The 45,675-nt window shown below is 68.5% G+C and carries 29 protein-coding genes, 1 tRNA gene and 1 pseudogene; 8 read left to right on the top strand and 23 right to left on the bottom strand.

The window, feature by feature from the left end; all coding sequences use genetic code 11:
• The 7 genes from AB7E83_RS21390 to AB7E83_RS21360 all read right to left on the bottom strand — a co-directional run.
• The coding region (locus tag AB7E83_RS21390) for a translation initiation factor IF-2 associated domain-containing protein (protein ID WP_428572836.1) at positions 1-793 on the bottom strand (793 nt) is incomplete at its 3' end.
• Positions 794-817: 24 nt separating this feature from the next.
• A complete protein-coding gene (gene nusA / locus AB7E83_RS21385; RefSeq protein WP_428572835.1) occupies positions 818-2,314 on the bottom strand; it encodes a transcription termination factor NusA in 1,497 nt (498 codons plus the stop codon).
• The gene (gene rimP, locus AB7E83_RS21380; protein ID WP_428572834.1) at positions 2,311-2,892 is read right to left on the bottom strand and encodes a ribosome maturation factor RimP; all 582 of its coding nucleotides are present in this window, start codon (positions 2,890-2,892) and stop codon (positions 2,311-2,313) included. The genes nusA and rimP overlap by 4 nt, the downstream gene beginning before the upstream one ends.
• A 151-nt stretch (positions 2,893-3,043) precedes the next feature.
• On the bottom strand, positions 3,044-4,654 hold the full coding sequence (locus AB7E83_RS21375) for an ABC transporter ATP-binding protein (RefSeq protein ID WP_428572833.1): 1,611 nt from the start codon (positions 4,652-4,654) through the stop codon (positions 3,044-3,046).
• The gene (locus AB7E83_RS21370; RefSeq protein ID WP_428572832.1) at positions 4,654-5,718 is read right to left on the bottom strand and encodes an ABC transporter permease; all 1,065 of its coding nucleotides are present in this window, start codon (positions 5,716-5,718) and stop codon (positions 4,654-4,656) included. Before AB7E83_RS21370 ends, AB7E83_RS21375 begins: the two co-directional genes overlap by 1 nt.
• The gene (locus AB7E83_RS21365; protein WP_428572831.1) at positions 5,702-6,736 is read right to left on the bottom strand and encodes a microcin C ABC transporter permease YejB; all 1,035 of its coding nucleotides are present in this window, start codon (positions 6,734-6,736) and stop codon (positions 5,702-5,704) included. The genes AB7E83_RS21370 and AB7E83_RS21365 overlap by 17 nt, the downstream gene beginning before the upstream one ends.
• A 4-nt stretch (positions 6,737-6,740) precedes the next feature.
• Positions 6,741-8,528, bottom strand: coding sequence for an extracellular solute-binding protein (locus tag AB7E83_RS21360; protein WP_428572830.1), 1,788 nt, complete (start codon positions 8,526-8,528; stop codon positions 6,741-6,743).
• 108 nt (positions 8,529-8,636) lie between these two features.
• Between AB7E83_RS21360 and AB7E83_RS21355 the strand changes: the two genes are divergently transcribed.
• From AB7E83_RS21355 to AB7E83_RS21335, 5 genes and pseudogenes are all read left to right on the top strand, one after another.
• The gene (locus AB7E83_RS21355; protein WP_428572829.1) at positions 8,637-10,235 is read left to right on the top strand and encodes a peptide ABC transporter substrate-binding protein; all 1,599 of its coding nucleotides are present in this window, start codon (positions 8,637-8,639) and stop codon (positions 10,233-10,235) included.
• The gene (gene oppB / locus AB7E83_RS21350; protein WP_428572828.1) at positions 10,235-11,158 is read left to right on the top strand and encodes an oligopeptide ABC transporter permease OppB; all 924 of its coding nucleotides are present in this window, start codon (positions 10,235-10,237) and stop codon (positions 11,156-11,158) included. Before AB7E83_RS21355 ends, oppB begins: the two co-directional genes overlap by 1 nt.
• The gene (locus AB7E83_RS21345; RefSeq protein WP_428572827.1) at positions 11,155-12,006 is read left to right on the top strand and encodes an ABC transporter permease; all 852 of its coding nucleotides are present in this window, start codon (positions 11,155-11,157) and stop codon (positions 12,004-12,006) included. Before oppB ends, AB7E83_RS21345 begins: the two co-directional genes overlap by 4 nt.
• Positions 12,007-12,019: 13 nt before the next feature.
• Positions 12,020-12,838 (top strand): annotated as a pseudogene (locus tag AB7E83_RS21340) (ABC transporter ATP-binding protein); the annotation flags it as partial.
• Between the two features lie 47 nt (positions 12,839-12,885).
• Positions 12,886-13,884 (top strand): oligopeptide/dipeptide ABC transporter ATP-binding protein, encoded by a 999-nt coding sequence (locus AB7E83_RS21335; protein WP_428572837.1) that lies wholly within the window; start codon positions 12,886-12,888, stop codon positions 13,882-13,884.
• Positions 13,885-13,899: 15 nt separating this feature from the next.
• Here AB7E83_RS21335 and AB7E83_RS21330 read toward each other — a convergent pair whose 3' ends face one another.
• The 4 genes from AB7E83_RS21330 to AB7E83_RS21315 all read right to left on the bottom strand — a co-directional run bounded on the left by AB7E83_RS21330 (position 13,900) and on the right by AB7E83_RS21315 (position 27,467).
• On the bottom strand, positions 13,900-14,874 hold the full coding sequence (locus AB7E83_RS21330; protein ID WP_428572826.1) for a Bug family tripartite tricarboxylate transporter substrate binding protein: 975 nt from the start codon (positions 14,872-14,874) through the stop codon (positions 13,900-13,902).
• Between the two features lie 20 nt (positions 14,875-14,894).
• Positions 14,895-19,355 carry a trifunctional serine/threonine-protein kinase/ATP-binding protein/sensor histidine kinase gene (locus AB7E83_RS21325; protein WP_428572825.1) on the bottom strand — a complete coding sequence of 1,487 codons (4,461 nt, stop codon included), beginning with the start codon at positions 19,353-19,355 and terminating at the stop codon, positions 14,895-14,897.
• 206 nt (positions 19,356-19,561) lie between these two features.
• Complete coding sequence (locus AB7E83_RS21320) at positions 19,562-23,392, bottom strand: AAA family ATPase (protein WP_428572824.1); 3,831 nt, start codon at positions 23,390-23,392, stop codon at positions 19,562-19,564.
• A 91-nt stretch (positions 23,393-23,483) separates the two neighbouring features.
• The gene (locus tag AB7E83_RS21315; protein ID WP_428572823.1) at positions 23,484-27,467 is read right to left on the bottom strand and encodes an AAA family ATPase; all 3,984 of its coding nucleotides are present in this window, start codon (positions 27,465-27,467) and stop codon (positions 23,484-23,486) included.
• A 183-nt stretch (positions 27,468-27,650) separates the two neighbouring features.
• Between AB7E83_RS21315 and fabI the strand changes: the two genes are divergently transcribed.
• Positions 27,651-28,430, top strand: a complete 780-nt coding sequence (gene fabI, locus AB7E83_RS21310; protein ID WP_428572822.1) for an enoyl-ACP reductase FabI — start codon at positions 27,651-27,653, stop codon at positions 28,428-28,430.
• 4 nt (positions 28,431-28,434) lie between these two features.
• On the opposite strand, the gene AB7E83_RS21305 is transcribed toward fabI, so the two are convergent.
• The 3 genes from AB7E83_RS21305 to AB7E83_RS21295 all read right to left on the bottom strand — a co-directional run bounded on the left by AB7E83_RS21305 (position 28,435) and on the right by AB7E83_RS21295 (position 32,211).
• Positions 28,435-30,702: an Orn/Lys/Arg decarboxylase N-terminal domain-containing protein gene (locus AB7E83_RS21305; RefSeq protein ID WP_428572821.1), complete on the bottom strand. Its 2,268-nt coding sequence runs from the start codon at positions 30,700-30,702 to the stop codon at positions 28,435-28,437.
• 100 nt (positions 30,703-30,802) lie between these two features.
• The gene (locus AB7E83_RS21300; RefSeq protein ID WP_428572820.1) at positions 30,803-31,180 is read right to left on the bottom strand and encodes a hypothetical protein; all 378 of its coding nucleotides are present in this window, start codon (positions 31,178-31,180) and stop codon (positions 30,803-30,805) included.
• A gap of 5 nt (positions 31,181-31,185) precedes the next feature.
• Entirely contained in the window at positions 31,186-32,211 is a 1,026-nt protein-coding gene (locus tag AB7E83_RS21295) for an adenylate/guanylate cyclase domain-containing protein (protein WP_428572819.1), read from the bottom strand.
• A gap of 200 nt (positions 32,212-32,411) precedes the next feature.
• Between AB7E83_RS21295 and AB7E83_RS21290 the strand changes: the two genes are divergently transcribed.
• Both AB7E83_RS21290 and AB7E83_RS21285 read left to right on the top strand, forming a co-directional pair.
• Entirely contained in the window at positions 32,412-32,837 is a 426-nt protein-coding gene (locus tag AB7E83_RS21290; RefSeq protein WP_428572818.1) for an NfeD family protein, read from the top strand.
• 15 nt (positions 32,838-32,852) lie between these two features.
• On the top strand, positions 32,853-33,770 hold the full coding sequence (locus AB7E83_RS21285; protein ID WP_428572817.1) for an SPFH domain-containing protein: 918 nt from the start codon (positions 32,853-32,855) through the stop codon (positions 33,768-33,770).
• 54 nt (positions 33,771-33,824) lie between these two features.
• Here the strand turns inward: AB7E83_RS21285 and AB7E83_RS21280 are convergent, their stop codons facing one another.
• From AB7E83_RS21280 to AB7E83_RS21240, 9 genes are all read right to left on the bottom strand, one after another.
• Positions 33,825-34,292: a hypothetical protein gene (locus AB7E83_RS21280; protein ID WP_428572816.1), complete on the bottom strand. Its 468-nt coding sequence runs from the start codon at positions 34,290-34,292 to the stop codon at positions 33,825-33,827.
• Between the two features lie 86 nt (positions 34,293-34,378).
• Positions 34,379-34,567 (bottom strand): hypothetical protein, encoded by a 189-nt coding sequence (locus AB7E83_RS21275; protein ID WP_428572815.1) that lies wholly within the window; start codon positions 34,565-34,567, stop codon positions 34,379-34,381.
• Between the two features lie 473 nt (positions 34,568-35,040).
• On the bottom strand, positions 35,041-35,388 hold the full coding sequence (gene mazF / locus AB7E83_RS21270; protein ID WP_428572814.1) for an endoribonuclease MazF: 348 nt from the start codon (positions 35,386-35,388) through the stop codon (positions 35,041-35,043).
• Positions 35,382-35,621 (bottom strand): AbrB/MazE/SpoVT family DNA-binding domain-containing protein, encoded by a 240-nt coding sequence (locus AB7E83_RS21265; RefSeq protein WP_428572813.1) that lies wholly within the window; start codon positions 35,619-35,621, stop codon positions 35,382-35,384. Before AB7E83_RS21265 ends, mazF begins: the two co-directional genes overlap by 7 nt.
• A 329-nt stretch (positions 35,622-35,950) precedes the next feature.
• Positions 35,951-36,631 (bottom strand): hypothetical protein, encoded by a 681-nt coding sequence (locus AB7E83_RS21260; protein ID WP_428572812.1) that lies wholly within the window; start codon positions 36,629-36,631, stop codon positions 35,951-35,953.
• A 111-nt stretch (positions 36,632-36,742) separates the two neighbouring features.
• Positions 36,743-36,833, bottom strand: a tRNA-Ser gene (locus tag AB7E83_RS21255).
• A 37-nt stretch (positions 36,834-36,870) separates the two neighbouring features.
• Positions 36,871-38,010 carry a pre-peptidase C-terminal domain-containing protein gene (locus AB7E83_RS21250; protein ID WP_428572811.1) on the bottom strand — a complete coding sequence of 380 codons (1,140 nt, stop codon included), beginning with the start codon at positions 38,008-38,010 and terminating at the stop codon, positions 36,871-36,873.
• Between the two features lie 43 nt (positions 38,011-38,053).
• The gene (locus AB7E83_RS21245) at positions 38,054-40,147 is read right to left on the bottom strand and encodes a response regulator (RefSeq protein ID WP_428572810.1); all 2,094 of its coding nucleotides are present in this window, start codon (positions 40,145-40,147) and stop codon (positions 38,054-38,056) included.
• Between the two features lie 8 nt (positions 40,148-40,155).
• Positions 40,156-45,675: HAMP domain-containing protein (locus AB7E83_RS21240; RefSeq protein ID WP_428572809.1), on the bottom strand; the 5,520-nt coding region annotated here is incomplete at its 5' end.

Genomic DNA, 45,675 nt, shown 5'->3' with positions numbered 1-45,675 from the left:
TCATCATCAGGCGGATGGCCGCGGCCTCGTCCTCGGCCGTCTTGCGGCGGGCCTGCAGGTCGCGGGCACGCGCGGCTTCATCGTCGGCGCGCGCCTTCGATTCGGCGGCGGCTTTCTCGCGCGCGTCGGCCTGGGCCTTTGCCACGGCCTGCGCGGCTTCGTCGGCGGCGGCCTTCGCCTGGGCCGCGGCGGCGCTGGCTGTGGCATTCGCGTTCGCGCTCGCATCGGCCTGCGCCTGCGCCTGCGCGGACGCTGCTGCTGCTGCTGCTGCGGCGGCGGCGCGTTCGGCTTCGCGCTTCTCCTCGGCCTCGCGCTCGCGCGCCTCGGCCTCCTCGCGTTCGCGGCGCTTGGCGGCGAGCTCCTCTTCCTGCCGGCGGATCAGCTCGGCCTGGCGGCGGGCTTCCTCCTCGCGGCGGGCGAGTTCGGCCTCGTCGGGGCCGGACGGCTGAGACGGCGTCTCGGGCGCCTCGACCACGGCCGTGTCGACGCCGTCGTCCCGCTTGACGAAGGTGCGCTTCTTGCGCACTTCAACTTGGATCGTGCGCGCCTTGCCCGTGGCGTCGGCCTGCTTGATCTCGCTGGTGGACTTCTTCACCAGGGTGATCTTCTTGCGCTCGGGCGTGGCGGTGCCGTGGGCATGCTGCAGGTAGCCCAGCAGCTTCTGCTTGTCGGCATCGGAGAGCGAATCGCTCGGCGACGACTTGGCCACGCCCGCGCTGCGGAGTTGCTCCAGCAGCGTGTCGGGGGACTTCTTGAGTTCGTTCGCGAACTCTGCGACGGTGGTACTAGACATGTGGATTCAGTTCCTCCGGCCGTTTCATTCCTGCGTCGCCGTGGCATTGGTGAACCAATGCTCGCGCGCCTTCATGATCAGGGCCTTGGCCTCGTCTGCCGACTGGCCAGTGATCTCGGTCAACTCGTCGAGCGCCAGGTCGGCCAGCTCGTCGCGGGTGTGGACGCCCGCGTCCGCCAGCTTGCCGATCAGGGTCGGGTTCAGCCCGTCGAGGTCGCGCAGGTCCTGCGACACTTCCTCGACGCTTTCCTCGTGCGCGATTTCCATCGTGAGCAGCGCGTCCTTGGCCCGGGTGCGCAGTTCGTTGACGGTGTCCTCGTCGAACGATTCGATCTCGAGCATCTCGGAGATGGGCACGTACGCCACTTCCTCCAGGCTCGTGAAACCCTCGACGATCAGGATGTCGGCGATTTCCTCGTCCACATCCAGCTTTTCCATGAAGAGCGAGCGCAGCTTCTGCTGCTCCTCGGCGGTCTTCTGCGCCGATTCGTTCGCATCCATGATGTTGATCTTCCAGCCCGTGAGCTCGGAGGCGAGCCGCACGTTCTGGCCGCCGCGGCCGATGGCGATGGCGAGGTTCTCCTCGTCGACCACCACGTCCATGGCGTGCTTCTCCTCGTCGACGACGATGGACGACACGTTCGCGGGCGCCAGCGCGCCGATCACGAACTGCGCCGGGTCCTCGGACCACAGCACGATGTCGACGCGCTCGCCGGCGAGCTCGTTCGTCACGGCATTCACGCGCGAGCCGCGCACGCCGACACAGGTGCCGATGGGGTCGACGCGCTTGTCGTGGGAGATGACGGCGATCTTGGCGCGCGAGCCGGGGTCGCGGGCGCAGCTCTTGATCTCGAGCAGGCCCTGCTCGATCTCGGGCACTTCCTGGCGGAACAGCTCGATCATGAACTCGGGGGCCGAGCGCGACAGGATGATCGGGGCGCCGCGCAGCGTGAGGTCGACCTCCATGATCATCGCCCGCACGCGGTCGCCGTTGCGCAGGTTCTCCTTGGGGATCATCTCGGCGCGGCGCAGGCGCCCTTCGACGCGGCCGCTCTCGACGATGATGTCGCCCTTGTCCATGCGCTTGACGGTGCCCACGAAGATCTTGTCGCCGCGCGACATGAAATCGTTGAGGAGCATCTCGCGCTCGGCGTCCCGGATCTTCTGCAGGATGACCTGCTTGGCGGCCATCGCGCCGATGCGGCCGATGGGCACGGACTCGATGCCTTCCTCGATGTACTCGCCCTCCTCCACGTCGGCGATGCGGTCCTTCGCATCCATGAGCAGTTCTTCGGCGTCGGGGTTCTGCAGGCCGGCGTCGTCGGGCACGACCAGCCAGCGGCGGAAGGTCTCGTAGTTGCCGCTGTCGCGATCCACCGCCACGCGGATGTCCACGTCGCCCGAGTACAACTTCTTGGTGGCCTGGGCCAGCGCGGCCTCCACCGCGCCGAAGACCACGTCGCGCTCGACGTTCTTCTCGCGCGAGATGGCATCCACCAGCATCAACATTTCGCGGTTCATTGCGACTCTCCTGCAGCTGTCCTGGGCCTGCGGCCCTTGAAATCGACGATGGGTGCGAGGCGCGCGTCCTTCACCTCGTCCCACGTGAAACCCAATGCCTGCAATGCTGCAGGCGCCTTTTTCTTCTTCGACACCCGCACGCCGGGTGCGGGAGGCGGTTCGTCGCTCCACACGATCTGCCAGCCCGCTTCGGTCCTGCCGAGCGTGCCGCGAAACTTCTTGCGGTTGGCCGCCACGGGGCCCGTCGCCGCCGCCGCGCCGATCGGCGCCTTCAGCGTGAGGTCGACGATCTCGCCGACGAAGCGGTCCAGGTCGGCCTCGCGCTTCAACGGCCGGTCGATCCCCGGCGAGGACACCTCGAGGCGCTTGTAGTCGACGCCATCGACCTCGAGCGCGAATTGCAGCTGGCGCGTGACGCGCTCGCAATCCTCGACGTTGACCGTCTTCTCCTCGCTTCCGTGGCCGCCCCAGGGCATGTCGATCGTGACGCGAAGCGTCCCCCCGGGTGTACGTTCGATGTCCACCAGGTCGTAGCCGAGGCCGGCTACGGTTGTCGCGACGATGTCCTGTAATGCCAAGTTCTGAGGTTGTACGATGAAACGGCCAAAAAAAACGGGCGGTAGATTCCGCCCGTTTGGGATAGAGGCCGGTATTGTAGCTCGCTACACGTTTGCCTGCAATGCGTTGGGAGGGCTCAAGACGCGGCCGCCACAAGCGTCCGCGCGCAACTCAAGACGCGGCCGCTACGAGCGTCCGCGTGTATACATCGCGTGGACTGTCGAGCACCTGCGCCACCGGGCCGGCCTCGACGATCTCGCCATCCTTCATCACCAGCACATCGTGCGCCATCGCGCGGATGACGTCCACGTCGTGGGTGATCAGCAGATAGCTCAGGCCTCTCTCACGTTGGAGCCTTTGCAGCAGTTTCAAGACCTGTTTCTGGATCGTGACGTCGAGCGCGCTGGTGGGCTCGTCGAGGATCAGCAGATGAGGTTGCACGATCAGCGCGCGCGCGATGGCCAGGCGCTGGCGCTGGCCACCGGAGAATTCGTGCGGGTAGCGGCCCAGCAGTCCGGGGAACTGCGCCTCGCCCAGTCCAACGTCCTCGAGCGTGGCGATCACGCGCTCCCGCCGCGCCGCGAGGTCCAGTGCGGGCTCGTGGACGAGCAGCCCTTCGCCGACGATTTCCTCCACCGTCATGCGCGGCGAGAGCGACGAGAACGGGTCCTGGAACACCACCTGCACCAGCCGCCGGATGCCCTTGTTGGCCGCCGAATCCGGCCCCCAGCGGGTGCCGACCAGATTGAGCTCGCCGACGTACGGAATGAGGCCGAGACTCGCGAGCGCGAGCGTGGACTTGCCCGAGCCCGACTCGCCCACCACGCCCAGCGTGCGGCCGGCCCGCACGGTGAAGCCCGCGCCCTTGACTGCCACGAATTCGCCCTTGCGGAACCACCCCCTGAATCCGGGCAGCGGCACGGGGTATTTGACCTGCATGCCGAGCGCCTGCATCACCGGCGCCGCGGCCACCGCGCCCTCTTCCAGGTCGCGCTCGGGCCGGCTGTCGATGAGCTTGCGCGTGTACGGGTGTTGCGGCGAGGCGAACACCTCGCGCACCGGGCCGTGCTCCACGAGGTGCCCGCTCTCCATCACGGCGACGCGGTCGGCGAACTTGCGCACGAGGTTGAGGTCGTGCGTGATGAGCAGCACCGCCATGCCGGTCTGGCGCTGCAGGTCGCCGAGCAGGTCGAGGATCTGCTGGCGCAGCGTCACGTCGAGCGCGGTCGTCGGTTCGTCGGCGAGCAGCAGGCGCGGCCGGCACGCGAGGGCCATTGCGATCATGGCGCGCTGGCGCTGGCCGCCGGAGAGTTGATGCGGATACGACTCGGCGCGCCGCCGCGGCTCCGGGATTCCGGTGGCGGCGAGCGCTTCGATGGCGGCTTCCCACGCCTGCCGGTTCGACAGGCCCTGCTTCAGCTGCAGAACTTCCGCCACCTGGTTGCCCACGGTGTACACCGGGTTCAGCGCCGTCATCGGCTCCTGGAAGATCATCGCGATGTCGTCGCCGCGGATTCCCAGCAGTTCGCGTTCGGGCAGTTCCAGCAGGTTGCGCGGTGCCCCGCCGTCCGGCGGGGCGAGCATGGCCCGGCCGGACAACCGCGCATTGAGGGCCAGGCGCACGAGACTGAGCGCGGTGACGGTCTTGCCCGAGCCGGATTCGCCGACGAGCGCGAGCTTTTCGCCGGGACCGATGTCGAAGTCGACGCCATGGACGACCTCCTTCCCGCCGAAGGACACGCGCAGGCCGCGAACTTCCAGCAGCTTTTCGGTCGCGCCCATCATGCGTCCGCCTTTCGGGGATCCAGCGCATCGCGCAACGCATCCCCCATGAACGTCAGGAGAAGCAGGGTGATCACCAGGACGGCAAAGGTCGAAAGAGAAATCCACCACGCATCGATGCTGTTCTTCCCCTGGCTCAGCAGCTCGCCGAGCGAAGGCGTGCCGGGCGGCACGCCGAGGCCCAGGAAGTCGAGGGACGTCAAGGCGAGGATGGCGGCGCTCATGCGAAACGGCAGGAAGGTGATGACCGGCGTCATGCTGTTGGGCAGGATGTGCTTCCACATGATCCGCCCGTTGCCCACGCCCAGGGCGCGCGCGGCGCGAACGTAGTCCATCTGCCGGTTGCGCAGGAATTCCGCGCGCACGTAATTCGACAGGCCCATCCAGCCGAACAGGCTCAGCAGCAGCAGGAGCAGCGCAACGCTCGGTGCGAAGATCGCGCTGAAGATGATCAGCAGGTACAGCTCCGGCATCGACTCCCAGATCTCGATGAAGCGCTGGAACGCGAGATCCGTCTTGCCCGCGAAGTAGCCCTGGACCGCACCGGTCACCACGCCGATGAATACGCCGATGGCCGTGAGCCCGAGGCCGAACAGCACGGACAGCCGGAAGCCGTAGATGAGCTGCGCAAGCATGTCGCGGCCGCGGTCGTCGGTGCCCAGCAGGTTGTCGCCGGTGGGCCGCGAGGGGTTCGGCTCCTTCGCCCAATAGTTCACCGTCTTCGAGCCATAGCGGATGGGCGCGTGGATCGCCCAGTTCCCGTTGCGGCTCAGCTGTTCGCGAATGAACGGGTCGAGGTAGTCCGTCTCGGTCTTGAAGTCGCCGCCGAAAGTCGTCTCGGGGTAGGCGGTGAGCATCGGGAAGAAATAGGTGCCCTGGTATCGGACGACGAGGGGGCGGTCGTTCGCGATCAGTTCCGCGAAGAGGCTGAGCACCAGCATCGCCGAGAAGAGGACGAGGCTGTAGAAGCCGAGCTTGTTGCGCCGGAAGCGCCGCCACGCGCGCACGCCCGGCGACGCCTGCGCTCCCGCCGGGACGGCTTGCGGACTAATCGAATTTGACACGCGGATCCACCCACACGTACATGAGGTCGCTCAGGAGCTTGGTGAAGAGCCCGATGAGCGTGAAGAGATAGAGCGTGCCGAGCACGACCGGATAGTCGCGGCGGATCACGCTCTCGTAGCTCAGCAGCCCGAGCCCGTCGAGCGAGAACAGGGTCTCGATCAGCAGCGAGCCGGTGAAGAACGCGCCGAGGAACGCCGCCGGAAAGCCCGCGATGATGGGCATCAGCGCATTGCGCAGCACGTGCTTCCACAGCACGCTGCGCTCCGAGAGCCCTTTGGCGCGCGCCGTCAGCACGTACTGCTTGCGGATTTCCTCCAGGAACGAATTCTTGGTGAGCATGGTCGTGACCGCGAAGCTGCCCACCACCATCGCCGTCACCGGCATCGCGATGTGCCACAGGTAGTCGACGATGCGCGCGCCCCAGGACAGTTCCTCCCAGTTGCTGGAGGTCAGGCCGCGCAGCGGGAACCACTGCAGCTGCCCGCCGAAGATCACGAGGAGTGCGACGCCGAGCACGAAGCCCGGAATCGCATAGCCGATCAGCACCACGAGCGTCGTGACGAGGTCGAAGCGCGAGCCCGCGCGCACCGCCTTCGCGATCCCCAGCGGCACGGCGATGAGGTAGCTGATGAAGAAGGTCCACAGGCCCAGCGAAATCGACACCGGCAACTTCTCCACGATCAGCGTGCCCACGCTCTTGTTCTGGAAGAAGCTGCGGCCCAGGTCGAACTGCGCGTACTGCTTGAGCATCTGCACGAAGCGTTCGTGCGGCGGCTTGTCGAAGCCGTAGAGCTTCTTGATCTCCGCGAGCCGCCTCGGGTCCACGCCCTGCGCGCCGCGGTAGCTCAGGCCGCCGCTTTCCGCGCCGCCGCTGCCGGCCGTGCCCGCCTTCGCTTCGGCCAGGTACTGCTCCACCGGCCCGCCGGGGACGAACTGCGTGACGACGAAGGTGACGAGCAGCACGCCGAGCAGCGTCGGCAGCATGAGAAGAAGGCGCTTGAGGATGTATGCGGCCATGCGTCTACTTCCTCCACCAGGTGTCGATCGCCCAGCCCTCGCCCTGCACGTACGGCGGCATTTCGGCCGGCCGCGCAAGGCGCCATGCGTTATACGCGAGGCGGTGCGTGCCGGCCGTCCACTCCGGCACCAGGTAATGGCTGTGGACGATCACCCGTTCGAGCGCGCGACAGGCGGGCAGCAGCTCCGCCTTGGTCTTCGCGGCCACCATCTTCGCGATGAGATCGTCGACCGCCCGGCTCTTGACGCCCGGAAAGTTGCCCGAATCCTCGGTGTCCGCCGCCTTGCTGCCGAACATGTCGGCGTACTCCTGGCCGGGGCTGTGCGTGCCCGCGTAATTGATGGTCATGACGTCGAAGTCGAATTTCTGCAGGCGCTGCTGGTAAAGGGCGAAATCGACCGCGCGGAAATTCAGCTGGATGCCGAGCTTCTCGAGGTTGCGCATCCACGGGCTCACGACACGGATGCCGCCGTCCTGCGAATCGAGATACTCCAGGACCATGGCCTCGCCCTTCGCGTTGCGCAGCTTGCCGTCGGCCTTCACCTCCCAGCCCGCCTGCTTCAGCAATTCCAGCGCCTTGCGCAGGTTGCCGCGCAGGCTGCTCGCGCCATCGGTGCGCGGAGGCTCGTACATGGGGCCGAACACGGCCGGCGGCACGTCCTTGCGCCACGGCTCGAGCAACGCCAGCTCCTCGGGCGGCGGCATGCCGGTCGCCTTGCAGTCGGTGTTGCCGAACAGGCCGCTCACGCGCTGGTAGGAGTTGTAGAACATCTGCCGGTTCATCCACTCGTAGTCGAGCGCCAGCCCGAGCGCCTCGCGCACCCGGTGGTCCTTGAGCTTCTCACGCCGCGAGTTGAGCACGAAGCTCTGGAAGCCCGAAGGCAGCCGGTGCTTGAGCTCCACCTTCACCAGCTCGCCGCTGTCGAAGCGCTTGCCGCTCACGCGCCGCGCCCAGTCGCCCGCGGAGAAGAATCGCATCAGGTCGAACTCCGCCGCCTTCAGGGCCTCAAGCCGGGCGGTGTTGTCCTTGTAGATCTTCACCGTGATCTGCGCGAAATTCGCCGTGCCGCGCCGCACGTTGAGGTTCTTGCCCCAGTAGTTCGGGTCGAGCACGTAGGTGATGTCCTTGCCGAAGCGCACCGGGCCGATCTTGTACGGTCCGCTGCCGATCGGCGGGTCCATCACGACCTCGTCGAACTTCTTGCCCTTGCCCCAGGCGCGGCTGAAGACGGGGAGTCCGCCCACGGTCAGCGGCAGTTCCTTGTTCGGCTTCCTGAACCGGAATCGCACGGTGCGGTCGTCCACCATGTCCACGCCCGCCACGTCCTCCAGCTGCGTCTTGTACGCGGGCGAGGTGTATGGGCTCATGAGGATGTCGAAGCTGTGCTTCACGTCGGCGGCGAGCACGGGGTCGCCGTTGTGGAACCGCGCGTCCTTGCGGATGCGGAAGGTGGCGGCCATGCCATCGGCCGACACGTCGACGTCTTCGGCCAGCAGGCCGTACGCCGAGGCGGTTTCGTCGAGCGAGCCGGTGAGCAGGCTCTCGAACATCAGCGTCGACAGGTAGGCCGGCGCGTTGCCCTTGATCGTGAACGGGTTGTACTTGTCGAAAGTCGAGACGCGCAGGTTGCTGACGAGGCGCAGCTCGCCCCCCTTCGGTGCGTTGGGGTTGACGTAGCTGAAGTGCGGGAAATCCGGCGGGTACTTGAGGTCGCCCCACAGCGCATAGCCGTGGGCGGCCCAGGCCAGCGGCGTGGCGGCGAGGGCGAGGCAGAACAGCAATAAGCGCATGAGGGGCATTCTGCCGTCAGTTTCGGCGACGCGGGAATGGGGTCGGTCTCTTCGAGGCCGGCGCGCATTATGCTGGTGGCCTCCGGCCCGTCCACCGACATCGATCCCATGAGATTCAAGCTTCTGCTCGCGTCCCTCCTCGCCTCCGGCGCGATCGCGCAGGCCGCCGTCGTTCCCGCCGGCGTGCAGCTCCACCCCACCCAGACGATGGTGCGCAACAACGGCTCGGAGCCGGAGACGCTCGACCCCGCGTCCGCCGAGTCCGTGGGCTCGAACAACATCGTGCGCGACCTGTTCGAGGGCCTGACCGCCAACGATGCGGAGGGCAGGATCGTGCCCGGCGCCGCCGAGAGCTGGCGGCAGGCGAACGCGACCACATGGGTGTTCAAGCTGCGCCCCAACGGCAAGTGGTCCAACGGCGAGGCGGTGACGGCCGACGACTTCGTCTACGGCATCCGCCGCTTCGTCGATCCGAAGACGGCGTCGAACTACGCGACGACCTTCGGCGCCTTCCTGCTCAACGGCAAGGACGTCGTCGCCGGCCGGAAGCCGCCCGCCGAGATCGGCGTGAAGGCGCTCGACAAGCTCACGCTGGAGGTGAGGACGGCCTACCCCATCGCCTTCCTGCCCAGCCTGATGGCGAACAACAACCTCGGCGCGATCCATAAGGCGACCGTCGACAAGCATGGCCGCGACTGGACCAAGCCGGGCAACCTGGTGGGCAACGGCGCCTTCGTGCTGAAGGAGTGGCAGGTCAACAGCCGCCTCGTGATCGAGAAGAACCCGCACTACTGGGACGCCTCGAACGTGCAGCTCACGCGCGTGACCTACCTGCCGGTGGAAGACGGCAGCGCCGACCTCAAGCTGTACCAGGCCGGGCAGAACGACATGGTCTACCAGCTGCCGCCGGGCAGCTTCGAGGCGATGAAGAAGCAGTATCCGAACGACATCCGCAATTCGCCGATGCTCGGGCTGCGCTACTACTCCCTGCACAACGGCAACCCCGCGTTCAAGGACGTGCGCGTGCGCAAGGCGCTGTCGATGGTGCTCGATCGCGACATCCTTGCGCAGAAGGTGACGGCCGACGGCCAGGCGCCGGCCTACGGCTTGATGGTCAAGGGCCTCGAAGGCGCGGACATGGACGTCTACGACTGGGCCGCCTGGCCGATGGCGAAGAAGGTCGAGGAGGCGAGGAAACTGCTCGCGGCGGCCGGCGTGAAGCCGGGCACGAAGTACAAGTTCGCGTACAACACGAGCGAATATCACAAGAAGATGGCGATCTTCGCGCAGTCGGAGTGGAAGTCGAAGCTGGGGATCGACATCGAGCTCGAGGCGATGGAGTTCAAGGTGCTGCTGAAGAAGCGGCACGATGGCGAGTTCCAGATCGCGCGCAACGGCTGGGTCGCCGACTACAACGACGCGACGAACTTCCTCGCGCTCGTGCGCTGCGGCTCCGACCAGAACAACAACTTCAACTGCAACCGCGAGGCCGAGAAGCTCGTGGAGGAAGGCATCGCGCAGACCGATCCGGCGAAGCGCCGTGCGCTGCTGACGCGCGCGGTGAAGACGATCATGGAGGACTACCCGATGATCCCGCTGCTGCAATATTCGATGCCGCGGCTGGTGAAGCCGTGGGTGGGCGGCTATTCCCTGTCCAACGCCCAGGACCGTTTCCGCTCCAAGGACTTCTACATCGTCAAGCACTGATGTGGCGCTACACCTTCCGCCGGATCCTCGCGACCCTCCCGACGCTGCTGGCGGTCGTCACGCTCTGCTGGCTGCTGCTGCGTCTCGCGCCCGGCGGTCCGTTCGACGGCGAGCGCGCGGTGTCGCCCGAGGTGCTGGCGAACCTCCAGGCGAAATACGGCCTCGACAAGCCGGCGTGGCAGCAATACCTGCAGTACCTGGGCAACCTGCTGCAGGGCGACCTCGGCCCCTCGTTCCGGTACGCCGACTGGTCCGTCAATGAACTGGTGGCGAACGCTCTGCCCGTGTCCGCGACCCTCGGCAGCGTGTCGCTCGTTCTGGCCGTGCTTATCGGCGTGGCGCTGGGCATCGCCGCCGCGCTTCGGCGCAACACCGTCGTCGATTACGCGGTGATGGCCATCGGCAACCTCGGCAGCGTCATCCCCTCGTTCGTGATCGGCCCGGTGCTCATCCTCGTCTTCGCCCTGTGGCTGAAGGTGCTGCCCGCGGGCGGCTGGGACGGCTTCCAGCTCCGCTACATGGTGCTGCCCGTCGCGCTTCTCACGTTCATCAACGTCGCGGCCATCGCGCGCGTGATGCGCGGCAGCCTGATCGAGACGATGCACGGCAACTTCATCCGCACCGCTCGCGCGAAAGGCATGCCCGCGCGCATCGTGGTGCTGCGGCATGCCCTGCGGCCCGCGCTCCTGCCCGTGGTGTCCGTGATCGGGCCGCTCGCGATTTCGTCGGTCACGGCGGCGCTCGTCACCGAGACCGTGTTCTCGCTGCCCGGCCTGGGCAAGCTCATCGTCACCGGCGCGGGCAACCGCGACTACACGCTGGTGCTCGGTCTCGTCGTGCTGATCACGGCCGTGGCGGTCACGTTCAACCTGCTGGTCGACCTCGCCTACGCCGCGCTCGACCCGAAAATCCGCTACGCATGAACGGCCGCAGTCCCTGGTCCGATGCCCGCCGACGCTTCGCGCGCAACAAGGCCGCGGTTGCAAGCGCCATCGTGCTCGCGGTCATCGCCCTCGCCTGCATCTTCGGGCCGATGCTGCTGCCCCACGCCTACGACAGCACCGACTGGGATGCGATGAAGCTCGCGCCCTCCATGAAGAACATGCACCTGTGGGGCACAGACGAGTCGGGCCGCGACCTGCTCGTGCGTTCGCTCATGGGCGGCCGCATCTCCCTCATGGTCGGCGTGCTCGCGACGCTGGCCTCCGTCGCCATCGGCGTCGCGTGGGGCGCGACGGCCGGCTTCATCGGCGGCCGCACCGACGCGATCATGATGCGCATCGTCGACACGATGTACGCCATCCCCTACCTGCTCATCGCCATCCTGCTCGTCACCCTGCTGGGCCGCGAGTTCTACCTCGTCGTGCTCGCCATCACCGCCTTCTCGTGGATGGACATGGCGCGCGTGGTGCGCGGCCAGACGCTGTCGCTGCGGCACCGCGAATTCGTCGAGGCCGCGCGCGCCATCGGCGTGTCGACGCCGCGAACGATCGCCTCGCACATCGTGCCCAACCTGCTGGGGGTGGTGGTGGTCTACGCGACGGTGACGGTGCCCGGCGTGATCCTCACCGAGTCGGTGCTGTCGTTCCTCGGCCTCGGCATCCAGGAGCCGATGACGAGCTGGGGCGTGCTGATCGAGGACGGCACTTCGGTGATGGAGGATGCGCCGTGGATGCTGCTGTTCCCGGCGGCCCTGCTTTCCATCACGCTCTACTGCTTCAACTTCGTGGGCGACGGGCTGCGCGACGCGCTCGACCCGAAGGAGCACTGACGTGGCGGATACCCTGTTGGAGGTCGAGAGCCTCGGCGTTCGCTTCGACGTGCCCGAAGGGGAGATCGTCGCCGTCGACGACGTGAGCTTCACCGTCGAGCGCGCGAAGACCTTCGCCATCGTCGGCGAGAGCGGCTCGGGCAAGAGCCAGAGCATGCTCGCGATCCTGGGACTGCTCGCCGCGAACGGCCGCGCGTCGGGCCGTGCGTCGTACGACGGCGAAGATCTCCTGGCGCTGCCGGGCAAGCGCCTGAACCGCATCCGCGGCAACCGCATCGCGATGATCTTCCAGGATCCGATGACCTCGCTCAATCCCTACCTGACCATCGAGCGGCAGCTGACCGAGGTGCTGGAAGTCCATCGCGGCCTGTCGCGGCGCCAGGCCGCGGCGCGCGCGATCGAGGCGCTCGAAGCGGTGAGCATTCCCGATGCCGCGCGCCGCATCGGGATGTATCCGCACGAATTCTCCGGCGGCATGCGGCAGCGGATCACCATCGCGATGGCGCTGTTGTGCCAGCCCGAACTGCTGATCGCCGACGAACCCACCACCGCGCTCGACGTAACCGTGCAGGCGCAGACGCTGCAACTGCTGCGGCGCATGCAGCGCGAGTCGGGCGCCGCCATCGTGCTCATCACCCACGACCTCGGCGTGGTCGCGGGGCTCGCCGACGAGGTGATGGTCATGCAGTCCGGCCGCATCGTGGAGCGGGGCGACGTCGATTCGATCTTCCATGCGCCGCGGCAGGCGTACACGCAAGCGCTCCTGGCCGCCGTTCCGCGGCTGGACCGCGACGACGCGCCGCGCGCCTTCGCGCCTTCGGGGAATGCGCCATGAGCGGGAATCACGCCACGGACGCATCGAGCGCACCTGCCGCATCGATGGCGACGGACATGTCGGCCGGCGCAAGCCCGTTGCTGTCCGTGCGCGACCTCCACGTCGACTTCCGCGTGCGCGGCGCGAATGCGCTGCCCTGGACGCCGATGCGCACGCTGCGTGCGGTCGACGGCGTGAGCCTGGACCTCCATGCCGGCGAGACGCTGGGCGTGGTCGGTGAGTCCGGCTGCGGCAAGTCGACCCTCGCGCGCGCGATCCTCGGGCTCGTTCCGGCCTCCGCGGGCAGCATCCGCTGGTTCGGCGAGGAGATGCGGGGCGCGCCCACCGCCGCGTGGCAGAAGGTCCGCCGGCAGGTGCAGGTCGTGTTCCAGGACCCGCTCGCTTCGCTCGACCCGCGCATGAACGTCGCGCAGATCGTCGCCGAGCCGCTGCGCACCCACGAGCCGCACCTGTCGAGGCAGGACATGCATCGGCGAGCGAAAGCCATGCTCGAGCGCGTCGGCCTCGCCGAAAGCCAGATGTCCCGCTACCCGCACGAATTCTCCGGCGGCCAGTGCCAGCGCATCGGCATCGCGCGCGCGCTCGTGCTCGCGCCGCGCGTGGTGGTCTGCGACGAGCCGGTTTCGGCGCTGGACGTCACCATCCAGGCGCAGATCGTCGAGCTGCTCGAAGCGCTTCAACGCGAGATGCGACTCGCCCTGGTCTTCATCGCGCACGACCTCGCGGTGGTGCGCCGCCTGAGTCGGCGCGTGCAGGTCATGTACCTCGGCAAGACGATGGAGGCCGCGCCCGGCGATGCGCTCTACCGCACGCCTCGCCATCCCTACACCCAGGCGCTGCTCGCGGCCGTGCCGGTGCCGGATCCGCGCGTAGAGCGCGCGAAGGACGTGCCGCTGCTGGCAGGCGAGCCGCCCTCCCCGCTCGCCCCGCCCTCCGGCTGCGTGTTCCGCTCGCGCTGTCCGCACGCGTTCGCACGATGCGTGCAGGCGCCGCCGCTGAAGCCCGCGGTCGATGGCAGCGTCGTCGCGTGCTGGCTCGCCTGAGCGGCCGCCGCCGGGTCAATCGAGCTTCGCCCCCGACATCTGCACGATGTCGCGCCATCGCGCCGCCTCGGATTTCACGAAGCCCGCGAGTGCCGCGTCGCGCGCATCCTTCAGCGGCACGCTGCCTGTTCTGCGGATCAGCGACGCGAACTCGGGTTGCGTCGCCGCCGCCGCAAAGGCGTCCGCGAGCGCATTCACGACTTCGGGGGGTGTACGCGCCGGCGCGAACACCGCGGACCATGCAATGAGCTCCGCGCCGGGCGCGCCGGCCTCGGCCATCGTCGGAACGTCCTCCAGCCCCGCGATCGCCGCGGTTCCCGTGACCGCCAGAGGCACCAGCTGCTTTCGGGACAGATAGGGCGCGACGGTCGGGCCATAGTCGAAGAGAAGGTCGACGGAGCCGCCCAGCATGTCCGCAAGCGCGGGTGCGGCTCCCTTGTACGGCACATGCGTCATTTTCGTGGCGGTGGTGTGCTGGAACAGCGCGGCGGCCAGATGCGGCGCGGTGCCCGCCCCGGCCGAAGCGAAGTTCAGCTTGCCCGGATTCGCCTTCGCGTAGGCCACCAGCTGCGCGACTGTCTTGAGCGGCAGCTTCGGATTCACGACGAGAACAAGCGGCGTCGCCGAGATTCCGTACACAGGCACGAAGTCGGCCACCGGGTCATAGCGGACGTCCTTGTAGAGCGCCAGGTTGGACGCGTGCGTGCTCGAGGTGCCGAACAGGATCGTGTAGCCGTCGGCCGGCTGGCGCGCGACGTGCTCGGCGCCGAGGGAGCCGCTTGCGCCCGCCCGGTTTTCCACCACCACGGGCTGGCCGAGCCGTGCCGCCACCGATTTCGCCAGCGTCCGCGCGGCCAGGTCGGTGATGCCGCCGGGCGCGAACGGAACCACGAAGCTGATCGGCCGCGCCGGCCATGCGTCGGCGGCATGGACCCCCAGCATCGCCATGGCGGCGAAGCAGCTTGCGAGAACGTTCCTCAATGTCTTCATTTCGGTGCTCCTCGTAGTGATCATCGAACGTGCTCCTGCGCGTCCTCGACCTCGGCCTCGGCCACCGCCACGGCCACGGCCACGTCCACGGCAGCGGGTCCGGCCGCCGACACGGCCACGGGCAAGGGCAAGGTCACGGGCAGACGCAGCGTGAACGTCGTGCCCGTGCCCGCGCCGTCGCTGTGGACGTGCAGCGTGCCGCCGAGTTCGCGCGCCGCAGCCAGGCAGCCGTGCAGGCCGAAGCCATGGCCGTGCTGCTTCGTCGTGAATCCAAGCGAGAAGATCCGCGCCAGGCTCGCGGCCGGGACGCCGCAGCCGTTGTCGCGCACCGCCACCTCGCTCCATCCGTCGCGCTCGCGCACGGCGATGTGCAGCCGGGCCGCGCCCCGGACGCCCTCCATCGCATGGCGCGCGTTCTCGATCAGGTTCAGCAGGATCTGCATGACGCGGGTCTTGTCGAGCGGCGCCGGGGCCAGGGCCCCCCAATCGCGCGTCACCTCCACGCCCTCGCGCGCGAGGGCGGCTTGGTGGATCCGCAGCGCGTCGTCGATCACTTCGCCGATCACGCAGGTCTCGACCGTGCCCGTCGCGCCCGAGTAAGCGTGCTGCACCGCCACCACGTTCTTGATATGGTCCACGCTGACGCTCAGGTGCTCGAGCTCCTTCAGCAGTTGCGCGCGCTCTTCCACCAGCGCGCCCGCAAGCTGCCGCACGTAAGCGGGCAGCAAGCGGCTTTTGCCGGGATCGCGCAGCAACTCGGCTCGCGCGACAGGCTCGCGCAGGAGGTCGGCGAGATCGCTCACCCGCGCCGAGCGCGAGCCTCGGACCTGCGTGGTGAGCACGTGCGCCGACACGTTGACACTCGTGAGCACGTTGCCGACGTTGTGCAGCACGTTGGTGGCGATCTGCGCCATGCCCGCTCGCCGGGCTGCCGCGACCACGTTCGCCTGCGCCTCGTCCAGGATTCGCTCCTGTTCGCCGACCCTGCGCTGCAGGCGCTCGTGCAGGTGCGCATTGCGCAGCGTCGCGGCCAGCTGCGACGCGACGACGCCGGTGGCGTCCAGCCGTCCAGGGTGGAACGCCCGGGCCGTCGTCGAATTCGCGAGGATCAGCACGGCGTCGATGCGGCCGTCGCTTGCGAGGGGCACGCCCATGAGCGACCGGCAGGGCATCGACCGGAAGAAGGGATCCCGGCGGAAGCGCTCGTCGTTGCGGACGTCCGGCACCACGAGCGGCAGGCCGGTTCGCTCCAGGTAGCGCAGCACGGACCCGGGCACCCCCTGCGCGTCCGCCACGACAGCGGACGAAGCGCGGTCCGGCTGGCCGTCCGCATGCGAGCGCAGTCGCCACGCGCCGCCCTCGTCGTCGCGCACCGCCAGCGTTACGCGGGTCGCGCCGGTCAGGCTGCACAACACCTCCGCCACCTTCAGCCAGATCCGCTGCGGGTTCGACTCCGTCCGCATGGACTCGGCGGCGCGCAGCAGGCCGATCAGGTCCACGTCGTCGACGGGCAGGTGCGGCCGCAAGGTGTCCGTGACCGCGATCCGCGTGTCGTCGGGCGCGGCCCCGATCTCGCCCGCCAGCTGTGCCACCTTCCCCGTCGCGCCCCAGGCGGCGTAGAGCTGCTGCGCCTCTCGCAGCAAACCCATGCCGGAGTGCGACAAGCCGCGCGCCAGGTGGCAGCGCGCCGCGCGCTCCGTGACGAGCGCCGCATGCCAGGGCCGCGTGGTGCGCTCGACCGCGGTCAGCGCGCCGTCGAACCGCTGAGCCGCCTCGTCGTGGCTCCCCAGCGCCCAGGCGCGCTCCGCCAGCAGGTGGAGGTGCATGTGCCTGAAATTCGAGGGCGAATCGATCGCGCGCTGTCGCAGCCAGTCGATGCGTGCGTCGATTTCCCGCAGGCGCGACGCGCGCATCGCCGCATCTTCTCCGCACTGCCGGAGTTCCCAGGCCATCGCGATCCCGCCCAGCCAGTGCGACCAGGTCGACGTGTAGAAGCTGGCGAACGCGTCGTGCAGGCCGAGTGCGAGCCGCGCGTCCCTCGCCAGGCGCGGCATGTCCCCGTAGATTGCATGCACCATGGCGGACCACGACGCGTCATACCATCTGCTCCACCGCGATCCCACGCTGCCGGAAGCATCGACGCTCGTCTCGGGGTCGAGCTCGGGGGCGGCGGAATTCGGCCCGTGCAGCAGTGCGTCGTGAAGCTTCAGATCCGCCTCGCACCGGTCGCGGGCCTGGCGATTGTCGAGGCGCCGCGCGAGGGCGAGCGAGGCATGCAGTTCCTCGGCATAGCGGCGCAGGGTCGGACCGCACTCGAAGATGCCGATGGCGACCAGCCGGCTTGCGAAGCAGGCATCCCGCAGTTCGCCCGACGCAAGCCACTCTTCGCGCGCCCGCTCGACCTCGCCCGCGCGGCGCTCCAGGGGGTCGAACCAGTGCAGGCCACCCAGTACCCAGTTGTAGCGCGCGCGTGCCGCGCACGATTCCCATCCCATGGCCACGCCCATGTCGATGGCCTGCCTCGCGGACCGGTACGCCGTGCGCCGGTCCTGCGCGTGGGACACGGCGACCATGTCGAAGTAGCTGAAGCACGCGACGAGGTCGGCGGACGGCCCGTGTTCCTCCCACAGCCGCCGGCTGGCGAACACCATCCACGCGAGGAGGCTCGCGTCGCGCCAGAGCGGCGCGAACGAGCCCAGCGTCATGATCATGCGGCCCGCGGCAGCCACCCAGGGGGGACATGCCTCCGCGCGGCCGCGCTCGCGCTCGAGGTCGAAGGCGTCGACCCAGCGGCGAGCGCGCTCGCATTCGGATCGCGCGTCCGGAAGGTCGCCAAAATCCGCGGGGACGTCCAGGCCGAGCGAGCGGAGCACCTCCGCGCCCAGCGCGACGGCCTCGTCCAGTCGGCCGCGGTTGGCGTTGCTGAGCACCTGGACGCATTGCGCATGGACGCGGATGAGGCCGGCATCGGTGCGCGCGTCGATCCTGCGATAGATCGCATCCGCGTCCTCGGGCCGGCCGACGAAGCACAGCGCGCGGTGATACGCGACCTCGCATCCTGCCACGGCCGTCGTGTCGTCGGCGTTCCAGCGGTCCAGCAGACGCAGCGCGGCGCCGAGCATGCGGCAGCTCGCCATCGGGTTGCCCAGGCGCTCGGCCTGCGCCGCCGCGGCGCTCAGCAGGTCCGCCACGCGCACGCATTCCGGCGAGCGCTGGATCACGTCGACGGCGAACACGTACGGGTCGGCCGCCAACGAAGTGAACCCGCGGGATTCGAGGCGCCGCGCGAGCGACAGGTGAAACGCCGGGCGCTCGGCCGGCGGCAGTCGCTCGTACGCCGCCTGCTGGACCGCGCCGTGCGGCCAGCGGAGCATGCCGTCGGCGTCGGGGCGCAGGAGGAATTCGCCCTCGAACAGCGTCTCGAGGCAGCGTGCTGCGACCGACTCGTGCGCCGCGCCCGCTTCGCTTGCGGCGACCGCTGTTTCGCGGCTCACCGGAGCGCCGATGCATGCAAGCGCCTGCAACAGCTCGCGTGGCTGCGGCGCCAGCGAGGCGATCCGCGCGGCGATGAGCTCCTCCACGCTCGTCGCCGCCAGGTAGCGCCGCACCTCCTCGGGTTCCCACGACAATTCGCCCGGGCCGCGGACGCGCAGCAACCCCCGGTCGACGAGCGCCTTGACGCGCTCGATCGTGTAGAGGGGATTGCCCGTCCCGCGCGCGGCTTCGGCATGCGCGACGCCGTCCGCGCGCGTCCCGCGATCCGCTGTTGCCTGCGCCGCCATCGCCTCGGCGAGCGGGCGCGCCGTGTCCGCGTCGACGCCGAGGCGCAGCGCGAGCAGCTGCGCCGTGTCGTCGAGTTCGAGCTGGTCGACGGCCAGCATGTGCAATGCCGGCGCTTCATCGATCCAGCGCTTCATGGCGGTCGCCATCGGGTGCTGCGCCGGCATCTCCGCGTCGCGGCAGGCTCCGACCAGCAGCAGGCCCTGGAGACCTGCGCCGAGGATCGCATCGATCACCCGCACGCAGAGCGTGCCGCTCCACTGCAGATCGTCGAGGAGCACCACGAGCGGTTGCGCGGGCGTCGCCGTGGCGCGCAGCACCGCGGCAACCAGCTGCGCCATGCGCGCCGCCGCGTGGGCCGGGTCTGCCTCCCTGGCGTCGGGCACGTTTTCGAGAAAGGGCGCGAGCGCGGGCACGATGCGCGCCAGTCCCGCATGGGGTCCGAGCGCGCGCAGCAAGCGCGGGCGCACGTCTTCGCCCCGGTGTACCGATTCCGCCGCGAGAAGACGGCCGAGCTCGCCAAGCAGTTGCAGGATTTCGCTGGCTTCGCGGTAGCCGCGCGGATCGATGCGACCGGCGACGAAGCGCCCTCCGCGCGCGAGAACGTAGGGCCGCAGTTGCTCGAGCAGCGTGGTTTTCCCGACGCCGGGGGGGGCCCATGACCAGCACGACACGGCACGAGCCGGCGGACGCGGCTTCATAGTGGGCTTCCAGTGCCTGCCGTTCGCGAACGCGGCCCACGGTGGGTGCGCTGGCGCCCGGCAAGGCTGCGTTGCGGATGTCGAACAATCCCTTCTCCGGTCGGGCGCGCTCGTTCGTGCGTCTCGGGCCCTCCCCGCGTCACCGCGCTCAGGTTAATGGGGCGAGGACTGCGTCGTCAACAGCGCGCGGGCCTTTCGCCGGGATTTCAGGGCGGGGACAAAGCCGAGACAGAAAGCCCGCGAGTCGCCGACGCCTGCTGGATCCGCACCACGTTCTGGATATCACCGACGTTGCCGGCGAGGTGCCGAAGCTCGGCAAGCATCGCCGCGCGCTCTTCGGCGAGCGCCGTGGCAAGCTGGCGCACATAGCCGGGCAGCAGCCGGCCCTTCTCCTCGCGCGCGAAAAAGCGGTCGTAGTCCGCCGCATGGGCGTCCACCAGACCCGCCACGTCGGCCAGCCGCGCCGCGCGCGACTTCCGCACGTGCCCGGCCAGCAGGTGCGCCGACACGTTCACGCTCGTGAGCAGGTTGCCCACGTGATGCAGGACGTTGACGGCGATCTGGGCCATGCCGGCGCGCCGCGCCTCCTCGAGGAGCCGGGCCTGCGCATCCCGCAGCAGCAGCGTCTGCTCTCGCACGTGCTGCTCCAGCCCGCCGAGCAGGCGCGCGCTCTCGAGCGACTCGACCAGCTGGCCGGCCAGCAGCGTCAGGATGTCGACGCGCGATGCGTTGAATGCATCGCGCATGGCGCTGTTCTCCAGCAGGAGCACCGCCGGCTCGTGGCCCTGGCGAGCCACGGGCAAGGCCAGCATGGAGCAGCACCGCAGGTCCCTGAGGCCGGGCTCGGCGCGAAACCGCGGGTCGGCCACGGCATCCGGGACGATCAGCGGCTTGCCTGTGCGGCGCACGTATCGCAGGACCGAAGCGGGTCCCGTCTCCGCCGACCCCGCGTGCAGCGCCGTCTTCGTCGCGCCAACCAGGCTCGCGACGATGTCTTCGACGAGGGCCTGAAGCCGCTGCGGGTTGCGCTCCGTCCGCAGGGCCTGCGAGGTCCGCACGAAGGCGAGCATGTCGGCGTCCTCGTGCGTGCGCACGGGGCGGTGGACGGCGTTGCGATAGGACAGCGCCGCGCCGCCCGGCCGTTCCAGCGCGGAGGTCATGCGAGCGACCTTCGCGAGGGCACCCCAGGCTTCGTAAAGCTGCCGGGCCTCGTGCAGCAGGCGGTCGCCCGACCACGTCCAGCCGCGGTCGAGATGCAGCCGCGCAGCACGCTCCGTGAGAAACGCCTGCTGCCAGGGCCGCTGCGTCTGGTCGAGCATCGCCAGGGCTTCGTCGAACAGGCGCGCTGCCAGGTCCGGTTCGCCGACCGCCCATGCACGCTCCGCGCGCAGGTGGAGCCACTGGTGACGGAAGTTCGACGGCGAGTCGATCATGCGCTCGCGCAGCCATTCGACGTGCGTGTCGAGCCGTTCGCGTTCGGCGGCGTCGCCCCCGCGGTCCCCGCTTTCCCGGATCTCCCAGCAGATGGCGACACCTGCGAGCCAGCAGACCCGGGCCGCCGTGTAGAAACACTCGAAGGCATGCTGGCCTTGCAATGCGGCGCGCGACATCCGGGAAAGGGATGGCGTGTCGCCGAAGATCGCGGCCGCGACCTGCATCCAGGTGGCCTCGTACCAGAGCTCGAGCGGACTGCCTTCGGGCAGTCCCGCGGCGACGGCCCGATCGTATTCGCCGCCGAGCGCGAGCTTGCGCACCATGGCGAGGTCCCGGCCATTGCGCGCGAGGATGCGGCGGTTGTCGGCGCGCCTCGCCATCGCGCCGGCCGTCTCGATCTCCTCGACGAAGCGCCGCAGGGTCGTGCCGCATTCGAAGTAGTAAAACAGGGAGCCGCCGAAGGCAAAGGCGGCATTTCGAAGGTCGCCCGACAGCAACATGCCTGCGCGCGCGCGCTCCGCTTCGTCGACGCGCCGCTCCAGCGGTTCGAACCAGTGCTGGGCGGTGAGCAGGTGCAGGTGGCGCGAGATCGCGGCTTCGTGGGGCCAGTCGCGCGCCTCGCACAGGTCCACCGCATGGCGCGTCGCCAGATAGCCCGTTCGCCGGTCGCCATGGAACGAGATCGCGACGATGGAGGCGTGCGCGAAGCAGCGGACGAAGCCCGGGCTGGGTCCATGTTCGTTCCATAGCGCGACGCTGCGCTCGATCAGCCAGGCCATCAATCCGGAATCGGCCTTCAGCACCGCCACCGTCGACAGCTGCATCATCAAGGCGGCGCACGCGAGCGCCATGGGATCCGTGGCTTCGGGCCGCGCGCCCTCGCGGCCGAGATCGAAGTTCCGCACCCAGTCCCGCAATGGCACGATGAAGTCCGGAACCGAACCAACCTCCGCCGGGGCCGGGCGCGCCCCACCCAGCCGGTGCAGCACGCGCAGGCCGAGTTCCACCGCTTCGTCGGATTGGCCGCGGTTCGCGAGGCCGAGGACTCGCGCGCCCGCGGCCTCGGCGAGCGCGAGCGCGTCCGGCCCCCGCGCTTCGATGCTCGCGTACACGCCGTCAGCCTCCTCCAGCCTGCCGGTGTTGCACAGCGCGAGGTGAAGGTCGATCTCGGACCGCGCTTCCGCTTCGACGTCAGGGCGCCCCGCCGCCCGTGCGCGCGCGAGCAGCGTCGTCGCGCCGACCAGCATCTGGTGGGACGCAGCGAAGTCGCCCGCATTGCGCACGAGCGCCGCGCCGCGCCGCAGGACACCGGCGACATGGACGCAATCCGCCGCCGCTTCGATGGCGTCGACGGCACGGACGAACTGTTCCGCAGCCGGCAGGAGATGGGACGCGTCGCGGTCGAGCCCGCGTCCGAGCGCCAGGTGGAAGCGCGCGCGCGCGTCCTGCGCAAGGCCCGCATAGGCGGCCTGCCGGATCCGCTCGTTCGCGAGCGCGAGCACGGACGAACCGGCATCGGCGTCCTCGAGGAAGTCCGCCGCGCGCAGGACGTCGAGCGCTGCGCGGAATTCCGAGGGCGGCATTGCGAGCGCCGCCTGCGCCAGCGATTCGTCGGTCCTCGTCCCCAGGCAACCGAGTGCCCGGAGAACGCGCACCGCCTCGCCCGGAAGCCGCCGGATGCGCGCGGCCAGCACGTCGTCCACACGCGTCGTCGCCAGGAAGCCGCGCACCGCCTCGTCGGCGCCCGGCGCGCCAAGGCACCCGCCCTCCAGAAGCGCCGCCGCCAGTTCGAGCGTGTCGCAGGGGTTGCCGGCCGCATGGGGCGCCAGCAGGTCCGCGAGCCCTTGCGCGGACACCGCCCCGAGTGCGCCGAAGCGATTCGCCAGGAGCGTCGCGATCTCCGCCGACGCAAGATTGCCTAGCGCCAACCGGACCGGCAATCGGCCCTCCTGCTGCCATCGCTCGAGGGCCAGCGAAAGGGGATGGGTCTCGTACAACTCGTCCTCGCGGTAAGCCATCGCGAAGACGAAGCCGCGAAGGTCGGTCGCGCTGAGGGTGGCGTCGATCAGGCGGCTGCAGATGACGCCGCCCCATTGCGCGTCGTCCAGGACGAGGACCACGGGACGTTCGCGGGAGGCGATCGCGCGCAGCAGGCCGGCGGCGACTTCGGCGAAGCGAGCGGCTGCGTGCGCCGGTTCCAGTCCACGGGTTTCCGGCAATTCGCCCAGGAGTTCGGCGAACGTCGGGATGACGCGCGCCAGGCCCGCGTGCGCACCGAGCGTGCGGACGACGCGGCCGCGCAACTGCGCGCGCTCGTCCTCGGGCTCGCGCAGCAGCAATGCGCCGAGATCGCGAAGCGCATCGGCAAGGGCCGATGCCTCGCCGAGGTGGCGCCGTTCGAACTTGCCGGCCACGAACCGGGCACCGCGTGATTCGGCAAGCGAGCGAAGGCGCCGCAAGAGCAAGGACTTGCCGGTGCAGGCCCGCAGATCCGGATGACTTCCGAGCCGCCGGACTCGGCAGCCTCGCAGGCGAGCCGAAGGCGTGCGAGCTGTGTCTCCCGGCCCACGAGCGCGGACTCGACCGGCATGAACCCTCCGCACCGCGCGAAACGCGGGCCTTGCTGCGACTCCCCTTCCTGTTCAAAGGGTATGGCGGCAGCACGCCGCCGTCAACGGGCGGCGCGGCGCCCGATCAGCCGCAGGCCAGCGGCTCCACGAAGGGCGCGTCGTCGGGCAGCGGCCCCCCGTTGATCGCGGACCCCGCGTAGGTCTGCTGGATCGCCACGACGTTGCGGATATGGTCCACGCTGGCCCCGAGCCGCTCGATCTCGGCCAGCAGGCCCTCGCGTTCCACGGCGAGCGCTTCCGCGAGCTGGCGCACGTAGCGGGGCAGCAGCCAGCCCTTGCCCCCCCGCCCGAACAGGGTCTCGCCGACCTGGCCCGCGTGCGACTCGAGCAGCTGCGCGAGGTCGCCGATGCGGGAGGCGCGCGACATGCGCACGCGGTCGATCAGGACGTGCGCGGACACGTTCACGCTCGTGAGCACGTTGCCCACGTTGTGCAGGACGTTGGTCGCGATCTGGGCCATGCCGGCGCGGCGGGCTTCCGCCACCAGCAGCGCCTGCGCATCGCGCAGCTCGCGCGTTTGCTGGCTCACCTTGCGCTGCAGGCGCTCGTAGAGGCCGGCGCTCTCCAGCGACACCGCGAGCTGCGCGGCGATCGTGGCCACGGCGGAAAGGCGATCCCGGCCGAAGGCGCCCCGGCTCGCGCGGTTCTCGAGGACCAGGATCGCCTGCGCCTGCTGCAGCACGGGCATGACCAACAGCGAGCAGCGCTCGAGCCCGCGAAACCGGAGATCCGCCGCAAAGCGCGCGTCGGCCATGACGTCGTTCACCAGGAGCGGCTCGCGCGTGCGGAAGGCGTAGCGCATGCACGTGAGCGGCACGCGCTGCGGGGCCGACGTCGCCGCGACGACCTTGCCGTCCGCGTCGCGCAGCGCCCAGTCGTCCAGCGCCTCGTCCCACACGGCGAGCGTCACGTCGGTGGCGCCGGCAATGCCGGCGAGCAGATCCTCGACCCGCGTCTTCAGCCGCGCCGGATTGCGCTCGGTCGCCAGCGCCTGCGCCGCGCGCAGCACGGCGAGGGTGTCGAGGTCGTCCGCATCCAGGGGTTCCCGCCGTGCCTCGTGCGAGGCGGGCTGCCGGCGATCCACGGCGGCGGCGCCGGTCTCGGCCGCGAGCAGCGCCACCTTCGCCGTCGCGCCCCAGCTCGCGTAGAGCTGCTGCGCCTCGAGCAGGAGCGCGCCGCCCGAATGCGCCCAGCCCTGTTCGAGCTGCAGCCGCGCCGCTCGTTCGCAGATCAGCGCCTGGTGCCAGGGACGGTGCGTGAATTCGAGCGCGCCCAGCGCTTCGTCGAAATGGCGAACCGCGTTCTCGGGCTCGCCGAGCGCCCATTCGCGCTCGGCCAGCAGATGCAGGTGCAGGTGGCGGAAGTTGAACGGCGTGTCGATGGCGCGCTGCCGCATCCACTCGATGTGCTCCTGCAGTTCCGCCAGCGCCTCGGCGGAGCCCGAGCCCGAGCCCGAGCGCAGTTCCCACGCCGCCGCGAGGCCCGACAGCCAGCGCGGCCACACGACCGGATACAGGCTTTCCCCCGAGTTGCGCCGCGACAGCGCGCGTCGCGCGTTGCGCGCGAGCCCCTCGGCGTCGGCGAAGATCGCGCAGATGATCGCCTGCGTCGACGCATGGTAGGCCGCGAGCCACGGATGCGCCTCCTCGACGAGATAGCGCGCCTCGCTCTCCCGGTGGCTGTCGAGCGAACCCGGGTAGGCGCCGTCGCCGAGCAGCGCGCGCAGCATGCGGCGGTCGGCGAGGCAGCGCCCGATCGACTGGCGGTTGTCCGCGCGGCGCGACAGCGCGAACGCGCCCTCGAGTTCCTCGGCATAGCGGCGCAGCGACGGCCCGCATTCGAAGACGCATTGCGCGACGTGACGCCATCCGAAACTCGCATTGCGCAGGTCGCCGCCCGCGAGCAGGCCCTCGCGGGCGCGCTCGGTCTCCGCCAGTGGCCGCTCGAGCGGCTCGATCCAGTGCATGCCCAGCGCGTAGACGAAGCGCACCTGGGACGCTTCCGGCTCCCAGCCGCGCGTCTCGCACAGCTCGAGCGCCTGCGTCGCCGCGAGGTAGCCCGTGCGCCAGTCCTGGCGCAGCAGGATGCTCACCGAACTCGCTCGGCTGAAGCTCACCACGAGGGGCGCGCACGGCCCGTGGCGCTCCCACAGCGCCTGCGCCTGGAACGTCAGCCAGGCGAGCAGTTTCACGTCGTAATGGAACGCCGCCGACACCAGGCCGGCAATCATCTTCGCGGAGGCGACGACGCGCGCATCGGCCGGCTCCGCCCGGGTGGCTTCGCGCGACAGGTCGAAGCGATCGACCCACCGCCTCAGCCGCTGGTAGCTGTCGTCGAAATCGGGCTCGCCCGCGAGGTCCGCGGGCGCGACGATGCCCAGTTCGCGCAGCACGGCCAGGCCGAGCGCGACGGCCTCGTCCATCCGATCGCGGTTGGCCAGGCTGCTGACCTGCGCGCAGTCGGCGTCGATGCGGGCGAGCGGATTGCGGTGGCGTGCCACGATCCGGCGGAAGATGGCGTCGGCCTCGGCCGGGCGGCCGATGCTGCACAGGGCCACGTGATAGTCGATCTCGCACGTCGCGAGCGCGACGGGGTCCGCGTGGGGCGTCGCCTCGGCGGCCTCCACCAGGCACAGCGCCGCATTCTGGAGACGGTAAGAGGCCTCGTGGTTGCCGAGCAGCCGCGCCTGCGCCGCCGATTCGCGCAGGAGCGCCGCCGCGCGCAGCCCTTCGGCGCCGGCGGGCACGTCGTCGACGGCCCACACGTACTGGTCGGCCGCGGCCGCCGCGAGCGCGGGGTCGAGGGCGAGCCGCCGGGCGAGCCCGAGATGAAAGCGCCCGCGCGAGTCCTGGGGCAGGCTCGAATAGGCGGCCTGCTGCACGCGGTCGTGGCGCAGCCGCAGGGGGCCGTCGTGGCCGGTGCCCGGCAGGATGAACTCGCAGCGGCGCAGCAGCGCGAGGGCGATCTCGAACTCGCCGGGGCCCATGCCGGCGGCCGTGCGCGCCGCCTGGCGCGGCGTCTGCATGCCGAGGCACGCAAGCGTCTGCAGCAGCTGGCGCGCGCTCGAAGGCAGCCGGCCGATGCGCGCCGCCACGACCTCCTTCACGCCGTGTCGCGTCAGGAAGGCGCCGACGGCCTCGTCGTCCCAGTCGGCGCATTCGCCCTCGCCTTCCAGGAGGCCGGCCTCGCGCAGGGCGTCGAGCAGTTCGACGGTTTCGTAGGGATTGCCCCGCGCGTGCTCGGCCAGCGTGTGGGCCAGCCGGATCGCCGGCGCGGGCGGCAGCCCGGCGCGGCGGGCCAGGAGTTGCGCCACCTGCGGCGGCCGCAGGTTCGCAACCCGCACCATCACGGCAGCGCTGTCGTCCTCCGTCCATCGCGACAGCGCGGGCACGAGCGGGTGGTCCTCGGCCAGGTCGTCGTCGCGAAACGCCGCCACGAGCATCAGACCCGAGATTTCGGCTGTGCCGAGGACCGCGTCGATCAGGCGGATCGACATCGTGCCGCCCCACTGGAGATCGTCGAGCACGAACACGAGCGGGTCCGCGGGGGTGGCGATGGCCCGCAGCAGGCCGGCGACCACTTCGGCCATGCGGGCAGCCGCCTGGGCGGGGTCGACCGCGCGCGGCTCGGGCACGTCGGTCAGCAATTCGGCGAACTCGGGCACCACGCGCGCGAGGCCGGCATGCGCGCCGAGCCCGCGCAGGATGCGCCCGCGAGCGTCGGCGCGCGTGTCCGCGTCCTCGGCCAGCAACAGGCGGCCGAGCGAGCCGAGCGCCTGGAGCAGCGCCGTCGTCTCGCGCTCGTTGCGCTGCTCGAACTTGCCGGCGACGTAGCGCACGCCCTGCGACTCGGCCAGCGGACGCAATTGCTGCACCAGGAAACTCTTGCCGACGCCCGCCGCCCCCGCGACGAGCACGACGCGCCGCACGCCGCCGGCCACCGCGTCGAACGATTCGCGCAGGCGGGCGAGTTCCGGCTCGCGGCCGACCGGCGCCTCGGGCGGCGGCGGATAGAGGGGAAGGTCAGGTCGAAGCCCGGGAGTTCTCATGGTCGGAAGCCGGCAGGTAGAGGCCGGAGGGTAAGCGCGGATGTGCCCTCCGGTCAACTTCCGTGTTAATTCTAAAATCAAATATCCACGTCGACCCGACTTCATTTAGTTCAAGGCCTCGCGTGCGACAATCGTGTCACTTTTCCGACTCCTGCAGCCAATACATCGAGGCGCGAACCATCCATGGGCTTTCTCTCCGGCAAGAAACTATTGATCACGGGCGTGCTGTCCAACCGCTCCATCGCCTACGGCATTGCCCGGGCTTGCCACGACCAGGGCGCCGAGCTCGCCTTCAGCTACGTGGGCGAGCGTTTCAAGGACCGCATCACCGAGTTCGCCGCAGAGTTCGGCTCGAACCTCGTATTCGATTGCGACGTGGGCGACGACGCGCAGATCGCGAAGCTGTTCGAGGACCTGTCGAAGACATGGCCGAAGTTCGACGGTTTCGTGCATAGCATCGGCTTCGCGCCGCGCGAAGCCATCGCCGGGGACTTCCTCGACGGCCTGTCGCGCGAGGCTTTCAAGATCGCGCACGACATCAGCGCCTACAGCTTTCCCGGCATGGCGAAGGCAGCACTGCCCTACCTGAACGAGAAGTCGGCCCTGCTCACCCTCACCTACCTCGGCGCGCTGCGGATCGTGCCGAACTACAACACCATGGGCCTGGCCAAGGCCTCGCTCGAAGCTTCGGTGCGCTACCTCGCCGGCTCGCTCGGCCCCAGGGGCATCCGCGTCAACGGGATCAGCGCCGGCCCGATCAAGACGCTCGCGGCTTCGGGCATCAAGGATTTCGGCAAGCTGCTGAAGGTCGTGGCCGACATCGCGCCGATCCGCCGCAACGTGACGATCGAGGACGTGGGCAACGTAGCCGCGTTCCTTCTGAGCGACCTCGCAGGCGGCGTGACCGCCGAGATCACCTACGTGGACGGCGGCTACAGCCACACGGCGGTGGCTGTCGAATAACCGGTCAGGAATCCTTGACGCAGTCCGCGTAGTAGCGCGGCTTGCCGTCCGCGCCGATTTCTTCCACGAGCCCGTGGATGTCGGTCTCGAAGCCCGGGCACTCGGCGTTGAACGCGCGCGAGAACTTCAGGTAGTCGACGATCCGCTTGTTGAACACCTCGCCCGGGATCAGCAGCGGAATCCCCGGCGGATAGGGCGTCACCAGGCTGGTCGTGATGCGGCCTTCCAGCTCGTCGATCTCCACCCGTTCCGTCTTGCGGTGCGCGATGTGCGCGAAGGCGTCGCTCGGCTTCATGGCGGGCTGCAGGTCCGACAGGTAGATGTCGGTCGACAGGCGCGCGATGTCGTACTTGGCGTACAGCTCGTGGACGTACTGGCACAAGTCGGCCAGTCCCATGCGCTCGTAGCGCGGATACTTCTGGCAGAACTCCGGCAGGATCTTCCACATCGGCTGGTTGCGCGCGTAGTCGTCCTTGAACTGCTGCAGCGCCGTCAGCAACGTGTTCCACCGGCCCTTGGTGATGCCGATGGTGAACATGATGAAGAAGCTGTAGAGCCCCGTCTTCTCGACGATCACGCCGTGCTCGGCGAGGAACCGGGTGACGATGGAAGCCGGGATGCCCTTCTTCGCGAACTTGCCGTTCAGGTCGAGACCGGGCGTGACCACCGTCGACTTGATGGGGTCGAGCATGTTGAAGCCTTCGGCGAGGTTGCCGAAGCCGTGCCACTTGGCCGCCCGCGCCTCGCCCTTGATGATCCAGTCGTCGGCGCGGCCGATGCCCTCCTCGGCGAGCTTGTCGGGGCCCCAGACCTTGAACCACCAGTCCTTGCCGTATTCCTCGTCGACCTTGCGCATCGCGCGGCGGAAGTCGAGCGCCTCCACCAGCGACTCTTCCACCAGCGCGGTGCCGCCGGGCGGCTCCATCATCGCGGCGGCGACGTCGCAGCTCGCGATGATCGCGTACTGCGGGCTCGTCGACGTGTGCATGAGAAAGGCCTCGTTGAAGAGGTGCCGGTCGAGCTTGTTCTCGGCGGCGTCCTGCACGAGCACGTGGCTCGCCTGGCTGATGCCGGCGAGCAGCTTGTGGATCGACTGCGTGGCGTACACCAGCGACTTCTGCGGCCGCGCCCGCTTCTTGCCCATGGCGTGGAAGCTGCCGTAGAACGGGTGGAAGGCCGCGTGCGGCAGCCAGGCCTCGTCGAAGTGCAGCGCCTCCAGGTACCCGTCGAGCTGCTTCTTGATCGTCTCGGTGTTGTACAGCACGCCGTCGTAGGTCGACTGCGTGAGCGTGAGGATGCGCGGCCTGCAGGTTTCGGGGTCCACGTGCGAGAGCAGCGGATTGGCCCGGATCTTGGCCTTGATCGCCTCGGGCGAGAACTCGCTCTGCGGGATGGGCCCGATGATGCCGAAGTGGTTGCGCGTCGGCTTCAGGAACACGGGGATCGCCCCCGTCATGATGATCGAGTGCAGGATGGATTTGTGGCAGTTGCGGTCGACCACGACCACGTCGCCCGGCGCCACCTCGTGGTGCCACACCATCTTGTTGGAGGTGCTCGTGCCGTTGGTGACGAAGAAGCAGTGGTCGGCATTGAAGATGCGCGCCGCATTGCGCTCGCTCGCCGCCACCGGCCCGGTATGGTCGAGCAGCTGCCCCAGCTCGTCGACGGCGTTGCACACGTCGGCGCGCAGCATGTTCTCGCCGAAGAACTGGTGGAACATCTGGCCGACCGGGCTTTTCAGGAAGGCGACGCCGCCCGAGTGGCCCGGGCAGTGCCAGGAATACGAGCCGTCTTCCGCGTAATCGAGCAGCGCCTTGAAGAACGGCGGCTGAATGCCTTCGAGGTACGACTTCGCCTCGCGGATGATGTGGCGCGCCATGAACTCCGGCGTGTCCTCGTACATGTGGATGAAGCCGTGCAGCTCGCGCAGGATGTCGTTGGGCAGATGCCGCGAGGTCTTGGTCTCGCCGTAGATGTAGATCGGCACGTCCGGGTTCTTGCGCCGGACCTCGCCGATGAACTTGCGCAGGTTGAGCACCGCCGGGTCGAGGTCGGGGCCGGGCGAGAACTCCTCGTCGTCGATCGACAGGATGAACGCCGAAGCGCGGCTTTGTTGCTGCGCGAACTGCGACAAGTCGCCGTAGCCGGTGACGCCGAGCACCTCGAAGCCCTCCGTCTCGATGGCCTGCGCGAGCGCGCGGATGCCCAGGCCCGAAGTGTTCTCGGAGCGGAAGTCTTCGTCGATGATGACGATCGGAAAGCGGAACTTCATGGCGGCAGGCCCCTCGCGGCCGGACGAAAAAGCGAAACAGGCGCGAAGTGTATGAAATTGGCGCGCCGTTCCGCGGTTCCGGCGTCGGGCCTGTCGTTTTTCAGCCGAGCGTCGAGTCCGTATCCGGTAGCGCCGCCCCGTCGTCCAGCGGGCTCGGCCGCGACCGCAGGCCTTCCGGCAGCAGGCCGTCGAACATCTCGCCGAGGGCCACCAGCCGCTCGCGCGCCACCTGCTCGCCGTGGCTGCGCGCGAGCACGGCCATGACTTCGCTGCGCATGAACCACAGCGCCTGCACGTCGCCCGCATACTGGATTCGCAGGGCCAGGCCCTTGTGCGCCGAGGCGCCGCTGGCACGGACCAGCTCGCCCATGCGCGCCCGGATGGCGTCGAGACGCTGCGCCGCTTCGCGCCGGCTCGTGGGCGGCCCGCTCGCGCCACTGCGCGATCTGCCGAGGGGTGAACTGCTGAACCAGGACATGGTGACTACTCCGGCGGGCGGATATCGAAGACTTCGGCCACGGCAAGGTCTGCCAGGCCGGCGGGTACGGGATGCGGCAGGCCGAGACCGGCCAGCCGCGAAAATCGGGCGTGCAGGGGCGTGCCGCCGGCACTGCCGCCCACGCCGAACGCGACGCGCCGCTGCTGCGCGGGCGCGAGCTTGCCGACGAGGCCGCGCGTGACGAGGATCGAGCCGCCCGCGCCGCAGCGCGAGAGCTGTTCGGCGCGGTGCGCGGCCTCGCCGAGGACGCGCAGGTCGCCGCGGCCGAACCGGCCGATGACGCCGACCCAGTCCTCGCCCGCGTCGAGCCCGGTGTTCATGTGCAGCGGCTGGGGCCAGGCCTTGCGCTGCTGCCAGCGCGCGCTGACCTGGCGCATGGCCAGCCGGACCTCGTGCGCCGCGGCGAGCGCGCTCCAGACGTAGCCGCCGCCCGCAGGGCCGCTGAAGCAGCTGGTCATGCCCTCGTCCGGATGCCGCCTGGGCTGCCCGCCATGGGCGCGGAAGATGCGATCGAGTTCGGACCAGAGCTCGTTGACGAGCTCGAAGTATTCGGCGGCCGTGAGCTGGATCCAGAGGCCCGATGCGTCTTCGAGGGTGGTGACGAGGATCGCGACGGGCGTGAGCGCAGGGGGGTGCGTTGGCGCGGGTTCGGGGAAGCCCTGGATTCCCGCCTCCGCGGAATTGACGGGAGGGTGAGGTACGGTCGCCGACGCCGCCAACCCCGGCGGATCGTCATCCCCGCGGGGCCGGGGATCCAGGGCTTCCGGGGTCCCGCCCCCGGCGAAACGCTCCGCCATCCTCGCCAGCGACCACCCCTCTCGCTTCAGGCGCTGGATCGTCTCGATCCGCTCCAGCGTGTCGTCGGGAAAATACCCGATGCGCGGCGCGGCGCCATCGTGCGGGCCGGGCGGAAGCACTTCCGGACGAGGGACCAGGCCGCTGGCAATGTAATTGTTCAGCGTGGCCCTCGAAATGCCGGTGCGCTCGAGGATGTCTTTGCTGGTGAGCAAGAGCGACTTCTCTCTGTCCAAGACTGTATAAGCCAAATACTAGACAGAATTGGACAGTTGCGCAACACCAATTCGATCAACTGTAGTGTGCCGCATACGTCGACTCACTGTCCAAGATATACTTAGACACTTATCGATTCAACTTGGACAGTTATTGGACAGTCACAATGGCCGAGTCGGGACTTCCTGGGAGCGTGGACATGTCGATTGCGACGGTATGGTGGCTGATGGCGGGTGCGGCGGTCGGCGTGGAACTGGTCACCGGCACTTTCTATCTGCTCATGATCGCGCTCGGCTTCGCAGCCGGCGCCCTTGCCGCGCATGCGGGTATCGGCCTGGCGATGCAGATCGTCGCGGCGGCCGTCGTCGGCGGCGGCGCGGTCGCGGCCTGGCACGTCCAGCGCGAACGCAAGCCGGCGGAGCTGCCCGCCGGTGCCAATCGGGACGTCAACCTGGACGTCGGCGAAACCGTGCATGTCGACGCCTGGGACGCCGACGGCACAGCCACCGTACGCTATCGGGGTGCGCAGTGGAGCGTGCTGGCCCACCCCGGCGCCCCGCCCTCGCCCGGCGCGCACCGCGTGCGTGAAGTCGTCGGCAACCGCCTCGTGGTCGAGAAGATCTGAAGACAGGAACCCCCCATGGAAATCGCCATCGTCTTTTTCGTCGTCGCCGTCATCTTCGTGGCGCGCACCCTCAAGGTCGTGCCGCAGCAGAACGCCTGGGTGGTCGAGCGCCTGGGCAAGTACCACGCCACGCTCACGCCCGGCCTCAACTTCGTCATCCCCTTCGTCGACAGGGTCGCGTACAAGCACAGCCTGAAGGAGATTCCGCTCGACGTGCCCAGCCAGGTCTGCATCACCCGCGACAACACGCAGCTGCAGGTCGACGGCATCCTGTATTTCCAGGTGACCGACCCGATGCGGGCGAGCTACGGCAGCTCGAACTACATCGTGGCCATCACCCAGCTCGCCCAGACGACGCTGCGCAGCGTGATCGGCCGCCTCGAGCTCGACAAGACCTTCGAGGAGCGCAACATCATCAACGCGCAGGTGGTGGCCGCCATCGACGAGGCCGCGCTGAACTGGGGCGTGAAGGTGCTGCGCTACGAGATCAAGGACCTGACGCCGCCCAAGGAAATCCTCCATGCGATGCAGCAGCAGATCACTGCCGAGCGCGAGAAGCGCGCCCTGATCGCCGCCTCCGAGGGGCGCCGGCAGGAGCAGATCAACATCGCGACCGGCGAGCGCGAGGCGTTCATCGCGCGGTCCGAGGGCGAGAAGCAGGCCGAAATCAACAACGCCCAGGGTGAAGCGGCCGCGATCCTGGCCGTGGCCGAAGCGACGGCGGAGGCCATTCGAAAGGTGGCCGAGGCCATCCGCCAGCCGGGCGGCGAACAGGCCGTGCAGCTGAAGGTGGCGGAGCGCGCCGTCGACGCCTACGGCAAGGTCGCCTCGGACGCGACGACCACGCTGATCGTGCCGAGCAACATGACCGAAGTGTCCGCGCTCATCGCGTCGGCGATGCGCATGGTGCAGACGAGCCGGCCGCCGGCGTGATGGTGGGGTCGCTGCCCCCCTGTCATCGCGCGGGGCCGGGGTGCCGCGCGGCGCTCAGCCCAGCACGATGATGCGGGCCTGCGCCCCCGCGTAGGGGTCGTAGCCGAGCAGGCCCGCGCGCACGTTCGCTTCCTGCTGAGCGGCGATGCGTTTGCGCGTGTCGGGGCTGCCGTCGGTCATCATCTCGATGAGTTCGGGTTCGAAGCGCAGCACGACCGGCGCGGCATAGCGGAAGCGCGCGTGCGGATCGCCCTGCATCGACCAGGAGATGACAAGCGCCCCCTTGTCGTTCTGCGTGACGATCGCATGCGGCGGGAACAGGTGCGCGTAGGCACCCCAGAAGACGGCACGGACGTCGTCCGGCGCGCTGAGGCGCCGGCTGCCGCCCGGCACGGTGGCCTGCGCCTCGCGCGGCGGGTCGTCCTCGGACGCCGGCGGCTTTCGTCCTCGCACGCCGAAAGCGCTCCAGAGGCTGGAGGGGCCGAAGTCGGACGGCGGCTGGCTGGGGTCACCCTGGGGCATGGCGGTTTTCCGGCCAATTCTAGGTGCAGGCGGCTGGTCCCGGCAGCTTGCGACTGCGTGGCCGCCCTCCCCCGTCGCCAAGGCTTTCAGGCGCAACGGTCGGGCTCGACCGGCGGAGCGGCTTGCGAATCGGCCATGACCTGGGATTTCTCGCGCAGGCAGTGCAGCCGCAAGCTGCGCAAGGCCAGCGGCTCGGCGTGATCGATGCTCTGGGCAGCGCGCTCGGCCTCGGCCAGCTGCGTCCGAAGAAGCGCGAGGACTGCGCGTGAATCCATAACCTGACCTTCGTGATCCATTACCACCTCTCTGAACTCCGGTCTGGTGCCGGGATGGGCGAATAATGAGGACCTCTTGTCACGCAGGCAATGGTTCTCAGGTGAAGTCGGGGTAAAGGCGTACGTCGACCTGGCGCGGGCTGCGAACCGCTCGGCTACGGCACGGCGAGGTAGAGGATCGCGGCGATCGAGGGGAAGAAGACGAGGGCGAACATGAGCAGCGCCCAGAGCTCCCAGCTCGCCCGTGCCTTGTCGTTTGTACTCATGCGGATACTTCGTTTCGGGTTGCGAACGCGCAAGCAAACCGAAGGCTTAAAGGGGATGGGCACCCGCGAGTAGGCAGTGCGCGCTCGCCCAGAGAGTGTGGCGAAGCGTGACGGCGATGTCTGCCCGTTTTCCGGCGTCCATGTGATCTATGTCACGCGGGACGGAAAACGGCGAGCTTGCCGAAGGTCGACGGCGCGCGAAGGGAATCAGCGCTGGGTCAGCAGGACTTTGAGTTTCGCGAGCACATCGGTCAGCACGTCGTCGGCAGCACGACCGGCCTTGTCGGCGCCGCGCGCTTCCCAGTCGAGGCTGCGAAGCTGGTCTGCCAGTACGACGCCCTTCACGCCCCTCACGCCGATCAACTCGACTTCGAACGGGTAACCCTTGATCTGGCTGGTCACCGGGCAGCAGAGCATCAGCCCGGTGGCCGTGTTGTATGCCTTCGGGGACAGCACCAATGCTGGCCGTCGGCCCGCCTGCTCGTGACCTGCCTGTGGATCGTGATCGAGCCAAACGACTTCACCCTGGTCCGGCGCCCCCGCCCGCCTCACCATGCCTCGCGTCCCACGGCCGGACCGAAGTCCGCGGGCGCATGCCGGTTCTGCTTCGTGATGCCTGCGAGGAGGTCTTCGAGCCGATATTCGAGTGCGGCAGGCGCAAGAACAATCTTGCCGTCCTCTGTCGTGAGATCCAGTTGGTCGCCTAGGCCGATGTTGACCTGCTTCATGATGGCGGCCGGCAAGCGGATTGCGCCGCTATTGCCCCATTTCTGGATTTCGACTTGCATGGTTCATCCCGGAAAAATGTTTATACATTGTAGATACACTGCGGAGGCGCGTCAATCGAGGACGGCCGATTGACGGAAGTCATCCTGCAGCCGCTTGCTGGAGGAGTTGCGCGGTTTGCGAGCGAGCATGAACCGCATGGGGCACTCAGACAGCCGTCATCGCTGACGGAGTGCTGTGAAACGTGTGCATGCGACCGAGCGCAACACGGAGACGGTGGAAAAAGCTTGCGGTGAGCGGGACTCGCGCCGATCGTCGTGAGGTCGTCCGGAGCCCGGGCGGCCCTACTTCACGACGCGCAGCCGCGCGCGCCGAGGAGTGCGACAGGGTTCTAAGCGCCGGCTTTGAGAAGATCGACGAGCTTTCGAGCCATCGGCGACCACGCGTACATCGGGGTGTCCCACGTGCTCTCCTTTGAGTACAGAAGGCCGAGGGAGATCAGCCCACTGACGACATATTCATCGGGACTGTCAGGACGCACATATAGGCGTCCATCTGCGCTTTCGGGCTCGTTCGAACCGATGATCGTCACGCCGGGCGCCCCGACCTTGGCGACGATGAACTCAACCTCCACCACGGACAGATCACGCAGCAGACGGCCGAGAGGCGTAGCGTGCGCCTTCACCGTCTCTGGAGCGACAGCGGCTCCGATGGCCGCAGCTTTGAGGACGCTGAGCTTCTCAGACGAGATCGTCGAGAACGATGCCGCCACAGCTTCGCAGATGACCGTGTACTGATCTTCGTTCACCTCCCGCGGATCGCAGCGACCATGGAGTTGCTGCTGAAGATCCTCAAGGAATTCGCACTGTCGCTGTGCGTGCAGTGCAGGCAGAACCCCTGTCAGCCAAGGCAGCAACTGAGCTGCTCCGACGGCGAGCGCCGTGGGACTTGCGTCGCCCAGAAGAAGTCCAGCACCGCTCCCGACGACCGCGGCAGCCGCGCCTGCACCTGGATGCCTAAGGATCTTTTCCGTGACAGTGGAGGCCGTCAGCCGCTTTTCGCCTTCGCTCATCGTCGCCCTCCTCGGCCATCAGCACCGACATCCAAGGGGTTCGGATATTGGCGGATGGTTTGGTGGATAGGATTCCGAAACGTCCGGAAACCCGCACGAAATCTAGGCTCGTGGCGGAGAGGGCGGGATTCGAACCCGCGGAGGGCTATTAACCCTCACACGCTTTCCAGGCGTGCGACTTAAACCGCTCATCCACCTCTCCGGGAAGCCCGCCATTGTAGCAGCGGGGTCGCGTCGACTCAGGCGTCGATTGGCGGAACCGCGCCGATCAACCCCAGTCCCGGCCCCGCATCCTGCTGCGGCAGTCCCTGGTACATCGTGGCTATGCCCATGTTGTACTGGATCGCGGCCTGGCCCCAGGTCACGTCGCGCTCGATGTTGTCGAGGATGTTCACGAGGTTCAGCACCACCTGGCCCTTGCTTTGCGGGAACGCGCCGAAGAAGATGCTCAGCGCCTCTCGCAGCACATTGAAACTCTCGGTGGGGCTCGTGCCCCCCGTCGTCGTCGCGCTCAGCTTCAGGTTGTTGAGCACGCTGCCCGCCAGCGAAAGGTCCGGCGTGGCCGCGAAACGCGCCGCCACGTCGGCCGCATAGGCCGCCGCCGAGCCCTTGGCGTTGTACAGCGCGACTTCGCTCGAGAAGGCGACGCTCGACGGCGCCTGGCCGTAGAAGGCCGAGTAGACGCCAAGCAAGACCTTCGACGCGGCCGGTACGTTGACGGTCGGACGCGAGGTGTCGTGGACGAGGATGGACGAGGTCTGTCCGCTCGCGAGCACCACCGTGACGGTGTCGTTGCCGTCGGTCACGGCGTCGTTGAGCAGCGGAACCGAGATCGTCCCGTGACCATCGGCGCCGATGGTGTACTGGCCCGTCGACAGGCTCGGAACGTCGTTGATCGTGACGCCGATCAGGTTGTAGGTGGAGGTCGTGCCCGCCATCGACACGGGCGCGGTCACGGTCCAGGCCGCGTTCTCGCCTTCGCCGATCACGGACCGCACGGCCGAGACGCCGATTCCGGAGCCCGCCGTCGCGCCGAGCGTGAACATGCCGCTGCCCTGCCCCGCATCCATCGCCCCAAGGTAGAACGTCCCCGTCTGCGTGGCCGTGTACGCGATGCGTGCATTGCCGTCCGTGCCGCTGTTGTCGTCGCTGGCGACGAGCACCTGCGCCGGCGAATAGAGCTGCAGCAGCGGATTGGTCAGGCCGCCCACGTTCGTGCGGACCATGTCGAACAGGTAGGTCGTCCCCGCCGTGAGGGACACGGCGAACATGTCCTTGTCCGCGGCCTGCTCGATGTTGCCGCCCGTGGCGGCGCTGCCCGGGCGCACGACGCCCGTGGTCGCGGTGGTGAAGGGATGGTCGTCGACGATGTCGGCCATGGGCGAAGCTCCGTCAGTCAGGTGGGGGAACCCGGATCGTAGTTCACGCCGCCTCGCTCGCGCTGCGCGCTTCGTCGGGATTCGAAATCATCGACAGCAGCAACTGGACGTCCGCCGGCTTGACCATGTGGAAGTCGAACCCGGCCTCGCGCGAGCGGTTGCGGCTCTCGGCCTCGCCGTAGCCGGTCAGCGCGATCAGCAGCGCGTCCCGGCCCTCGGGCTGGCCGCGCAGGCGGTTCGCGACCTCGAAGCCGTTCATGCCCGGCAGGCCGATGTCGAGCAGCACGACGTCGGGCCGGAATTCCTGCGCCACCTTCAGCGCCGTCATGCCCTCGTGGGCGACGCGCACCTCGAACCCTTCCATCTCCAGCAGCGCCATCAGCGTCTCGGCCGAGGCCGCGAGATCGTCGACCACGAGCACGCGTGAAGGCTTGCGCGACGCCGTCGCCACCGCCGCGCGTTCGGGCGCGGCCACCGGCGCCGGTTGCTCGTGCGGCGCCGCGACGCGCGCGGGCAGCTCGAGCGTGACCTCCGCGCCCTGGCCCAGTCCCTCGCTGTGGGCCCACACGCGGCCACCGTGGAGCTCCACGAGATGCCTCACCAGCGTGAGGCCGATCCCCAGTCCGCCCTGCGAGCGGTCGAGCGACTGGTCGGCCTGCGCGAACAGGTCGAACATGTGGGGCAGGAACTCCGGCGCGATGCCCGCGCCCTGGTCCTTCACCACGATCTTTACCCGGCCGTCGCGATAGGTCGCGGTGAGCCGGATGCGGGTGTCGACGCCGGAGAATTTCGACGCGTTGTTGATGAGGTTCGAGAGGACCTGAGACAGGCGCACCTGGTCGCCATCGACCACCACGTCCTCGCGCGGCAGCTCCATCGCGAGCGTCTGCTCGCGCTGCTGCAGCTTGGGCGCGCTGGCCTCGACGGACCGCTCCAGCAGCTCGGCGAGCGAGAGCGCCTCGGGCTTGACCGCGACCTTGCCCTGCACGATGCGGGAGACGTCGAGCAGATCGTCGATCAGGCGTGTCATGTGGTCCGCCTGCCGGCCGATCACGTCGCGCACCCAGCCGAGCTTCGGCGGCAGGTCCCCCGCCGTCTGCATGATGTGGACCGCGTTGCGGATCGGCGCGAGCGGATTGCGCAGCTCGTGGGCGAGCATGGCGAGGAATTCGTTCTTGCGCCGGTCGGCCTCCTGCACCGCCGAATACAGGCGCGAGTTCTCCATGGCGATGGCGGCGCGGCTCGCGAACTCGCGCACGAGCGCGATGCGGGGCGGATCGAAATCGCCGTCGTTGCCCAGCAGCGCCAGCGCGCCGCGCAGCGTGTCGCCGGCCATGAGCGGCGCGATCGCCGCCGCGCGTCCCTTGCCGTTGCGCCAGAGGCGGAACTCCTTTTCGCGCACCACCTGGTCCGCCACGGCACGCAGTTCAGCCGAAAACGACTCCTCGTCGCCCGCCGAAGGCGCCGGGTGCATCTCCAGCCGGCGGATGCCGCCCGACTTGTCCGGGAAGCCGAGGATGGCGCGGTCGCCCAGCATCGGGACGGACAGGTCGAGCACGGCGGCGATGGTGTCGTCGAGGTTCAGCGAGCGCGAAAGCCCCCGGCTCGCTTCGGCCAGGAAGTCCGCGCGGTGGATCGCGTCCTCGGCCGCTTCGCGCGCGGCCTCCGATCGCGCCAGCTCCTCCCGCTGCACGGCCTGCCGCTGCAGCGCGCGGTTCATTCGGAACAGCTCGACGAAGACCCGCACCTTGGAGCGCAGCACGTCGGGCACCACGGGGGACGGGATGTAGTCGACGGCGCCCAGCGCATAGCCGCGCCGCGCCTGCAGCTCGTCGACGTAGGCGGTGATGAAGACGATCGGCGTCTGCGCCGATTTCTTGTACTGGCGGATCAGGCTCGCGGTCTCGAGCCCGTCGATGTCGGGCATGTTGACGTCGAGCAGGATCACCGCGAACTCCATCTCCAGGATGAACTTCAGCGCCTCCTGGCCCGAGCGCGCGCTCACGATGTTCTGGCCGAGCTCCTCCAGGATCGTGGTGAAGACGACGTGCTTCTCCGGCAGGTCGTCCACGATCAGGATGTTGGCCTTCTCCTGGGCGTCGAGGGCGGCGGAGGCGGTCGACAAGGCGTCTTGCATCGGGGCTTTCACTGGTGCAGCCATGCGCGCAGCACGGTCAGCAGGTCGGGCGTGTTCACGGGCTTCGAGAGGTAGTCCCAGGCGCCCGCTTCGATGCACTTCTCGCGGTCGCCCTTCATGGCCTTGGCCGTGACGGCGATCATCGGGAGGTTCTTGCCGGCGGGCAGCTTGCGGATCTCCTTCATCGTCGCCATGCCGTCCATCTCCGGCATCATGATGTCCATCAGCACGACCTCGATCTTCGCATCGTTCGCCACGCGGTTGATCGCCTCGCGGCCGTTGTCGGCCCAGACGATGTCCATGCCGTGCTCTTCCAGCACGGTCGCGAGCGCGAAGATGTTTCGCATGTCGTCGTCGACGATCAACACGCGCCTGCCGGCGAGCGGCTTGCTCGATTCGTAGACGTCGTGGATGACCGAGCGCTTCTCCTCCGGCAGGCGCGCGAGGCTGTGGTGCAACGCGAGCAGCGACAGGTCGAACAGGCGCGGCGCGCTATGCACCTCCTGCACCGTCATCGTCTCGTCGGAGTGCCATGCAAAGCCCGAGCCCTGCTTGCCGCGGAACACGATGACGGGCAAGGGGCCGATGCCGCCGGCCCGGCTCGCCAACGCGCGGCGCACGTCGCGCGGGTCGAGCGCGGCGAAGCCGTCCTCGATCACCACGCAGTCGTAGTGCCGCGCCTCGAGCGCGGCGAGCAGTTGTTCGCCGCGCTCGATCACCGTCGCATCGATCTGCTCGCCGTCCACCTGCGCCAGCAGTTCACGGCGCGCGTCGGCGTCGTCGAGCGCGATCAGCAGGCTCTTCGCCGGGCGCGACACGTAGTCGTGCAGCCGGTCGAGCATGTCGTCGAGCACCTCCTTCGACTGGATCGGCTTCTCGAGGAAGGCGACCGCGCCCGACTTGTAAGCCCGCTCCTTCGAGTCGTCGGTGGAAATCACCGTGACCGGCACGTGGCGCAGCGCCGGGTCGTGCTTCAGCCGGTCGAGCACGCGCCAGCCGGCCATGTCCGGAAGGTACATGTCGAGCGTGACGGCCGAGGGCTTGTGCTGGCCGGCCAGCGTGAGCGCGCCCGCGCCCATCGTCGTCACCACGCCCTTGAAGCCCTTGGCGCGCGCCGCATCGAGCAGGAAGCGGGCGAATCCGAGGTCGTTCTCCACGATCAGCAGGACGAGGTCGCCCGTGTGGATCGAATCGCGGTCGTCGCCGGCCGGGTTCAGCGCGGCCGCGTTCTCGTCCGCCTCGGCTTCCGCGCCGTCCACGGGCTCCAGCAGCGGCGCGGCCTTGCGCTGCGGCAGTTGCCTGAACTGCGGCGCCTGCGGCAGCGCTTCGGCCCGTGGCGCCTCGGAGGTCGTGAATCGCCGCGAGGTGCGCGTGGTCATGTACACGAGCGGCAGGTACAGCGTGAAGGTGGAGCCCTGCCCCGGCTGGGACGTGAGGCGGATCTCGCCGCCGAGCAGCTTGGACAGCTCGCGCGAGATCGCGAGGCCGAGGCCCGTGCCGCCGTACTTGCGGCTGGTGGAGCCGTCGGCTTGCTGGAACGCCTCGAAGATGATCTGCTGCTTGTCCGGCGAGATGCCGATGCCGGTGTCCGTCACCGAGAAGCCGAGCACCTGCTGCGCGCGGTTGAGATCGTCGTTGTCCGTGCTCCAGCCGCCGAAGGCTTCCTCGATGGTCAGCGTCACGTGGCCCTGGTGCGTGAACTTGAAAGCGTTCGACAGCAGGTTCTTCAGGATCTGCTGCAGCCGCTTCACGTCGGTCACCATCGACGTGGGCAGGTCCACCCCGGTGCGGATGAGGAACTCGACGTTCTTCGCCTCCGCGACGTGGCGGAACGTGCGCTCGGTGAACAGTTGCAGGTCCGACAGGCGCAGGTCGCTCACGTCGACCACCACCGTGCCCGACTCGATCTTCGACAGGTCGAGGATGTCGTTGATCAGCATCAGCAGGTCGTTGCCGGACGAGTGGATCGTCTTGGCGAACTCGACCTGCTTGGGCGAGAGGTTGCCCTCGGGGTTCTTCGACAGCTGGTCCGACAGGATCAGCAGCGAGTTGAGCGGCGTGCGCAGCTCGTGCGACATGTTCGCGAGGAATTCGGACTTGTACTTCGAGGTCAGCGCGAGCTGCTTGGCCTTTTCCTCCAGCGCCTGGCGGGCCTGTTCCACCTCGGTGTTCTTGCGCTCCACCTCCTCGTTCTGGTGGGCGAGCAGCCGGGCCTTCTCCTGCAGTTCCTCGTTGGTGGTCTGCAGTTCCTGCTGGCGGCTCTGCAATTCCTGCGCGAGCGACTGGGACTGCGACAGCAGGTCTTCCGTCCGCATGTTGGCCTCGATCGTGTTGATCACGATGCCGATCGATTCCGTGAGCTGGTCCAGGAAGGCCTGGTGCGTCGGATTGAAGCGCTCGACCGAGGCGAGCTCGATCACGCCGCGCACCTGGCCTTCGAAGATGATGGGCAGCACCAGCACGTTGAGCGGCGGCACCTCCGTGAGACCCGAAGCGATCGTGAGCGAGTCCGGGATGTTGGACGTCAGCATGATCTTCTTCTTGTCGAAGGCCGCCTGGCCGACGAGGCCCTGGCCGAGGTCGATCTCCTTGCCGTAGGCGCCGTGCCCGTCCGACGCGTAGCTCGCCATCAGCCGCAGACGAGGCTGCTCGGCGGTGTAGCGCAGCACGTAGAACTCCGCCTGCTGCGCGCCCACCACGGGCGCCAGCTCGGACAGGATGAGGTGGCCCACCGCCACGAGGTCGCGCTGGCCCTGCAGCATGCGCGAGAACTTCGCGAGGTTGGTCTTCAGCCAGTCCTGCTCGGTGTTCACCTGCGTCGTGTCCCGCAGGTTCGAGATCATTTCGTTGATCGTGTCCTTCAGCGCGGCCACTTCGCCCTGCGCTTCCACGGTGATGCTTCGCGTCAGGTCGCCCTGCGTCACGGCGGTCGCCACTTCGGCGATCGCGCGGACCTGGGTCGTGAGGTTGGCCGCGAGCTGGTTCACGTTCTCCGTGAGGCCCTTCCATGTGCCCGAAGCGCCCGGCACCTTGGCCTGGCCGCCCAGCTTGCCTTCCACCCCCACTTCGCGCGCAACGGTCGTCACCTGGTCGGCGAAGGTCGCGAGCGTGGCCGTCATGGAGTTGATGGTGTCGGCGAGCGACGCGATCTCGCCCTTGGCCTCCACGGTCAGTTTCTGCGCGAGGTCGCCGTTGGCCACGGCCGTCACCACCTTCGCGATGCCGCGCACCTGCGACGTCAGGTTGCCGGCCATGAAGTTCACGTTGTCGGTGAGGTCCTTCCAGGTGCCGGCCACGCCTTGCACATAAGCCTGGCCGCCGAGCTTGCCTTCGGTGCCCACCTCGCGCGCCACCCGCGTCACTTCGGACGCGAATGACGAGAGCTGGTCCACCATCGTGTTGATGGTGTTCTTCAGCTCCAGGATTTCACCCTTCACGTCCACGGTGATCTTCTTCGACAGGTCGCCCGCCGCCACCGCCTTCGTCACGTCCGCGATGTTTCGCACCTGCGAGGTCAGGTTGCCGGCCATGAAGTTCACGTTGTCGGTGAGGTCCTTCCAGGTACCGGCCACGCCCTGCACGTAGGCCTGGCCGCCCAGCTTGCCCTCGGTGCCCACCTCGCGCGCCACCCGCGTCACTTCCGACGCGAACGAGCGCAACTGATCCACCATCGTGTTGATCGTGTTCTTCAGCTCCAGGATTTCGCCCTTCACGTCCACCGTGATCTTCTTGGACAGGTCGCCGGCGGCCACGGCCGTCGTCACCTCGGCGATGTTGCGCACCTGGGCCGTCAGGTTGCCGGCCATCGAGTTCACGGAGTCGGTCAGGTCCTTCCACGTGCCGGCCACGCCCTGCACGTCGGCCTGGCCGCCCAGCTTGCCTTCGGTGCCCACCTCCCGCGCCACCCGCGTCACTTCCGATGCGAACGATCGCAGCTGGTCCACCATCGTGTTGATGGTGTTCTTCAGCTCCAGGATTTCACCCTTCACGTCCACCGTGATCTTCTTGGAGAGGTCGCCCGCGGCCACGGCCTTCGTCACGTCCGCGATGTTGCGCACCTGCGAGGTGAGGTTGCCGGCCATGAAGTTCACGTTGTCGGTGAGGTCCTTCCACGTGCCGGCGACGCCCTGCACGTCGGCCTGGCCACCCAGCTTGCCTTCCGTGCCCACCTCCCGCGCTACCCGCGTCACTTCGGAGGCGAACGATCGCAACTGATCCACCATCGTGTTGATGGTGTTCTTCAGCTCCAGGATCTCGCCCTTCACGTCCACGGTGATCTTCTTCGAGAGGTCGCCAGCCGCCACGGCCGTCGTCACCTCCGCGATGTTTCGCACCTGGGCCGTCAGGTTGCCGGCCATCGAATTCACGGAGTCGGTCAGGTCCTTCCAGGTGCCGGCCACGCCCTGCACGTCGGCCTGGCCGCCCAGCTTGCCTTCGGTGCCCACCTCCCGCGCCACCCGCGTCACTTCGGACGCGAAGGACGAAAGCTGGTCCACCATCGTGTTGATCGTGTTCTTCAGGTCGAGGATTTCGCCCTTCACGTCCACCGTGATCTTCTTGGAGAGGTCTCCCGCGGCCACGGCCTTCGTCACGTCGGCGATGTTTCGCACCTGCGAGGTCAGGTTGCCGGCCATGAAGTTCACGTTGTCCGTGAGGTCCTTCCAGGTGCCGGCGACGCCCTGCACGTCGGCCTGGCCGCCCAGCTTGCCTTCCGTGCCCACTTCGCGCGCCACCCGCGTCACTTCGGACGCGAAGGAGGAGAGCTGGTCCACCATGATGTTGATGGTGTTCTTCAACTCCAGGATCTCGCCTTTCACCTCCACGGTGATTTTCTTGGAGAGGTCGCCGGCGGCCACGGCGGTCGTCACCTCCGCGATGTTGCGCACCTGCGCCGTGAGGTTGCCGGCCATCGAGTTCACTGAGTCGGTGAGGTCCTTCCACGTACCGGCCACGCCCTGCACGTCGGCCTGGCCGCCCAGCTTGCCTTCGGTGCCCACCTCGCGCGCCACGCGGGTCACCTCGGATGCGAACGAACGCAGCTGGTCCACCATCACGTTGATGGTGTTCTTCAGTTCCAGGATTTCGCCCTTCACGTCCACCGTGATCTTCTTGGACAGGTCGCCCGCCGCCACCGCCTTCGTCACGTCCGCGATGTTGCGCACCTGCGCCGTCAGGTTGCCGGCCATCGAGTTCACGGAGTCGGTGAGGTCCTTCCACGTGCCGGCCACGCCCTGCACGTCGGCCTGGCCACCCAGCTTGCCTTCGGTGCCGACCTCGCGCGCCACCCGCGTCACTTCCGAGGCGAACGATCGCAGCTGGTCCACCATCGTGTTGATGGTGTTCTTCAGCTCCAGGATCTCGCCCTTCACGTCCACCGTGATCTTCTTCGACAGGTCGCCCGCCGCCACCGCCATCGTCACTTCCGCGATGTTTCGCACCTGGGAGGTCAGGTTGCCCGCCATCGAGTTCACGGAGTCGGTCAGGTCTTTCCACGTGCCGGCCACGCCCTGCACGTCCGCCTGGCCGCC

This window comes from Ramlibacter sp. (assembly GCF_050250995.1).
Classification (GTDB): Bacteria; Pseudomonadota; Gammaproteobacteria; order Burkholderiales; family Burkholderiaceae_C; genus Ramlibacter.
This window is presented reverse-complemented; position numbering and strand designations above follow the sequence as displayed.

Bases quoted from the DNA above. Each gene is read 5' to 3' on its own strand.
- AB7E83_RS21330 (WP_428572826.1), bottom strand. From the start codon at position 14,874: ATGAAGACATTGAGGAACGTTCTCGCAAGCTGCTTCGCCGCCATGGCG.
- AB7E83_RS21375 (WP_428572833.1), bottom strand. From the start codon at position 4,654: ATGGGCGCGACCGAAAAGCTGCTGGAAGTTCGCGGCCTGCGCGTGTCC.
- AB7E83_RS21300 (WP_428572820.1), bottom strand. From the start codon at position 31,180: ATGTCCTGGTTCAGCAGTTCACCCCTCGGCAGATCGCGCAGTGGCGCG.
- fabI (WP_428572822.1), top strand. From the start codon at position 27,651: ATGGGCTTTCTCTCCGGCAAGAAACTATTGATCACGGGCGTGCTGTCC.
- AB7E83_RS21315 (WP_428572823.1), bottom strand. From the start codon at position 27,467: ATGAGAACTCCCGGGCTTCGACCTGACCTTCCCCTCTATCCGCCGCCG.
- AB7E83_RS21360 (WP_428572830.1), bottom strand. From the start codon at position 8,528: ATGCGCTTATTGCTGTTCTGCCTCGCCCTCGCCGCCACGCCGCTGGCC.
- oppB (WP_428572828.1), top strand. From the start codon at position 10,235: ATGTGGCGCTACACCTTCCGCCGGATCCTCGCGACCCTCCCGACGCTG.
- AB7E83_RS21280 (WP_428572816.1), bottom strand. From the start codon at position 34,292: ATGCCCCAGGGTGACCCCAGCCAGCCGCCGTCCGACTTCGGCCCCTCC.
- AB7E83_RS21355 (WP_428572829.1), top strand. From the start codon at position 8,637: ATGAGATTCAAGCTTCTGCTCGCGTCCCTCCTCGCCTCCGGCGCGATC.
- AB7E83_RS21265 (WP_428572813.1), bottom strand. From the start codon at position 35,621: ATGCAAGTCGAAATCCAGAAATGGGGCAATAGCGGCGCAATCCGCTTG.
- nusA (WP_428572835.1), bottom strand. From the start codon at position 2,314: ATGAACCGCGAAATGTTGATGCTGGTGGATGCCATCTCGCGCGAGAAG.
- AB7E83_RS21290 (WP_428572818.1), top strand. From the start codon at position 32,412: ATGTCGATTGCGACGGTATGGTGGCTGATGGCGGGTGCGGCGGTCGGC.
- mazF (WP_428572814.1), bottom strand. From the start codon at position 35,388: ATGGTGAGGCGGGCGGGGGCGCCGGACCAGGGTGAAGTCGTTTGGCTC.
- AB7E83_RS21365 (WP_428572831.1), bottom strand. From the start codon at position 6,736: ATGGCCGCATACATCCTCAAGCGCCTTCTTCTCATGCTGCCGACGCTG.
- AB7E83_RS21275 (WP_428572815.1), bottom strand. From the start codon at position 34,567: ATGGATTCACGCGCAGTCCTCGCGCTTCTTCGGACGCAGCTGGCCGAG.
- AB7E83_RS21345 (WP_428572827.1), top strand. From the start codon at position 11,155: ATGAACGGCCGCAGTCCCTGGTCCGATGCCCGCCGACGCTTCGCGCGC.
- AB7E83_RS21245 (WP_428572810.1), bottom strand. From the start codon at position 40,147: ATGCAAGACGCCTTGTCGACCGCCTCCGCCGCCCTCGACGCCCAGGAG.
- AB7E83_RS21260 (WP_428572812.1), bottom strand. From the start codon at position 36,631: ATGAGCGAAGGCGAAAAGCGGCTGACGGCCTCCACTGTCACGGAAAAG.
- AB7E83_RS21305 (WP_428572821.1), bottom strand. From the start codon at position 30,702: ATGAAGTTCCGCTTTCCGATCGTCATCATCGACGAAGACTTCCGCTCC.
- AB7E83_RS21250 (WP_428572811.1), bottom strand. From the start codon at position 38,010: ATGGCCGACATCGTCGACGACCATCCCTTCACCACCGCGACCACGGGC.
- AB7E83_RS21325 (WP_428572825.1), bottom strand. From the start codon at position 19,355: ATGAAGCCGCGTCCGCCGGCTCGTGCCGTGTCGTGCTGGTCATGGGCC.
- AB7E83_RS21335 (WP_428572837.1), top strand. From the start codon at position 12,886: ATGGCGACGGACATGTCGGCCGGCGCAAGCCCGTTGCTGTCCGTGCGC.
- AB7E83_RS21285 (WP_428572817.1), top strand. From the start codon at position 32,853: ATGGAAATCGCCATCGTCTTTTTCGTCGTCGCCGTCATCTTCGTGGCG.